Below are 41,079 nucleotides of genomic sequence, written 5' to 3'. Positions count from 1 at the left end.
AAACTATATAAAGTAATTTTTTTTTCATGGCATAACATTTCCTTCTTTACAAGTTCTGCCGGTTACAGAAATAATAGTATGTTCATCGGTTATTACAATTTTTTTTGAGAATGCGATGTATTGTCCTATCTTCCGCGTATTGTGCCCGCCTCTATCGTATTGACGCCGAGCCGTTCAATCGTTCGGACGCAGGTAAAATTGACCGAGTATCTGTTTCGAATGCAGGATATTGATAAATGCGAGCGGGTCGGCTTCTTTTACCTTCCGCGCAACTTTTTGCACTTCATCCGCAGCGACGACCGAATACACCAAATCGCGTTCCGCTCCCTGATAGCAGCCCTTGCCTTTAAAGACCGTCGCATCGTGATTCGTTATTTCGTGAATCGTCTTGTATACGTCGGCGGGACGGTTCGTAATGACAAAGAGCGTCGTCTTTTGATAACGCTTGTATATGGAATTGAGCAGCTGGGTCGCGGAAAATTGGAAAAAGATCGAATAGAGTGCGCGCTCCCAACCGAAAATCGTTCCGGCGATCAAAAGGATCGCAGTGTTAAAGACGAGCATATAGTTCCACGCATCCCTGCCGTATTTTTCGGAAATGAAAATCGCGATGATTTCGGTACCGCCGCCCGACGCACCTGCACGAAGACACAGGTATCCGCAAAACGCAGCAATGATACCGCCGAAAACGGCTGACAGCAGCACGTCGTCGATGATCGCAAAATCGGGAAAGAGGTCGACGAGTACGGAAGAGGTGACAACCATGAGACAGGTGTACAGCGTAAAACGCCTGCCGATGTATTTAAAACCGATGACGATAGGGATGACGTTCATGACAAGCATGACGGGACTGTACGGAAGCTCAAACGAAAAATACGTCCGTGCGACGTGCTGAATGAGCAGCGTCAATCCGGTAAAACCGCCGGGGAAGAGATCGCCCGCACGGATAAAGGTTTTCATATTCAACGCCGAGATAACGGCCGCAATGAGAATGAGCGCTATTCGCCGAAGACTCGCACCGACGCCGCCGACGCGTTCTTTAACAATTTTTTGTACCGCCTGTCGCATAGGCGCAAGCATATACTATTTTCGCATTCGTGGCAAACGGCATCGCCGAACCGCACGGGACGACCGTAGACAAATCGTATAAAAAGCTCTAGGATAATGAAGACCCTTGATTCCATCCGACAACATCGAACAGCGATTATTAAGAGTATCCTAAAAATTTATTCGTGGCGTAAGAAATTTTACAAGGAGGACTTTAATATGACCGGCCGAAAAAGCGATGATACGCTGCCTGCGAAAACGACGAAAAGAAGAGGCTTGGTATTCAAAACCTCATGCATCGTATCCGTTATTTTTATCGTATCGATAACATTGCTGAGTACGATCATCTTTAAACAATTTTCATCCATCATTCTGACCAATACGAAAAACAGTTTGCGGAACAGGGTCGAACGGGAATCGATGGTCATCTATGAAAAGATATTTTCAAAAGTGGAAAGCATTGCAACCAATTATGCATTACTGATCAATACTTTCGGTTTTGCCGATCTCAAAAGACTTGAAGATATAAGCGGTGCGATGATCGCCGCCGACGATACGATCGTCGGCGGCGGTTTTTGGCTTGAACCGTATACGATACCGGGTCAAAAATTATACGGTCCATATTGGTTCCGCGATAATGACAAAATACAGATGACGTGGGAATATAATACCGACGCGAATAATTACACGCAGTTCAATTGGTATACGCACGACGGCCTTGCGGAAAACAAAAAAGTCGTGTGGAGCGCGCTCTATCACGATGCGGTAACCGGCGTTCCGATGATAACCGCGACGTCGGTGCTGTCGGCGGGAAAGAAAAAACAGGGCGTCGTAACGATCGATTTGGGGCTTGCGCCGTTGATCGATTATTTTTCCACCGTACGTTTTCAAAATATCCGCGAGTATGTTTTATCGCTCGTTGACGGCTCCGGCAGGTGCTTAAACAGTAACGACAAAGAATCGATCGGAAAACAAATACTCGGCAACGCGGAAATGAACGGACAAACCGTTATCGAAAATAAAGGCAATATTATCTTCGTCGCCCCGATCGCCGAAACGGGTGTCTTCATGTATCTCGAAGTAAAAAAGCGCGTTATATTCGAATCCTTTTATACATTATTAATCGTAAATATTGCAATCGCGCTGTTTTTTATCGCCGTTTTAATAATTACGGTGATAACGTTTATGAAATCGACTTTAATAAAACCGATCCATAAAACGGTGCAGGCACTTAAAAGCATTTCGGAAGGAAAACTGAATACGCGCTTACCCGTAAAAGGCAACGACGAACTGACCGATCTGTCGAAATACTTTAACTACGCGATGGAAAACGTCGGAACTTCGATCAAAGCGGTCGATTCGAACACCGGCATAATGGAAGAAATCGGCGCTGAACTCGTAAGCAATATGACCGAAACCGCAAGCTCGATAAAGCAGATCAGCGGAAACATCAACGATGTCAAAATGAAAGCGACGGTACAAGCGGCAAGCGTAACGGAAACGGCCGTAACGGTTGAGAGAATCATCAACGCGATTCAGGAACTCAACACGAGCATCGAAACGCAGGCGGCGAGCGTTTCCGTTTCATCGACCGCTATCGAGCAGATGGTCGCGAACATTGCGGCGATCACGCAGACGCTCGAAAAGACGGACGACACCATAAAAATGCTTGCGTCCGCTACGGAAGACGGCAAAGGGACGATAACGGATTCGAACAGTATCACGCAAAAAATCATCGAAGCGTCCGGCGGTTTATTGGAAGCGAGCACGGTCATTCAAAACATAGCGCGGCAGACGAACTTACTCGCAATGAACGCGGCGATCGAAGCGGCGCATGCAGGCGAAACGGGAAAGGGGTTTGCGGTCGTTGCGGATGAAATCAGAAAGCTTGCGGAAGACTCGGCGGCACAGGGCAAAAACATAACGGTGACTTTAAAGATGCTGTCGTCCGAAATCGATACGCTCGCAGCCGCCGCAAAAACGGTAGAAGAAAAATTTACGGTGATCTTCGATCTGTCGGAACAGGTCAAAATCATGAGCGATGAATTGATAAAAGCGATGCAGGAACAGGAATACGGCAGCAAAGAAGTGCTGACCGCGATTAAAAACATCAATACGGTGACGGCGCAAGTGAGCAGCAATTCCGCGGAAATGCTGAAAGGCAGCGAAAACGTTGCCGAAGAAATGAAACGGCTCGACGATTTAACCGGTATCATCACCGACAGCATGGATGAAATGGCGCTCGGCGCAAATCAAATAAATGACGCCGTTCAAGACGTAAGCAAAATAACGCAAAAAAACAAACACAGCATCGAAATACTGACGGACGAAGTGCGGAAGTTTACGCTGTAGCGTTGACGGCACTCGCCGCCGATACTGTCCGCTGCCGTTATACACGGCGGATGGCACGGCTTTCGGCAACGCGCTTCGTCGGTATAGACAATGCCCTCAGTCGGTGCACGATAAAAAAGGGGCCGCCTCAAAAGTCGCTTAACTTTTTCGGCAGCCCTCATGCAAAAACAATTTTACGGCGTAGCGCTTATTTGTGGTTCGACGTGTAAATCGCGTTCCACCGTTCGAGCACCGCTTTTTTGTTCGCAATCAGCCAATCGATATCGCGGCTCACCCATTTCACGTCTTTGCTTGCGGGGAGATACTTCGACGTGTACGTCGCTTTCGTATTCGTCAAGCGCAGCGTCTGCAGCGCGTTGCCGAGTTCCGTTTCGCCTTCCGGGCTCATCAAAAATTCTATGAGCATTTTTGCGCCTTCGGGATTTTTGCAGCCTTTGATCATCGCGCAGCCGAACGCCGATGCGGACGTCCCTTCGGCCGGATACACCATTCTGATATTCGTTGCACCGGATTTCAGCAGCGTCGAAGCGCCGTCTTCATACGTCAATCCGACAACATATTCGCCCGTCTGTACGCTTTTGAAACACACGGAAGACGACGTCGAAACGACGAGACCGTTTTTAATAAGTTTTTCGATGTAATCCCATGCCTTCGGACTGTCGTTCCCGTACACGGACATGATATTGCATACATTGTTCCACGCGGCGGACGACGAGTTGGGATCCGAAAAAACGATTTTGCCTTTTAATTTCGGATCAAGCAAATCGGGATAACCTTTAATGTTCAAACCGAGCTGCTTTTCCAAATCGGTGTTGACGCAGAACACGACGGTCGAAAGGTGATCGAGATTGTAAAAACCGTTGTTCGATCGGTAGTCGGCCATGATCTCCGGTTCGTACTTCGTCAGAAACGGTTCGAATAGATCGGCATTGATTTTGCCGTCACTGTTCGAAAGACCGCCCCACATGACGTCGCCCTGCGGATTGTTTTTTTCCGCACGGATCCGCGCGGTCAATTCGCCGGCAGAACCGTTGACGACTTCGATCGTCATTCCCGGATTTTTCGCTTCGAATAATTTCGTTAAATTGCCGATATCGTTTTCGGTCATCGAAGAATACAAAACGATCCTGTTGTTCTTTTTGTCGGATTCTCCGAGAGAAAAAACAGGGAGACACAGACTCGCCAACAACGCGGCAAAAATTATCGATTTCGTTTTCATAAATACCTCCATATTTTGTAAATTTGAAAACTGATTTGAGAACCTCAAAAGTACAATGTTTTTTATACCTGTATATCTTCGGCACCGCTCACTTTCAAGTAGACGAGCAGCGATACGAACGTCAAAACCGTCAAGATGGACGAAAATGCACACGCCATCCCGTAATTTCCCATCGCGATGGAAACGTATGCGGACATCGTCAGCGTGATCGTACTGTTGTTGTACAGGATGATGGAACTCGACAGTTCCGTTACGAGCGAAACCCAGCTCAAAATCGCACCCGATAAAATACCGTTCGTCATCATCGGTACGGTGACGGCGCGGAAGGTTTTCAGCTTTGACGTGCCGAGACTGATGGACGCTTCTTCGATGCTCATCGGGATTTGAATAAGATTTGCCGTCGCCGAACGTATCGTATACGGCATACGTCGTATGACGAACGAAATGATCATGATGAGCATCGTCCCCGTCAGCGCCAGAGGTTTATTGCTGAACGCGATGACGAGCGCAATGCCGATAACCGAACCGGGGATGATATACGGGATCATCGAAATGGAATCGATCAAATTGTTCCAGAGATTGGAACGGCGCACGACGAGGTACGCGATAAAGATCGAAAGCAAAATAATGACGAGCAGCGCGAGGCCGCTGATGAGCAGAGAATTGGAAAACGAACGGAACAAGAGCCGTCTGGCCGCAGCACGGTAGCTGTCGAGCGAAAAGCCCGGTTTGAACACAGCCATATCGCATTTTTTAAACGACAGGTAGATGACATAGAGCTGCGGCAAAAACGAAAACGCGATGATGAGATAGCAATATGCGTTCATCAAAATACCGCCGACCAATCCGGGATTTTTCTTTTGTACGGGATGCAGCGCGTTGATCGAAAATTTGAATTTATTTGTGCCCCACTTCTGCAATGCAAACACGAGCGCCGTGATGACAATTGCGATGACGCTGATCGTCGCCGCAAAATGAAAATCGGTACCGTTTTCACCGAGGTATTGATTGTAGATCTCCACCGGGAACGTCCGGAATCCTTCGCCGAGCAAAAGCGGCGTTCCGAAATCCGCGAACGATCGCATAAACACGAGCAGCGATGCCGCGAGGATCGTCGGCATGCACAGCCGCAGGATGATTTTGAGCAGGCGGTTTACGCCGACACAGCCGAGGTTTGCGGACGCTTCGAGCAGACTGTTATCGATGTTTTTAAACGCGCCGTTCATATAGATGAATACGAGCGGAAACAGTTTAAGCGTTTCGACAAGGACGATGCCGCCCATACCGTAGATGCTGCCGAACATTTTTATGTGCAGCGTGTTTTCCAAAAAAACGGTGAGTACGCCCGACCTGCCGAGCAGCAGGATCCACGCGTACGCGCCGATAAAGGGCGCCGACATACAGCACAAAATACTCAAAATGAAAATCGTTTTCGCGCCTTTTAATACGTAAAACGAATAAAAGTACGAAAACGGAATACCGATGAGGAGTGAGCACAGCGTAATTAAAACGGCGAGCTCGAAACTGTTCAATATCGTACGGCTGTAGTACGGCTTCGAAAAGAACGTCGCAAAGTTCTGCAGCGTAAAGCGTCCGCTTTCGTCGAGCACCGCCAGCCTGAAGATCTTTATCATCGGATAGAGCAGCGTCAATATAAACGCCGCCATGATGACGAGAGACACAAATGTCCAAACATCGACTTTTCGTTTATTGTGCAGCATGTACGCTCTCCGTGTCCGCATTGTCGTCTTTTACGCCGGACAAAATATTGTGTTCTCCGTCGGCGGTAAAAATATTGATCTTATCGATATCGAGACCGAGCTTTATATCGCTGTCTTTTTTTAATAAATCGTCGAGCGCCGAAATTTGAATCGTTTCGATTTCCATGCCGTCGGGCAGCGTGATGACAAAGTGCGTGCTCAAACCGAGGAAAATGCAGTCGAAGATCTTTGCGGATATCCCGTCTTCGCCATGCTTCCGCATAAGGAATTCTTCCGGCCGTATGGAAACGACGACATCTTGATCGTGCTTATACCGATCCTGCACGTTTTTCACTTCGACTTCGTAATCGAATACCGACAAAAAGCACGATCCGCCGCGGACGGTGAGTTTACCGTTTATTAAATTGCTTCTGCCGATAAACGAAGCGACGAACATATTGACGGGGCGCTGATAGATCGCTTTCGGCGTTCCGATATGCTGGATAACGCCGCCGTTCAAAACGGCGATCCTGTCGGAAACCGCCATCGCTTCTTCCTGATCGTGCGTAACGTAGATCGTCGTAATGCCGATTTTTTTCTGCATTTCGCGGATAACCGAACGCATTTCAACGCGGAGCTTCGCGTCGAGATTGGAAAGCGGTTCGTCCATCAGCAAGACGCTCGGTTCTATGCAGAGTGCACGCGCGATCGCGACGCGCTGCTGCTGACCGCCGGAAAGCTGGCTCGGCATCCGTTCCGCGAACTGATCGATCTGCATCAATTTTAAAAATTTTTCCGCTTGGTTGTGTATTTCCGTCCTTGTCAATTTTTTATTTTGCAAACCGAATTCGACGTTTTTTCTGACCGTCAAATGCGGAAAGATCGCATAATTTTGGAACACCATACCGATATTCCGCTTCGACGGATCCAAATCGTTTATGCGCTTATCGTTAAAATAGAAATCGCCGCCTTCGATGGAATTAAAACCGGCGATCATGCGCAACAGCGTCGTTTTGCCGCAGCCCGACGGACCGAGCAACGTAAAAAATTCTCCTGCACGGACACCGACATTCAATTTGTCGATTATCGTTTTACCGTCAAAAATTTTTACCGCATCCTTAATGGTAATACTTACACTCATATAATAACTCCACTTATGGTATATCTTTTCATTATATTTCAAAAAAAGCGTTTGTCAATATAAAAAAATCAGTATATCGGGGACACGTGATATTTTTTTAAAATTATTAAACAAGCGCTTGAGCGGCGACGCGCCCTAAGCCGCGGTAAGGCGCAAAGTGCGGCATCGCACTACAGCGGACACAGTAAGGATCGACAAAAAATATTAAAAGTGCAACGGCACCTCTAAAATGCAACCGGTTTTTTTAGCGATGTCCTAAACGCCTCAAGCGAATTCCGCACCGCCGCGCATACCCTTGTCGGCAGAGTGCATATGTGTTTGACGAGTTTACAAAATCTCACGACCGTGCGCACGCGGTGTTCGATCAGCGGTTGACCGTAAAGGTATTTATTTCGTCGGAAAGCTTTTGAACGTTGTCGCGGTTCGCCGTCGTTGCGGAATCGACACTCTGCACGGAGTGGATGATCGACTGTGCCCCGCTCGACATTTCGCTCATTGCGCCGTTGATCTCTTCCGTCAAATTGGCAAGGGCGGTCATCTCCGCTGCGATCTGCTTGCCGCCGTTCGTCAACTCTGCAGAACCTTTTGCGACAAGCTCGATCGTCGATTTGATTTCGGTCATCGCTTCAAGCACTTGAGAGCTGCCGGCCGACTGTTCCTGCATCGCGGACATAACAGTGCGGTTCTGTTCCGTAACGTCGTCGGCAAGCGAAAAGATCGTATCGAATTGATTTTTTACCTGCGTCGTACCGTTCGACACTTGCTGAATCGATTCCTGCAGTTCCTGCAGCTGTTCGCTGATCGTTTTACCTTGTTCGTTCGACTGTTCGGCGAGCTTTCGGATTTCGTCCGAAACGACGGAAAAGCCTTTGCCCGCTTCCCCCGCATGTGCCGCTTCGATCGCGGCGTTCATCGCGAGCAGGTTCGTCTGATCGGCGATGCTCTGGATGATATTGCTCGCTTCAAGCAAACCTTCGGATCGCTCGAGGATATCGCGCGCACGATCGACCGCCTGCTCTATTGCAGCCCGCCCGTTATTCGATGCATCGCTGAGTTTTTGCGCGGCGGATCCGCTCGCTTTCAGCGTATTCGTCACCGATCGGATATTTGCAACCATCTCTTCGACCGCCGTCGAAGACGAATCGATGCTCACCTTTTCCCGGTCGATATTTTTGTCGAGATCGTTGATGTATTCGACCATACTTTTGACAGTCGCCTGCGCTTCTTCGACCCCCGCCGCCTGATTGACGATCCTGCTCTTGACCGATTCGATATTTGCGACGATCTGCATAATGCTCGAAGACGTTTCGCTCACGCCGTCGGCAAGATTTCCCGCCGAATCGGTGGAAACGGCGACCATGCTCATAATGGCGCGGAGCAGGCGACGCATGACGTTGTAAAATTGATTTAAGTCCGTCATAAGAGCACCGAAATCGTCACGGCTCGTTACGACAAGGCTCTTTTGCGTATAATCGTTTTTGGAAAGATACGCCGAAAATTTCGTCATCGCTACAATACGCTTTTGCATATTGCTTATAAAAAGATACGAATCGAAAATAGCGGCGACGCTTCCTATGATAAGCACGGGCAAAACGCGCGCCAAAAACAACGGAAGCGCGTCCATCGTTGCGTTCGCCGTACAAAACATCGGCGCGAGTACATAGCAGATAACACCCAAAAAACTGAAGCCGGTGATATTCGCATTTCTTATGAACACCGAAAGCGTTATATATTCGCTTTTCATCGGAAGATTGTGAATATGTTTTTCAAAATATTCAAGGAACGGAATATACGAAATCAGTGCAAACAGCCATGTACTGCCTCCGGCCGCCAACAGCAACACAAGCGGCTGATACTCGATAGTATGCAAACGACATGCTATAAGCATAAACGTAAACAAGGCAATACCGTTGATATTCGCGCCGATTATGGAGAGATTTTCAAAATGTTTTGCGCGCAGGTTGGTGATCTGCACCGACGTTTGCGAACCGTCGTATTTGCAAATGCTGTTTTCATAATACACATAGACACAGATCGGTAGAACGACATTGAAGACGACTAAGCCTATCAAACAGATCGGTGTAAAGAGTATGCGCAGAAAATCCATTATAGAAAACGCATGAATAAAAACGAGAAAGGGACCGAACGCAAGCGTCGGCAAAACATACGCCCCCATAAACAGCGCTCTCGTAGTAAACGGAAATTTCTCGATCAATTTGATGGAATTTGTGTCACTCATGCAAAACCTCTCAATCGTACAGCTTTATTTACAGCTCATTAATTTACCAATTATAATACATAATCGTATTATTTTCAATCTATAGTTTAACAATTCGGTTGCTTGCTGCACGGTCTGCCTTTTGCGAAATTATACGCCAAGCGCCAACCGTCGCCTTGCAAAATTGCGGTTGAAGGTTTATACTGATTTCATCGTGGCCTCGTTATATATCGTAGGAACACCGATCGGCAATCTCGGCGATATTACGTTCCGCGCACTCGAAACGTTCAAAGCGGCGGATGTCATCGCATGTGAAGATACGCGGCACACGCTTGAGCTGCTCACGCATTTCGGCATACGCAAGCCGCTCGTATCGTGCAGGGCGCAAAACGAAGAAAAGTCGGCCGAAAAAATCGTCGATCTGCTGAAAAGCGGCAAAAACGTCGCCTACGCGAGCGATGCGGGCACGCCCGGCATCAGCGATCCGGGCGCCCTTTTGGCGGGTATCGTGCGCGATGCAGGTTTTGCCGTCGTACCCGTTCCCGGCCCTTCGGCGCTCACCGCTCTCGTAAGCGTTGCGGGAGCGGGCGGAAAAACCCTCGTTTTCGAAGGGTTTTTGTCACCTTCTCCGGGAAAACGCCGCCGGCGCTTGAAAGAGCTCCTCTCTTCGGGGGATGCCGTTATTTTGTACGAATCGCCGTTCAGGCTCCTCAAGTTGCTCGGCGATTTAGCCGATATTGATAGTGAGCGCCGTATCGTGATCGGGCGGGAACTGACAAAACTGCACGAAGAAATCATCGATGGAACGGCGACAGAGCTGCGCGACGAGTTCGCGTCCCGAGAGTCGATAAAAGGCGAATGTGCGGTTTTCGTTTCGGGTGTAAAAAAAATTAAACTTTCTGATAAATCTGCCGATAATTAATCGGCAGAGGGGCAGGACGGAATGATGATAGACAAAATCGGGGGAGTAAATCCTCTTAACAATGTGCAGAACGCTCACCGGATAAACGAACAGGGAGCACCGAAGGTCGGCAACGATTCGATCAGCGTTTCCGAAGAAGCCAAGCGCATGGCCGCTTTGTATTATATGGACAAAGTTTCGGCCGAAACGTCGGATGTTCGCGCCGACCGCGTCGCTGCGGTAAAAGAAAAGATCAAAGATCCGTCTTATCTGAATAATGCCGTAATCGATTCCGCTGCGGATCGCATTATGACGAGCTTCGGACTCTGATCATCCGACGCGCATTGCGATAAAATAATGATCGATGTAAAAAAGGCGGAAATATCGTTCCGTCTTTTTTTGTTTGTACCGGCCGCTCTCACGGAGCGTGCGGTCATATACGTGTGCGTTCTCGCGCGCAGCTGAAAACTTTTCGGAATTTATTATTTTCCGCAAAAGTTTTTACGGGAGTATTATGGCTGATTTTATTTTCCGTATTTCACCGAATATCGTATTGGGGCCGTATACGCTGAGCCGTATAGGACAGTTTGTGCGCGAATACGGTTCGCGTTTTCTCATCGTCATGGATCCGATATTAAAAGAAGTGAACCTCGCGGATAAACTGCTCGAACCGCTTTCCGAACGCAAAATCGATTACTTCGTTTTCAACGAATTCGGCGAAAATGCGGACACGAAGACGATCGAACGCATACTCGCTCTCGCACGCGACGGACACATTCACGGCGTCATCGCCACAGGCGGTTCTAAAGTGCTCAATGCCGGCTGCGCGATCGCTTCGCTCTACAACGAAAACCACGACCTCTACGATTATGTCGACGGTGCCGTGCCGACGACGGGCGCGCTGCCCCTCGTGTGTGTGCCGACGACGATCCGGGAACCCTTTATCTACGCATCCGTCACTCCGATCGTCGATTCGCGTTCACGTCAAATAAAACTGCTCAAAACGCAGAACGGGTTGTGCAAGCTTGCGGTCATCGATCCGAATTTAACGCTGACGCTTACCGACAATCAAAATACGGCGATGGCGCTTGAAACGCTGTGCCTCGCCCTCGAAGCCTACCTTTCACAAAAAGCGACGTTTTTCAGCGATATGCTCGTCGAAAAATCGGTCGAACTCATGGGCTACGCGATGGGCGGTTCGCCGACGCTCGAAATCACGACGCCGGAAGAAATACTAAAATCTCAGGCGGGCTGCATGGCGTCTCTCGCCGCCGCTTCAAGCGCACCGGGTCTCGGCACGCTCCTTTCCCTGTGCATCAATTCCCGTTTTACCGTTTCGCGTTCGCTCATCGCATCGATTTTGCTTCCGAGCATCATCGAGGACGCCGGCAAATTCAAAATAGAGCGCGTCGAAAAGCTCGCGCACATTTCCCGCATCGTTCCTTCCGACGTGCACGGAGAAGAAGCGGCCGTCCGTTTTGCAGAGTACATCCGCGAACTGCTCGCCAAAGCGAATCTTCCGTCGCGCCTGAAAGAATTGTCCATTTCGATCGAACAGCTTGCGCTCGCCGCCGAAGACGCGGGTCAGCTTGAATTCGTAAACACGCTGCCGCGCAGCATGACATCGGACGATTTGTTCGACTTCATCAAACTCGCGTACTGAACTGCAACGCATTCGCAGCATCGCTATGATCGAGCCGGGAAAACTGTTTCAGCTTGAAGGCGGACAGCGTAGGCGGAAGCTCGCGCTTACGTTCGGAGCACTCGAACGCGACATCGCAGGTATCGCGGAAAAAGGTTCGTCCTACGATTTTCCGTCCATGACAAGAGCGGCATACACGAAGCGCCTTGCGGAAATCGTGCTGCACGATCCCGCCCTCCCCTCTCCTGCGGCGGCGGAACTCCGCTCTCTCATCGATGCCGAACCCTTCGACGAGAGGCGCGTATGCAACTGCGCGCGCAATCATCTCCTTGCAATCATCGGAACTTTTCCTGCCGAATGGGATTTAGTCATAGCACCGCACGCTTCCCCCTTCGATAAAAACGGCACCGTAAGGCGGCGCGATTTTTACCCCGGTATGTGCGTGTATGCGGAAGACATACGCTCGCCCTTCAATCTCGGATCGATTTTCAGAAGCGCGGAAGCTTTCGGTGTCGATAAAGTATACCTGTCGCCGTTTTGCGCCGATCCCCGTCAAACGCGAGCGCTGCGAAGCGGCATGGGCTGCATCGAAACGCTCGGATGGGAACGAAGATCGCTCGACGACTTGCCGCACAGACTGCCGATCTTCGCCCTCGAAACGGGCGGTACGCCGATTTCCGAATTCGTTTTTCCGAAACGCGGCATCTGCCTCATCGGCTCGGAAGAACTCGGCCTCAGCCCCCAAGCGCTCGATCGCGCCGAATACGGGCGCGTATCGATCCCGATGAAAGGACTCAAAGCGTCGCTCAACGTCGGCGTCGCCTTCGGCGTCCTCCTCGCCTCATGGACGCAATCCGTCAAAAAAGGCTGAACGGACGGAGCATCGCCGTAAACACAGCGCTATCAGTCGATATTTTCGAAACCCGACTTTCGATCTATTAATTAATTTGTCCGGTCGCGCTTAAATGCGATGTACAGTCTGTCGGCGATGGATTTCAGCTGCGCTTCCGACGTGATTTTGAAAAGCGAGAGCACTGCGGGATCCATTTGATAAAAATCGATATCGCCTTTTTGATAGTGCACGGTCGCATCCGCAAGGTATACGAGAGACACGAGCTTTCTGATATTCTCAGGCGCTTCTTCCGGTTCGTGGTGATAGCGGATGACGTTTGAAACCGTTTCAGGAAAATTCCATTTTTCCGCAACGCGCGCGCCGATCTCGCCGTGGTTCACACCCGATATCAATTTTTCGAAGGTTTCTTTTGCAATACCTTTGTTGCTGCAGACCGTCATAACGCGCTCGAGCAAATCGGGATGCGCCGTTTCAAAGATGATCTTTCCCATATCGTGGAGAAGTCCGCAGATATACGCGTCGTCGATGACGGCACGCTCGTTCGCACAAAAATTGCGCGCCATATTGTACGAATAGAATGCGACTTGGTATGCGTGCGCCCACAACTCTTTTTTGCTGCCCGGAACCCTTTCAAACGTTTTAATTGAGCCGATACTGTACAAAAGGTTTCTGATACCGCGTATGCCGACGAGCTTTACCGCGTCCGCGATATTCGAACATGGATTTGCAAGAGCGAAAGCTGCAGAGTTGACGAGCTTTAATAATTCTCCCGTAAGCGTCGCATCGTTGCTTATCTGCATCGCTATGTCCGACATCTTCGAGTCGGGATCGTTTAAAAGCCTGTTGAGCCGCACGATATTGTCGGGGAACTGCGGCAAATCGTTGATCGTTTTAATAAATTCCAGCGCGACGATCGACAATTCCTTTTTCGTCTTTTCGCTCACCGGTAATATGATGCGCGTGATCGTTTCGCCGTTTTCCGAAACCGTTTGAAAATTCTCTTCCGTCAAACCGATCTTTTCGAGCATCAAAATCATGATGATGAGCCCGAGTCCCGCACCTTCGGAGTCGTCGAGTATCTGTGAAAGCGCTTCTTCCATAGACGTGTACTGCTGAGCGCGCGCGAGCTTATCGTGGATGCGTTTGTATTCGAAAACGGTGAGCGGACAATTGTTGTGTACTTCGATTTTGATTTTATTCGCACGGGCTTGCAGAAAAAGCTTTACATAAAGGCGTGCTTCTTTTTGCAGCTGCAGATAATGATCGATATTGCCGAGCGTGTCCGCCTTGAACGTCGCCATACCGGCTTTATAATCGCCCGCATCCATGATATTGAGCTTTTTTTCCGCGAAATACACGCGTTTTGTGTTCGCCTTTTTCGCATTCGTCATAAGCTCGCTCAGGCAATAACTCAAATACTGAATCATCTGCTGCTGATCCAACTCGGTCAAAAATGCACTGAGTATATCGCCCATATAGGTTTCCATCTCGCGCGGCAGCGTGTATGTCGTAATGGAAAGCGGTATACCCGAATGTATCGCCATCTTGATTTTTTCAAGATCGACTGCCATTTTTTGTAATGCCATGATATCTCCGAATTACCGACAGAAAATCGGTTTAAAATGAATTAATAAATTATAGCACATATTTTAAAAAAGTAAAATACATACGCGCATACATTTATGGACAAACGCACGGAAAACACTATCCCCTAAAAAGGAAGGAGTAACGCAAAAATCGCCTCCACAGCGACAGCCCCGCCGTACATTGCGTTTCCGCGGCTGCAATCCGTGCGCTCAAAGGGTTAGGAAATGCTTTTCAAAAATCCGACTGTACCCGGTAAGAATCGGCGATACGGTCGAAATACGATCTGCCCGCAGCGTACGCGCTTTCGAACACGCTGAGCGTAAAAAACGCGTACGAACCGTCATTTCTCTTTGTCAATTTCCTGACGATTCGCGTCGCCCGCTTTTTTTCGGCATCGTAAAAGACCGCGCCGAGCGCATAAGTTCCCGCAGCGCCCTTCACCGAAGCGCGTCTCCAATCGGCATAAGACGTACCGTTTCCTTCGAGGAGGCGCCGGATCATGAGAGCTTCCGCACGATGCGAAGTTTCCGCGGGCTTCGGAAGAGAGGCCATGGAAATGACCGCATCGTTTCCGAGCATCCACATATTGTCCATCTTTTGCACCCAGTCTTCGTCGGCGTCAAGTTTTTGCCCGTCAAACGAAAGCGTCATTTTTTTTGCCGCGGTTTTTTTTCGCTGTGTGCGCTTTTTTTTGTCCGCGTAGGATCCGGGAAAACCCGTAAAATTCGAAAAGGCTCCGTCGCTCGAAGACGCAAGCTTTCCGACGCTTACGACGTCGAAGAGCATCGACATATCGCTTCCCTTTGCGATGCGCGCGACGTTGAAAAGCGGAATGAGGTAATCGTATTCGACGACGACTTTGCCGCCGAACTGCATGATGTCGTCGGGCACGATCCGCTCGTTTTCACGGACAATGTTGCCGGCTTTGATACGGTGCGCATTCAGCGTGTACATCATGTCTTCAAGATAATTGACGATTTCTCCGTCGCGCGGAGAGCCGGATGCAATCTGCTTTTCACCGGTGATTTCCATATGATCGGATGCGGGATCGATCGTTACAAAAATCGTTACGGAAAGCGGCGCGTCTTTATCCGTTTTCGGCGCGTAATATCTGGCGGCATAGGTCGCTTCATCGTAGCACAGAAAGCCGACGTAAGACTTCCGCGTAAAGGTCTTATCTTCGTAATACACGTATTCGCCCGATGCATCTTCGACGTACGGCGTAAATCCCGGAAGCGCACTCGCCGCCCTCATGCACAAAAAAAACGCCGCACAAGCGATCGCCTTATAATAATTATTGATTTTTTTTATCGGTTGCATAACGGTCACCCCTCCCTTTTGCGCACCGCGAATTTGCATCGCGTTTAAGCATTGAGAGCCGCGAGCGCATCGCGCACTATCTTTTCCGCATGCTTTGCCGCGTCGGTTGCGGGCACGAGGGATGCTTCGCTTGCGGAGCGTTCTTTTATCTCCACGTTCGGAAGATTTTTTTCGCCGACGACGATGCGCACCGGAATACCGATCAAATCCATATCGGCGAATTTGACGCCCGGCCGCTCGCTTCTGTCGTCGAGCAGCACTTCGATACCCGCCTTCGTAAGCGCATCGTAAATGTCGTCGGACACTTCTTTCATGCGGCCTTCGTATTTTATCGGCACGATCGCGACCTGGTAAGGCGTGGTACTCATCGTCCAAATGATGCCCTTGTCGTCGTGATGCTCTTCGATGATCGACGCGAGCGTGCGGTCGACACCGATGCCGTAGCAGCCCATGAGCGGTATGCAGGATTTGCCGTTTACGTCGAGATACGAAACGTTCATCGACTTCGTGTATTTTGTACCGAGTTTGAAGATGTGGCCGAGCTCGTTGCCTTTTTTCGTATAGAGCGCTTTGCCGCAGACGACACACGCATCGCCTTCTTTTACGGTGCGCACGTCGGCCGTCATAAAAGGCGTAAAGTCGCGCAGCGGTTCGACGTGCATATTGTCGACGTCTTTTTCGCCGCCGCCGGTCACCGTATCGTGGACGCGTACGTCGTACGAGCCGTCGTCCTTTTTTACCATAACGCTTTCGTCCGCAACGAGCGGCACTTTCGTCAATCCGACAGGCCCGACAAATCCGTGCGGCGCACCCGAATACTTTATGACGTCTTCTTCCTCTGCAAGTTCTGCGCCGCTCGCTTTGAGAGAAGCTGCGAGTTTCGTTTCGTTCACATCGAGGTCGCCGCGGATGGCAACAGCAAAAAAACTTTCCGGATAATATTCGTTTCCGCCCTCATCCTTTTCACGCTTGAATGCGGCGCCTCCGGGCGCATCCGTCAAATCGAGGGAGGAATTATACGTCTTGTAGATGAGCACTTTGATAAATTGCGAAGAGCTCATTTTAAAGAACGCTTCCATTTTGGCAATGGTTTCGACGCCGGGGCACGGAACTTTTTCGATCGGTTTGTCGGTCGCAACCTGCACCTTGCATGCAGCGTCGAGGGCGACATCGGCTTTGCACGAAGCTTTTTCGACATTTGCCGCATAGCCGCACGAAGGACAGAGTACAAGCGTATTGTCGCCGACGGAGCTTTCGACCATGAATTCTTCCGATCCGTCTCCGCCCATGGCACCCGTATCGGCTCTTACGGGAATCACGTTGATGCCCATGCGTTTGAAAATGCGGCGGTATGCGCGCGAACACTTTTCGTAGCTTTCATCGAGGGAGCGTTCGTCCGTATCATACGAATACGCATCCATCATGATAAATTCGCGGCCCCGCATAACGCCGTAGCGCGGTCTGATTTCGTCGCGGTATTTCGTATTGATTTGATAGATAAAGATAGGCAGCTGTTTGTAAGAGGTAAGACCGTCGCGGACAAGAGCCGTAAACGCTTCTTCCGCAGTAGGACTGACGATCATATCCTGTCCTCCTCTCGTTTTGGCGCGCAGCATTTCCGGCCCCATCGTCTGCCAGCGCCCGCTTTCTTTCCACAAATCGCCCGGCTGAATGACCGTCGGTTTTATTTCAAGCATACCGGCGGCATCGAGCTCTTCGCGGATGATCGCTTCCGCTTTTCGCAGCGCGCGCAAACCGAGGGGCATATACGCGTACAATCCGTTCGCCAATTTTCTGATAAGACCCGCGCGCATCATAAGCTTGTGGCTTTCGATGACGGCATCCGAAGGAGAATCGCGCAGCGTCGAAATAATCGTTTGAGAAGCTTTCATAGCGTTCTATTGTAACGTAAAGGGTGATGCGATTGCAAGCAAAACACAAGCAAAAACGCAAGCTCTTGTAAAAGGCAATGTCTACAGCCGTGAAAACGCGATCGTCCCGAAAATCCGATCGCCGTCGCGCGACTGCTATTTTCCCGTCATTACAAAAACGCCCTTCCATTCCTTGCTCGGCGGCGATAACCGATAGCGGGCAATCCTTTTCAAAAACACTTTTGACGGCGCATCGTTGTATTTTTCCGCGTTTTCGGAAAAGTATTTTTCTGCAGAATCCCATTCCATTTTTCGGTAATACGACAAACCGGTTTCAAATTTCCGTTTTAAATCAAGAATTTTATCGGTCACAGCTTCTTTCGCCTGCAGCACTTCATAGATACGCACGGGTTTTGTTTTTCCTTTTACCGTTATGTAGTCGAGTTCGCGGCACACGAAATCTTTTCCGAGCTTTTCATACACCGCCCTTGAAATAATCGATTTCGAGCCGTATTCCTTGTTCGCGCTTTCAAGGCGCGCCGCAAGGTTTACGGTATCGCCGATCGACGTAAAATCTTTGCGCGTTTCCGAACCGACGGAACCGAATACGACGGAACCCGAATTGATCCCGATACCGACGGCGATAGCATCCGCCCCCTTTTCGAGCGCGAGCTGTTTTTCGCGGTACATCGCTTTGCGAATTTCCATTGCGGCTTTGCACGCGTTGATTTCCTTTTTCGCTCCGGAAAAAAACGCCATTATTTCATCGCCGACATATTTATCGACATCGCCTCCGTTATCGAAAATAATTTTCGTTTCGATATCGAGGTAATGATTTAAAAGCCGTATGACTTCTTTCGGCTGTACCTTTTCACAAAGGCTCGTAAAGCCGCGGATATCCGTAAACAAAAAACACAACTCGCGCGTCGTGCTCAAACGGCCGGTACTTTTTTCCGCGTTCTGCACCGTGTGAAACGACACATAGGGAAGCATACCGCGCACAAGCGATACGATATTGTTTATTTCGACGGAGAGATTTTTTATCTCGTCGTTCGTATGGACGGTTTCTTCAAAAATCAATTTACCCGATTCGATCTTTGCATTTCCGGCAAGCATATCGCTGAGACTGTTCGCCGTTCGTCTGATATTGCCGCAAAGGAAGAGAACGGGATTTACTATAAAGTCAGCGAGGAACAGCGTGATGATTATAGAAGCATAGAAAAAAATCACCGAGATCGAAAGGATAAAAACTTTTGCCTGAAAATACGGTCGGTTTAAAATTTCTTTCAAATACGTAACGACCGAAAATCCCACGAGCTTTTGGCCGTCTTTTCTCGAAAATGTTACGGGATATACATAGATGCACGTGTCTTTTCCCTCTTTGTAAATGGGCTTGCTTCTCGTGTTTATGTCTTGGAAGTGGACTATGTACTGAATGGCTTCCGACGGTAAGATCCTTTTTTCTTCCTGAGGGATTTTATGGATCTCCCCTGCAGCCGTCGTATACGAAAAAACGTCGAATTCCGGCAACTCGGTAGCATAATCGATCGCTTCGAGAAAAACATTCGATTTTGCGCTCGTCGTAATGATATCCGCTCTTTGACAGGGAAAAGGCGAAGACGCATTGGTTTTGTTGATGCCTTCGAGAAAAGCGCTTATCTTCGTATGGAGTCCGTCGGAAAAATCGTAAATCGCGGCAACCTGCTCCGCAAGATTTTTACCCGTATTGTCGGCGGTCTGCGAAACAAGCGCTTTATAATTTTTCAAATCGGTGTAGATAAACGTCGAAAGAATGATAAGGATCGTCAAAAGAATAACGACGGTTATCTTGATTTTTATGTGCGTTTTGATTTTAACAGTCCGCACGCTATGTACCCATTCGCTCAAAGCGGTTCTTACGGCGGTAAAATTTTCATCTGCATCGGCTTCGGTCTTTTTCCGTTTTTTCAATTTTTCCGCCGCCTTTTTCCGAATGACGGCTTCTTTTTTTTCTTCTTCTTTTAATAATTTTTTATATTCGACATAAGATTCGTTTTGCGCTTTTATGGAAACGATCCCGACGGCGATGAGGCACGCATGGAAGATCAAAGCCGAAAAAAACGCCGCATACGCGAGGGGACTCAGCGAAGAAAACCAGCGGGCGGTATTCGCAAATAAAATGATTCCGCAAACGGACGCCGCCAAGTAAAACGTCAGCGAAACAAGCAAACACAGATATATGATGAGCTCGGTTATTTCTTTTCGGAAAAATGACAGCGCGATGACTATAAACGTTATCGGCAAAAGAAAAAACGAAAGGCAGCAAATATAAAAAAAATTAAAACCTTTCGTTACCGCACCCGAAAACAATACGGTAAACGGAAACAGCAGGCGGGAAGTTTGTTCGGGATCGAACAAATCCATGCCGGTCATACTGAAAGGGAACAGCATAAGTTCGAGCAACACGACGAGGTACAATGCCCTCAACGTTACGGGAGAAGCTGCAATTTTTCTCCCGTTCATTTTGATTTTTTCAAATACGTTTTTCATGGCAGTTATATGTGATTACATAGTATAAAATACGCAACTGTTTTGCAACATATCGACACGGCATCTCTGCCGTACATTGCATGAAGCGGGGTCCACCGCGCAGCAATCGCGTGAGCTTTTTTGTCGAATTCCCGCATCACTGTGTGCATATCGTCCGTAAAAGAGGGCACGGCACGAAAGAGCGGAAAATCCTTTGTCTTCGGATTCCCGCCGGATTCATACGGCTCTCCGATTATATCCCCTAAAATCGCCCCGTACATAGACCGTATCCCTTAATAATTATTAATACTTTTTTTATAGAACAATGTACAGCGCACCGAAATCGGAGGCGGCGGTTTGCCGTCGTACCGTGCACTTACAGGACTTCGGTCACGGAATTGATGATGCGGAGCACTTGCGAAAAACCCGTCGCGTCGACGGCTTCGCGGCTTTCTGCCGAAGGCGACAGCAGATACAGCGCATGCCCCTTGGCTTCTCCGTCGTTGAACGCGGCCATGATCGTCCCCATACCGGAATAATCGATTTCGGAGACTTTCGATAAATCGAGTACGACGTTATCGCGTGCGATCGCGTCGTACAGCTTTTGCTCGAGTTCTCCAAGCGTATACGCGTTGATCGCGCCCGAGAGTTCATACAATACGTAATTCGCGCCGCTTTTTTCAGTAATCGTCAATTGAGCCATAAGTATCTCCGAACACTATGCGTATTTTATAACGAGGGCGCTTACGTCCGCCTCGATTTCTTTCGACATAAATTTAACAAGATTGTCATAGACGAACTGCGCTATGCGCGAAGCGGGAAAGGTCAAGTTCGAAAGCATAACCTGCTGTACACGCTCTTTGCCGAAAACATCTCCGCGCAGCGAGCGCGACGTAAGGACACCGTTCGTACACGAAAGCACGATATCGCCTTTGGTAAGTTTTATCTGCCGTACCGAAATATAGGGTGCAATATCGCGTACAAAGCCGAGCACATGACCGCGTCCCTGGATTTCGATGATATTATTGTACGACTGCGTATACACGAAAATCGCGGGGATGCCGCAGTTGATGTAATACATCACGTCGACGGAAAAATCGACGAGCGCAAAGGCGCCGTTGAAAATGCTGCCCTTCGGAAGGTTTTCGCGTATAAATACATTGACCCGCTGCACAAGCATTTTAAAGTCGTGTGTTTCGTCAAGAAAGGTTCTGATGACCGATTTTAAAATGACCATGTTCATACTCGCGGCAATCCCCTGTCCGCTCAAACTTCCGATAACGAACAGATGCGTATGATCGTTGATCCTGATCAAATCGATAAATTCGCCGCCGATATTGTGCGCCGATTTCATGATATAGCCGACATCGGCTTTTGTATTCGTGACGGCATCGACGTCTTCCTGAATGGACGCAATGATTTGAGAAGACATGCGGATCTCACGGTTGACCGTACCGATGATCTCTCTGTTTGAAATATTGCGCATGTAGTAGCCGAATACGAAAAAGTACGAATACAAGCGCGTAAGGATGGAAATATCGTAGACCGTATAATGTTCGCCGCTCGTCTTTAAGCCGAGCGTGATGCAGCCGAGCAGATTGCGTCCTTCGCTCAACAGAATGAGCGCGTCCGAATGCGTATCGGTAAAGAGCGTTTCAAGTGATTCCCTCGCCTCCGCAATATCGCTGCGCGCATCGATTTCCGAAAATGCGATGACGTTCCGACCTGCGTTCAACAGCGCATCAAAGGCGGGGTTGTCGGCGCGAACGGGAGTATCACGGATGACGGATGAAAACGCGTTTTCAAGGTACTCATTCCCGTTATTGACGAATACGGACATGGACGAACACTGCACGTTTCTCGTAAACATATTGTATACGCTCATGATGATTTCATCCATTTCGCCGCTGTAGTCGATCGACGCGAGGTCGGTTTCCAAAGCGGTTTCATAGTCGGTCGGACGAAGGCGGCGCGTCGTCGTAAGGTATTTGGACATACCCCAGATAAACAAAAGCGACAGCGCAGTACCGACAACCAAAATCGTATAAAACTGCAAAGAGCGGCCGCCGACGATCGGAAACAACAACGTGAAAACGGCAACGAGAAAAACGCTCGGAATAATATATGCGAACAAAAGCCGAAGAATATACACAAGCGCATCGCTTGCCGACGGCATCGCGCGAACCGATTCCGAACGCAGCAGCATCAGCAAAAGGAATTCGTATGCGAGCGGATAGAACAGATAAAAACCGGCTATGTCCCGCGACAAAAATCTGATGAACAGGAGCATGCCCCACATAAAGAGTACGGAAAACAATTCAAGGTAACCGAGATACCTTTCGAGCCGCGTAGAACTGTATTCGTTGAGCAGCAGCATGATAAGAACGCAAGTACCCGGCAGCACAAAGCGATATAAAACAACGAAAACGGTGAGCCATGTCCACGTAAAAATATTGCCCATATCGCCGCTAAAAATATATTGCGAGACGATTTTTATGCCGCCGTCGGGAGAAATCACGATCAGCTGAAATTTCATAAATACGATATAAAGGGCAAACACAAATAAAAATACCATCATGGCTATGATGAGCGGAATACCTCGTTTTGCCCTTCGTAAAATAAAGTAAAATGAAATATTCGTTAAAAAAACGGCTTCGATAAAAAAAAGCAGCTTGGCGACCAGCAGGAAGACGCCTTCACCGAACGGCAAATTGATTGCGGCGGTAAGCAATACGGAAAGAACGGTCGCTAAAATAATATCGGCGACAATTCGGTCGCTGTACATACCTTTCGTACGATGTACATAGCTTATGTAAAATGACAACCAGATAAAAAAAACGGAAAGCGCAAAATTGAGTATTACAAACGCCATATCAGCCCACCTTTGCAACCATCATCGTGATATCGTCATGAAGCCGCGCGCCGCCGTTATATTCGGGGATCAGGCGTACGATATCGTCGATACATTCCTGCGGCGTTTTGTCGGCGCTTGAACACAGCGTTTCTTTGAAAACGTCACTGTTGCCGAGTTGGATGCCGTCGCTGTTCATGATCTCCGACAAACCGTCGGACGCGATGAGGATAGTGTCTCCTCGGTAGAGCTTTCGTTCTTCGACCGTGATGTCCCCCAAATCGATGATGCCGACAAGACTCGCATTCGATGCGAGAGGCTTTATCTTATAACCGCTCGGCACGCGCGAGAGAACGAGGGGATCGGACATGGACGCGTTCACATAGCGCAGCGTCATCGCATCGGTATCGACGAGACCGAGAAATAAGACCGTATATTTATCCTGCAGTTTCATATTTTTTATGGCACGGTCGATTTCACGGATAATATTTTCGATGTTCTCTTTATCGTCGATGATCTTCAAGGTGTTTACGACCAGACCCATGATGAGCGCCGCCGCAAGTCCCTTTCCTGAAACGTCGCCGAGCAGGAGCAGCGTTTTATTTTTATCGATTTGCAAAACGGAATAATAGTCTCCCGAAACGTTGATGAGCGGTTTATAATACGCGGCGAGCTGGAGCTTCGGAATGACGGGCATCTGCTGAGGAAGAAAGGAGCGCTGCGTGTCCGCAAGCAGCTGCCATTCTTTCGTAAGATCGGAAATTTCGGTAAGGTTTGAAATCGTACGGGAACGCGATTGAAAACGCGCAAACTCTTCATAGAGCTGCCGGTACGCATCGGCATCAAACAGTTTCGTATAGCGGCAAAAGATAAAAAGCTGCTGTGTACCGCACACGAAGAAAAATCCGCGCGCTTCTTTTACCGATGAAACGATACCGAGTGAATCGTCGAGCAGATAGATTCCTTCCGGCCATGAAAGCGGAAAGTTTCGCTCAAGCACATCGCGCACCTCAGACGAAGATGCAAAGCGGTCCGGACTGTTGTACAAAACGTAATTTTTTTCCCGATCGATAAAGAGAACCGAACAACCGGCTTCGTTTTCGAGGATGTCCGCAAATACTTTATACAAGTCGTCAAACGAATAACAAAAACGCAGGCGGTTGGTGAATCGCGTCAAATAGCGCGTTTCGCTTTTTTCGAAAATTCGCTGATGTATTCGACTGCCGATCATATCGCGCACGGCATCGCCCCCGAGCAGCAAGAGAACGAAAACGGTCGCAGGGATCGATATGAGCAGGGCAAACGAATGACCGGCGATATCTTCCGGCATGAGCATCGATGACACAACGATAAACAGAATTAAGATTGCAGCGTTGAGGGTAAAAAAAACGATTCGCTTCCGCGTTTTATACATAGATACCTCGACAACATTATGAAATATACGTAATTCGAATTGTAACAGTATAGCATATTGTTGAGGGTTTCGCATAGATACGCGCGGCTATGCAAAACACGCGACATACGTTTATACTGACGGATAGTTGCACTGCCCGTCGCAATTTCGGAGGATTTCATGGCTAAGGTAATCACGTTCGGAGAAATCATGCTGCGTCTCGCGCCGGAAGGCTATAAGCGTTTCGTACAGGCGGATAAATTCGATGTCGTATACGGGGGCGCGGAATCGAACGTCGCCGTTTCTTTGGCAAATTTCGATGTGCCCGTTTCGTTCGTCACAAAGCTTCCCGCGCACGAAATGGGGGACGCGGCGCTGAACGAACTGCGCAAATTCGGTGTCGATACGAAACTGATCGCCCGCGGCGGAGAGCGGCTCGGCATTTATTACGCGGAAAAGGGCGCAAGCCAGCGCGGCTCCCTCGTCATCTACGACAGGGCGGGTTCTTCCTTTCAAACGGCATCTCCGACGGACTTCGATTGGGAGGCGATATTCGACGATGTGTCATGGTTTCACTTTACGGGCATAACGCCCGCGCTCGGAGACAATGTCGCGGCAATCTGTCTCGAAGCGTGTAAAAAAGCGAAAGCGAAAAATATCACGGTAAGCTGCGATTTGAATTTCCGCAAAAAATTGTGGACTTCGGAAAAAGCGGGCAAAGTCATGGCGGAACTCATGGAATACATCGACGTGTGCATTGCAAACGAAGAAGACGCGGAAAAAGTTTTCGGCATCTCGGCAAAAAACACGGACGTAACCGGCGGCAAGCTCGATAAAAAAGGCTATGAAGATGTCGCAAAACAGTTGGCAGACCGCTTTCACTTGCGGCAGGTTGCGATCACGCTCCGCACGTCGCTCGGCGCATCGGACAACAAATGGGCAGCCCTCCTCTATGACGGCAAAAATTATTATTACAGCAAAGAATATCTCATCCGCATCGTAGACCGCGTCGGAGGCGGCGACAGTTTCGGTGCAGGACTCATCTACGGAAACGTAAAAGGTTTCGATCCGCAAAAGACGGTCGATTTCGCCGTCGCCGCGAGCTGCTTAAAACAGACGATCGAAGGCGACTTCAATCACATTTCGGTAGAAGAAGCGGAAAAGCTTATGGGCGGAGATGCATCGGGGAGGATGAGCCGCTGACGGTGAACAAAAGGCACTTCACCTGTCCGTTCCTTAAAATTGCACAGCGAGTAAATCTTCAGATTTAGGAGCTGGGCAATTCGTGCGCACAAGCGCACAGTTAATAAGCGATGTTTCGGCTTCGTCCGAAACTCGAAGTTAAATTGAACGGCGCTATCTCAGACGTTCAATTTAAACCTTCGGCACAAAGCGACACTTCTTCCGACAGCTCGAAAGCCCCGAACTCATCTCCCAATAAAATTAATAATTATTGATTTTATATTGAAAAACATCGATACGGAACGCAATGCCGCTTTTTCAAAGCAGTCGATCCGCGCCTCACGTCTTTTCTTTGAGGCTTTCTTCGAATGCCTTTCTGTCAAACGGCGCGTAAATCGGATCTTTCGGCACATAGTCGGTATCGTCCCACAGCGAACTCGTGATCATCAAATCGGCGCTGTAGCGGTTGCACGCGATCGGTATATTGTGGATCCTGCACTGGCGTAAAAGCATTTGAATGTCGGCTTCGTGCGGCTGCGGATTCAAATCGTCTATAAAAAAGACTGCAAAATCGATTTCCTTTCGGACGACGAGCGCCGCGATTTCCGCATCCCCTCCCATCGGCCCCGAATGCATGCACGTGATGTCGCTCGAAATGCCGTGCCCCATAAAGGATTCCCGCACGAGCGTGCCCGTCGTTCCCGTACAAAAAAGCCTGTGCTGTGAAAGCATTTCGGCATTGTACAGCGCCCAGTCGACGATGTCGGCTTTGCGGTTATCGTGCGCTACAAGAGCGATCCGTAATTTCCGTTTCATAGGATGTTCCTCCGAATTTAACCCCTTCGAATCGACGTATCGCAACCGAAACCCGCTCTGAAGGGGAGACATCTATACTGATTATAAGGTAGGGAGTTGTAAAAGCTTGCGTTACTATTTGAGTCGGCGCGGGGGCGGTTATTAAAAATACCGTTTCCAAACCGTCTTTCGTGTATACCGCGGAATGCAGTCGTATGCCGTAGCCGCCGGTATTAAAACGGCCTGCGCATACGGCGATTACCTTTTTTCGTTTAAAATCGATTTTGGGCGCCGGCCTATCCGATCGCCCGTGCAAAAGTGCATACAGCCTGTCCAAGTCTTTTTGGTTTTCGATTACCGCAGTGACGAATTCCGCACCGTAGCTTCCTTCTGCAAGGATTTCGTACGAAGTTTCCACACGCCCTTCCCTCTCGGTCAAAACGATTTCAGGACAGGGATCGGAGTCTTTACCGCTTTGTGCAGATGCACGCCGCACAGGTCTGAGCGATACGGACGGTTCGAGTGCGGTATGCTCGGATTTTGACGAAACCGATCTACACGAGCACAGAGAAAAAGCGGATAAAACGATCAAAAGGATATATCTGCGCATCTCTTTGAAAAGTAGCATACACCGGCCTTTTAATCAATATTCGTACCGGCCTACAAAGCGCAATCGGCACGATGTCGATCCGCGTCATGCGGCGGCACGCACGGAAAGATGCCGTCCTCGCACACGATATGCGAAACTCCCGCGTCGCGGACGCCGGAGGGGACATCGTTTATGATCTGGCACGAAAAACAGAGACCTGTCAAAATCGGAAGCGCATAGGAAATCCGCGCGATATATCGATCGTAAAAGCCCTTTCCCTTTCCGAGCCGACGGCCGTCGCGAGAAAAAGCGAGAGCGGGTACGAGAAAAAGTGCGCTGTGCGGAAAGCTCTTCGTATCGACTTTTTCGAGATCGGTTTTCGGCTCCGTAAGACCGTAGGCGCCGATTTCCGTCTGCACTTCGAACGGAAGAGCCGCATCGAGATAATAAAATTCCATCGTACCGTAAGCATCGATGCAGCGCGGGAGCGCAACTCGCTTTTTGTTTTTCAAAGCGGATGCGATGATACCCCGCGTTTCAACTTCGCTCGAATCGGATACGAATATAAAAACGGCATCTGAGACCGCATAGAGTTCGGAACCGAGCAGGAGGCGCTCGATCTTTTTCGACGCCGCATCCGCGCGATTTTTTTCCGCAGTAAATTCAAAAATCGCCTTCCGCATCGCCTTCCGCACGATGCGTTTTTTTTCCATAAGTTCCGTTTCGTCAGAAAATCTCATAGCTCGCCGCAAGTCTTCGTTACCGATCATTCGGAAACGCGAATTGTTTTTACTCCGTTTTCTTCAACAACATATAATGCCATAGATTTAAAAAAATCGATCGCGGCGATTTCTTTCACGTCTTTGCAACCTTTTTCATAGACGCCGTAATTTTCTTTTATTTGATTGTAGATACGCAATCTTTCTTTTCGCAGCGCAACGGAAACCCGGTCGTATTGTCTATTTGTTTGTATATATCCGAATACGCACCCCGCAAAAAACGATACCGTTACTGCGATTATAAAAAATATAGTGTACTTTTTCATTTTCCTTCCCTGTTGACGATGCGGACACAAAATAAGTATATTATAAATATATAAAGATTGTAAGGCTTTATATACTGCTTACACAAACGAAAGCCGTCTAAAAAGCGGAAGCTTTTTATCGACTGCGGTTTTTGCGTTGCGGAAACCGCGGTTTGCGCTTTTCGGCGCGCAGCTGACGGCAGCTTTTATCATAGGAGCATAGCATGAAAATCAAACCTTTAGCGGACAGGGTTCTCGTCAAAAACGAAAAAGCGGAATCGAAAACGGCATCGGGCATCATCATACCCGAAGCGGCGCAGGAAAAAACGCAGACGGCAAAAGTCGTCGCAGTCGGACCGGGTACCGAAGAAGACAAAATCACCGTCAAAGTCGGCGAACGCATCATGTACGACAAATATGCCGGCACGCAGATAAAGATCAACAACGAAGACCACCTCATCCTCAAAATGAGCGATATCATCGCGGTCATCGAAGACAAATAAATTACAAAGCACGTTCATCGTAAAGCCGGCGAAAGCCGGTTTTTTTATTTTCGGCATTCATTGATGCGTGAAACGATTGGAAAATTTCGAGTTCCGGCAAAGTCGAAATTCGGGCAATTTAAATTTGACAAGTGTAAAGACGACAATTGTCCGGCCGTTATTAAATCGATAAAATGATAAGCGCTGATGCCCGAACGGGCACGATTCGGAACTTCGGAGAAAAGCGATGAATAGATTTTCAAAAATGACGGCCGCTATTGCCCTTTGGAGCCGTCTTGCTTTAGCGGCAGCTGTTTTATGTATCGGAGCCTTCGCCGCGGCGCAGACAAACGCGGCATCGCCCGCCTTTAAAGTCGAAGAACGAAACTTTCAAAGAAACGGCATGAAAATATCCGGAGAGCTTTTTATACCCGACCGAGCATCTCCCGTGCCCCTGGTCATCCTTTCGCACGGATTCGGCGGAAACCGCGGAGGCGTTAAAGGCTATGTCGAATCTTTTGCGGAGCATGGCATCGCCGCATACATTTTCGAGTTTATCGGCGGCGGCGAGCATATCAAAAGCGACGGAAAAATGACGGAAATGTCGGTGCTTACCGAAGCCGAAGATTTGATTGTCATTCTCGACAACTTAAAAGCCGACGCGCGTTTTAAGGCGGAGCAAATTTTTTTATTCGGAGAAAGCCAAGGCGGATTCGTGTCAACCTATGTCGCAGCAAAACGCCCCGCCGACGTCGCGGGTTTGATTTTATTATACCCCGCTTTTGTGTTGCATGATTACGTTCGGCGGCGCACACCCGATCCGGAACGGATTCCCGACACAATGAGGCTCCTCGGAAAAACCGTCGGGCGGATTTATAATAAGGATGTTCTGTCCTTTGATATTTATACGTTGATGCCGCAGTATTCCGGCAAAACGCTCATCATTCACGGAAGCGACGATCCGCTTGTACCGCTGTCGTATTCGGAACGGGCGGTCAAAACCTTTCCCGATGCGAAGCTCATAAAGCTCGACGGGGAAAAGCACGTCTTTTACGGAAACGCGATGCGGAAAGCCGCGGACGATGCGGTACAATTTGTACAAAGCATAATCGGCGAAAAAAGACATCAGGCTCGGTAAAAAAGCAGCGGCCGGCTATATTAAGTTTTCATTTATCAATAAATTTCCCCTGCCAACAATTTTTCCCTTGACTTAAACCGAGCCTTAACTTGTATACTATTTTATGGAGGTGTGATAAAAACCTATGAACGAATTTAACGGCACAGCCGATGCCATGCTTATTCCGATGGCGGCGCGGAATATGTACTGGTCTTTACCGTATAAATGTGATAATACATATCCATGCGCTGTATAAAAAAAACTGCCGTCATTATCGCGTTCCTTGTATATTCGACGGGCTTTCTTTATGCGCAGGAGTCCGAATGCGATCTTGAAAATGAAAGCAGATACCAAATAACAACCGAATTACGGCAAACCTCCGGAGAGTTGCATCTCCGGATTAATGAAACGGATGCCGCCCTGTATTTAGACGGTGTCAAACAGGGAAATCTTTTCGTCTGTTTTTCCTTGGGAACAGCGGCTAAAAAAAACTACGACGGTTCATACACGTACTTTGAACAAAACGGCATACGCGGCTGCGAATGGATACTGAAGGTTCCCGAAGGGGAACACATAATCGAAGTAAAAAAATTCGGTAAAAAGACGGCCGTAACAAAGGTATACGTATTCGGAAAAACACAGGTTGAACTTGATGTAAGCTTACAAGACGCGGATTTTGAATTGATTTCTTTTTCCGCCGAAAAAAAGCGTTTTAATCCGTATAATCCGGGTACATTGGGAATGTGCCGTTTCAATTTTTCCGTTACCGCTCCCGGAGAGGGTATGCTGGAAATATACGGCGCGGACTCCCGGCTTGTATATCGGAGAGGTTTAAAACCGTTCGCCGCCGAAAACGCACACAGCACGTGGGACGGTCGAGACGAGAACGGAGCAATCGTTAAAAAAGGTATCTATACGGCTTATCTTCAAGTACGGGGAGCAGCCAGTACCGAGTTTATACAATCCGAACCGCTTTCCGTCGCAGTAGATACGGCTCCATCCGTTCCTCTCAGCCTCTTTTCGACAAGCGGATTGTCGGCAGGTCTTGTTCCTGCAGCGCACCTTATGCCCAAAGGAAGCCTGTACGGCGCAAGTACGTGCGGCACCGATTTTTCCCTGAGCAAAGGTTTTAAAACCGCTCCGCTCTTCTTAGGCTTTGCCTACGCACCCTTGGAATTTTTGGAACTTTCATGTACGACGGGAACCGAAATAAAACTCTCACGAGCAAATCCCCTTATCATACAAGGCTGTTTAAAAGCCGTCTGCAAAAGCGGTATGTTCCGATACGGGGCACTTTTAGGAGGCGCATATTCGTCCGGCAAAGCCGCAAGCGTTTTTAATGAAGGAATTTTACATACGGGAAGCCTTTTTGCGATCGATCACGGTCCGCTGTGCATCGGAGTGTCGGAACAGGTATTTTTCGGTATCGCAGGAGGAGAGCTGTATCCGCTTAACGGAAATTTAAAAACGGGAGTATCGGGCAGTTTTCAAAAAGGATTTTATGCGGTACATCTGTCTGCGGTTTTATATTCGCCTTTTTCATCAAGCGGCATGCAGGGTTTCGGCCGTATACAGGCAGGAAGCGATGTGTGTGTATTGATACCCAAAACCCTGTGTATGCCCGGCGCGGGAATATATTATACGCGGGATAAAAACGGTGAAAACGGCTTTACCTTCCGCATCGGAGCTGCCATATATCATTAAATCGTGCGTTTATAAAACTTAATCAACAACCCCGACGCAGAGTACAGGAATATTACCCCCCCGACGAATAAAAAACCTATAAACGAATTTAACGGCACAGCCGATACCATGCTTAGTTCGATGGCGGCGCGGATTTATGTGAGCGAACGCTTCCCCGAATATTTTTATAAAGTGTGCGACGACGGCGGAAGAACGATCATCCGGCGACTTCGGAGATTATCGCGCGCAATTCCGCTTCAGACGAAATCGCCGCCCTCGCAATGCGGGAAATTTTCAGCACCGATGCGATGCGCTCGGGCATCTTAGGCGCTTCGCCGGTCGTTTGGCGGATATAATCCGCTGACAGACACGGATGATCGCGTGCGACGATGACGACGGCTCCCCCGTCTTCCGCCGATATATCCGCTTTGAGTTTTGCCGCAGCGTAGGCGCGCCCCGTGTGGCGGTCGGCAAGTATGCCGTATTTTACAAAAAGCTCTTTTACCGCATCGTCGGTCACGGCATCGGTAAGCTTTACCGGATACACGAAATTGCGCATCATCAGTTTATTTGCGGAAAACACTTCTTCGAGCCGCTCGATGTTCGACGGATCGGTCGGATCGGCAGGTCTTCGGTCGGCGTACGGAACGACCGAATCGAGGACGATGCAGTCGCCTGCCGCATCGACGGTGAGCGCATCGGCTGCGGGAATAAAAAACCCGTTCAAAGGCAGCGCAAAACGCCAGCTGTACAAACCCGCGACGATATTGCTGTAGTTGCCCGGTGCGAGCGCGTAGTACATATCGCCGGGCACTTCGTCTTTCAAACGGGAAAACGCGAACGGGTAAAAAAACGCCTGAGGCAAAAGCCGCCCGATATTTGCGGTATTTGCGACGGTCAGCCGCTTGGCTTCGGAAAAATCCCTGTCCGCGAAGATCGCGCGCACGAGGTTTCGACAGTCGTCTTCCGTTCCTTCGATCTCTACGGGATAGATATTGCCTCCGTTCCAACAATAATCGCTTTCCTGCATACCGTATACGCTCCCTTTCGGACAGACGACGACGGCTTTTATGCGTTTTTTCCCGCGCAGCTCGTGTGCGAGGACGGCACCGGTTTCACGCCGCGTCACCGCCAAAATCGTCGCGCTGCTGTCCCTCATCTGCAAAATCGTTTCGAGACAGGCCGTAAGGTATGCGATACCGAAATCGCGGTGACAGCCGGAAGGCCCGTGAAAGAGTTCGAGCATAAAAAGCGCATCGTCGAGGCGACGAACGGCAGGTTCGAACGGAAACGCTTTTGTCGCGATCGTTTCGCAGATGATCGGGCTGAATTCATCTTTGATAAAAGCGGACGTGAGCGCTCCGGCAACCGACGCGAACGACGTCGCTTTATCGGTATAGAGGATCCAGCGGCGCAAGTCTTCCGTGTCCGAAGGCACATAGAGTCCGCCGTCTTTCGGCATACAGTGCAGGACGGCTTCCGCAAAGCCGACCGACAGGGCTTTGTTTCGTGTACTCGTAAATCGCATAGTATTATTATAGCTTGAACGGCGAGTTTTGTCATTGCACATTTACAACGTATGTGCAATACGATCCGTACAAAAATGTGTCAGTCGGCGGAGCAATCCGAAACGTCCCGCCTATATCTCTTCATACAAATAAAAATTAATAATTTTTTGTTTTATACTTTTTCGGACGGCACGTATCGGAAGAACCCGCCCTCCGTAACTCCGCTTTCGCTCCGGCCGCGCCGCTCGCGCGTCCGCTTCGCGTTACTCCGGTCGGGCGTAGGCGCTTTTTCCAATTGATAATGGGTAATGGATAATGTGTAATGTGTATATGGATAATTACCGACTACACATTATCAATTATCAATTATCAATTAAATTTCTTGCGCATTCGAGACTGCGGCGACCGGTCATGTGTACGTTCATTGACGGCGGATAATCGGCTCGGTATAATTTTCGCCGATACGTGCTTGCGTGAAAAGGTGCAGTCGGGCATTGCCTAAAACGGCGCCGTGTTTACTCGCATCGCAGTGTACGGGCGAAAACGAATTATCTTTACGGAGGAAAATATGGACGCATCATCGATACTGACGACATTGCTGGGCTCATCGAGCGTTTCGAATATCGGCAAAGCGTGCGATACCGACACCGGTACGGTACGCGCGGTTCTCGCCGAAGCCGTTCCCGCACTCTTAAAAGGAGCCGGTAAACAGGCTGCCGACAAGGAATCGGCGAAAGGCTTTGCATCCGCGCTTGCCGACCACGCGGGCGTGAGTACGGCGAACCTCGGCACCTTTATGAAAAACGTCGATTTGGACGACGGCGCAAAGATCATCAAGCACTTGCTCGGATCCGGCGCAACTTCCACGACGAAGTCGATCGCAAAGACGGCGGGCACCGATGCTTCTACCGTATCGAGCATTCTTGCGGCGGCAGCTCCTCTTTTGATGAGCCTGCTCGGAAAAACTGCCGGAACCGATACGTCGAGCGCCGCACTTTCGGCGCTGATCGGCGGTGTTATGAAAAACGTAAACGTCGGCGACGTACTCGGAAGTCTTTTGGGCGCATCGGGTGCGAAAACGCAAGGAACGGCAAAAAAATCCGGAGCGTCCGATACTGCGAAGCTCGCAGGCGATCTGCTCAAGGGATTATTAAAATAAATAATTTACGGGAGTGTGTATGGCGATAAAACATAGGATCGTTTCGGCATCGACCGGAAAAACGGTGAGAACGGCGCCGAATGCAGGCGGACAATCGGGAAGCGCGTTGCCGCTTCGCCTCGCCGCAGTCGTACTGTGGGTTTTTGCGATCGCATTTGAAGTGCTTGCGTTGTGTGTGATGACGGAAAAGATCGCGATCCCGCTTTTCACAAAGCTTTCTCCGCTTGTTGCGGGAATCGTTTTGCTCGTCATCGATTTTATTTTCGTCGTCGCGGGCGCGCAGCTTTGGAAAAAGGCGAATCGAATCGCACCTGCGTCGGAAGCGAATGCGCTGAAGTTTTGGCTGTGGAACAATATGGGCGTCATCGCGTGTGCGGCGGCTTTCGTTCCGTTTATCGTCCTTTTGCTTTTGAATAAAGATACCGACAAGCGCACGAAAGCGGTCGGCGTTGCAGCGGCGGCGATCCTGCTCATCATCGGAGGACTTGCAAGCTACGACTTCGATCCGGTGTCGGCGGAATCCTACGCGCAGGCGGCGGGCACTCAGCAAGTGTATTGGACGGCGCACGGCAAGCGCTTTCATACGCACGAAGACTGTTCGGCGTTGAGCAGAACGGAAGAGCTTACCGCGGGGAGCGTACAGGAAGCGATCGATGCGGGACGGGAGACGATGTGTAAAATCTGCGAAAAGCGCGACGCCGCCCTGATCGAAAAAATAAAGCAGACGCCGAAAGAAAAAGACGCGGCATAACGATGAGACTGCCCGAACACTTCGGTTTCGGGCAGTTTTTTTTTACCCGTCAATAGTTTTTTATCTTTACGCACACCGCCTATTCGTCTATACTGTATCCGTTTGAGCGGGCGGCAAAGGCACTCCTCGGACAATTGATTTTAATAACGATGTATCGCAGAGGTGATTGTATGGGTGAACGAAAAAATTATTTTAATTCGATTCCGTGGCGTGAAGCGCGCTTGCAGCTCGGTCACTGCCGCTCCATGGCGAAAGACGAATTCGATGACGGAGTAAAAGCGCTCAAAGGCAAAAAGATCGTCATCGTCGGCTGCGGCGCACAGGGCTTAAATCAAGGTTTATGCCTGCGAGCGAGCGGTCTCGATGTCGCGTATGCGCTCCGTGAAAGCGCCGTGTCCGGAAAACGGCAGAGCTGGAAAAATGCGACCGAAAACGGATTCAAAGTCGGAACCTATGCCGAGATGATTCCATCCGCCGACGTGATCGGAAACCTGACTCCCGACAAACAGCACACGCCGGTTATCACCGAAGTTTTAAAGTATGCACGTAAAGGCGTTACGATTTGGTATTCGCACGGATTCAATATCGTCGAAGAGGGTATGCAGATCCCGAAAGAAGATACCGTTATCATGTGCGCGCCGAAGGGGCCGGGCACGGAAGTGTGGCACGAATTCCAGCGCGGTTTCGGCGTGCCCGATCTTATCGCCGTTCACCCCGAAAACGATCCAGACGGACGCGGTTGGGCGGAAGCGAAAGCGCTCGCCGTCGCTATGGGCGGAAGTAAAGCCGGCGTTCTCGAATCGTCTTTTGTCGCCGAAGTGAAATCCGATTTGATGGGCGAACAGACGATTTTGTGCGGCATGCTGCAAGCGGGCACGATCGTGTGTTACAATAAGATGACGGCGAACGGCATCGCGCCCGGCTATGCGGTGAAATTTCTGCAGCACGGATGGAATTATATTTCGGAAGCGCTCAAGTGGGGCGGCATCACGAATATGATGGATCGCCTGTCGAACCCTGCAAAGATCAAAGCGAACGAACTTTCGAAGCGGCTGAAAAAATTGCTGACGCCGCTTTACCGCAAACACATGGACGATATCATAAGCGGCGCATACAGCTCGACGATGATGAAAGATTGGGACAACGGCGACCGCGATCTGCTTGCATGGAGAGAGGCGACAGGGCGCCTGCCGTTTGAAACGACCGAAGAATCGGGCGACGCGATTTCCGAACAGGAGTATTTCGATAAGGGCGTTTTGCTCGTCGCTATGGTAAAGTGCGGCTGCGAACTCGCATTCGAAACGATGGTCGAAGCGGGGATCATGCCGGAAAGCGCATATTACGAATCGCTGCACGAAGTGCCGCTCATCGCAAACCTCATCGACCGCAAAAAGCTCTACGAAATGAACCGCGTCATCTCCGACACCGCAGAATACGGCTGCGCGCTCTTTGCAAACGCCGCCGTTCCCTTCCTCGAAAAGGAATTCATGCCTTCCGTCGGCATCGACGTGATCGGCAAGGGGATGAATGCCGCCGACAATTCTGTAAGCAATACGGAACTCGTCGCCGTCAACGCGGAGATCCGAAATCACCCGATCGAAAAAGTCGGAAGCCGCCTCCGCGCTTACATGACGTCCATGAAACCGCTCGCCGAATAATGACTGCGCCGCGCGGTCTATGCGCCGCGCGTACCGCGATATTGCTCTGGCTTTTTTCTCGTTTTATGCTATAATAATTATTATGATACGTTCGGATTTGATAAAATCGATCAGCGCGGCTGTCGAACTCGATAAGAGAACATGCGGTGACGTCGTTTCGGCGATGCTCGAAGAGATATACACAGTTTTGGAAAACGGCGGCAAGTATACACAGCCGGGATTCGGCGTTTTCGACACTCACGTCAATAAAGGGAAAATCGCGCGTAACCCGTTTACAAAACAAAAGATGCGCTATCCTGAAAAGCGTACCGTACGTTTTAAGCCTGCAAAGATTTTAAAGGATACGCTCAATGCCGAATAAAAATACGCCTCGCGGAAAAACGACGAAAACGAACGCAGCGGAATCGGTAACGCTTTCCGTGCTTGCCGAACGTGTCAGTCGGCGGCTTGCGGATAAATCGCTCGACGACAATAAAATCAAGCAAGTGATAAACTCCTTTTTCGATACGGTGCGACGCGATATCCTCGACAACGGCTCGTTTAAGCTGCTCGGCTTCGGTACTTTCGATCGGATGCTCGTCGACGAAAAGGAGCGCACGGATAGGGTTACCGGCGAAACGATTTTTACACCCGGGTACTATAAAATCAAATTCGTTCCGGTGTCGGCACTTGCCAAGCGTGTCAATAAGCCGTACGAACACTTGCAGCCCGAAGTGATCGAAGAAGCGCCCCTCGAAGAGGCGAAGCCTCTGCCGGATGAAACGCCGATCGATCCCGCGGCCGAAGCACTGCGCGATGCATTTGACGAAATCGACGATTTCGATATCGATCAGGGTCAGACGGATGAGCCCCGTTTCGATTTTTCATCCGAAGCGCCGCCTTCCGCGCCGCAGCAAGAATTCCGAAAAGACAGACCTCATACAGCCGTATCGCAGGAATCGTTTCGGAGCGGAGCGGCCGCGCTGCCGCATTCCGCCGCTTCGGGAAGCACCTGCTATGCGCCGCAGTTTACGCATCACGCGGCACCCGACCCCTATGCGCAAACGGCGGATATGTCGTACTGTTCCGTTTCGCCTGTTTACGATGCGGAAACGCAGCGGAAGCGGAGCGGGGAAATCGACGGCAAAGCGGCGGTCGAAAATCAGACGGTGCGCCATGCGGTCATACAGCAGCAAATTATCGAACAGCAGATCGTCCAACAACACGTGATTCAAAATCGGCATGCCGACGAATTGCCGGAAACCGAAGATGATATACACGATCCCGATTACGACGGCGACGATTACTCAGAGGGTCAGCGCTATATCAGCCGATGCTGGTTTTTTGCCGGCGTTGCGGTAGTTCTTACCGCTTTGATGATCGGTGCACTCGCATACGTGCTTACGCACCGTACTCCGAAAGCGTCGGGAAAGTCCGTGCGTGAGATGCCGAAAACCGTCGTCGCCGAACCGAAAACCGTTGTCACGGAAGCCGCGCCGGAAATACGGACAGTATCGTTGCGGATTGCGGCCGACGATAATCTCTACGCCGCCCTTGCGCAGGCGGAGTACGGCGAGCGAAACCTGTGGCCGTATATTTTCAGTGCGAATATGCTGCGTTATCCCGATCCCGACAATCCGGGGGCGGCGCGCGAACTGGTCGTGCCGTCGAAGCCTGACAGAGCGATCGATCGGCGCGACATAGAGCTTTCCGTGATCGACGTATACGATTCGTATCGCTCGCTCATCGCTGCGAATCCGCGCGGCAGAGCGGCCGCCATACGCAAAGAGCACGCGGTCATTTCGCTCATCTGCGGCGAGTCTCTGTACGGCGGCTTTATCGACAAGTATGCGATCCGCCTCGACGCCGAAGACGTGAGCGCGGCTCGGGAACAAATTAAAAACGCCGCTCGGTAGCATTCGATTTTTTTGTCGATGTGCCGAACGGTGAAACGGTGACGCCGACAAATATCGGCATCTCTTTTAAGGTGAAAATATAATCCGATGAAAGAAATAACGTTTAAAACACGTGGAATATGCGCCCGCACGATACGCTTTACAAAAGGCGATGACGGACGCATTACTGATATCGTATTTACCGGCGGTTGTAACGGCAATTTGAAAGCCGTTGCAAAACTCTGCGACGGCATGACCGCCGAAGAGATCGCGGCAAAGCTTGCAGGCAACACGTGCGGATTTAAAAAGACGAGCTGTGCCGATCAGCTCGCAAAAGCGGTGTTGAGCGAATAGTGCAAAATCGATTTGCGTGAACGAACGGTAAAATCCCCGTTACGCGACGCGGACAGACTCGGATCGTGCATCGGCACGAAGCGCAGACAGGCATTGAATTTTTTAAAGCACTGAATCACGGTGCATTGTCAAAAACCGGCAAATGCGCTATATTGTTTACAAAACCGCTATGGAATCACCGCAACCGTAATGCAAGGAGTTCTTTATGGAAATAAAAGATTTGAAAAACGCTAAAATCAAAGCGTGGGTTGAAGAATGGGTCAAATGGTGCGAACCGGACAGCGTCTATATCTGCGACGGTTCGAAAGAAGAGTACGACAGGCTTATGAAAGAGCTCGTCGAAGCGGGGCTTGCGACAGAACTCAAAAAAAAGCCGCACAGTTATCTTTTTCGCTCGCTCCCGTCCGACGTTGCGCGCGTCGAAGCGCGTACCTTTATCGCATCGAAAAAAGAAGAAGATGCAGGCCCGACGAATCACTGGATAGATCCCGAAGAACTCAAAAAGACGATGAAAGCGCTGTACAAGGGCTGTATGCACGGCCGCACGATGTACGTCATTCCGTTCAGCATGGGACCGGTCGGTTCGGCAATCGGCAAAAACGGCATCGAAATCACCGACAGCGCATACGTCGTGTGCAATATGGACATTATGACGAGAGTCGGAACGAAAGTGCTCGACAATATCGGTACGGATGGCGCATGGATCCCGTGTATGCATTCGGTCGGAAAACCGCTCAACAACGGCGAAAAGGACAACGGCATTTGGCCCTGCGCCGACATGGAGCACAAATACATTTCGCAGTTCCCCGAAGAACGCACGATTTGGTCTTACGGTTCGGGTTACGGCGGAAACGCTTTGCTCGGCAAAAAATGTTTTGCGCTCCGCATCGCGACGGTGCTTGCGCGCGATGAAGGCTGGCTTGCAGAGCACATGCTCATCTTGAAATTGACGAACCCGAAGGGCGAAGTAAAATACATAACCGGCGCGTTCCCGTCCGCTTGCGGCAAAACGAATCTCGCGATGCTGCGCCCGACGCTGCCCGGCTGGAAAGTCGAAACGGTCGGAGACGATATCGCGTGGATGAAATTCGGCAAAGACGGCCGCTTGTACGCGATCAACCCCGAAAACGGATTCTTCGGCGTTGCGCCGGGAACGTCGGACGAATCGAACTACAATGCGATGCGCGCGGCGGAAAAGAATACGATCTTTACGAACTGCGGTTTGACCGAAGACGGAGACGTTTGGTGGGAAGGTATCGGCTACAAACCGGAAGGCAAAGAAATCGTCGACTGGCACGGCAACAAACGCCCCTGCCCGGAAAACGACAAAACGCCGAAAGACAAAGAACAGTGCGTCGCGCACCCGAACGCGCGCTTTACCGCGCCCGCACACCAGTGCCCGTGTATCGCGTCGAATTGGGAAGATCCGAACGGCGTGCCCATCAGTGCATTCCTGTTCGGCGGACGCAGACCTTCAACGATCCCTCTCGTACACCAGGCGAGAAACTGGAACCACGGCGTTTTCCTCGGTTCGATCGTCGGTTCGGAAGTGACGGCCGCCGTTATCTCCGATCAGGTCGGACAAGTGCGCCGCGACCCCTTTGCGATGCTTCCGTTCTGCGGATATAATATGGGCGATTATTTCGGACATTGGATCGACATCGGTCACAAATCGACCGAAGATAAACTGCCGAAGATTTTCTACGTAAACTGGTTCCGCAAAGACGGCGACGGCAACTTTATGTGGCCGGGCTACGGTGAAAACAGCCGCGTCCTCGCATGGGTATTCGATCGCTGCGACGGCAAAGACAACTACATCGACACCGCGATCGGCTACATGCCGAAAGAAGGCGCGATCGATACGACGGGATTGAGCGACGAGTACAAGAAAAACATGTCCGCGCTTACGTCGGTCGATGTTGACGGCTGGAAAAAAGAAATCAAAGACATCCGCGAAAACCACTATCCCAAGTTCGGAAAGCATTTGCCGAAAGAACTCAGCGAGTGTCTCGACGATTTGGAAAAACGGCTGAATAAATAATACGGTTGAATGCAAAAATGGAACGGGGCTGTCTAAAACGCGATCGTTTTTCGACAGCCCCGTTTTCGTATATCGACGGTCGCGTCGGAAGACTCATTCGCTTACCGCGGTGTGCGGTTATCCTGCGCTCCCCGTATTTCCTCACGTAAAAATCTAACCGAAACGGTTTCGGTTACTCAAGTAAAAATCTAACCGTAGCTATGACCGTTGTACTGCCATAGCGATAAGCTTTCGCTGCAACAGCTGCGTCTTGTCAAGC

At 49.9% G+C, this 41,079-nt stretch carries 33 protein-coding genes; 16 read left to right on the top strand and 17 right to left on the bottom strand.

The genetic code is table 11. From position 1 onward, the window contains the following. Positions 1 to 174: 174 nt before the first annotated feature. Positions 175 to 1,068, bottom strand: coding sequence for a YitT family protein (locus JSQ97_RS09140; RefSeq protein ID WP_239447066.1), 894 nt, complete (start codon positions 1,066 to 1,068; stop codon positions 175 to 177). 198 nt (positions 1,069 to 1,266) lie between these two features. Here JSQ97_RS09140 and JSQ97_RS09135 point away from each other — a divergent pair, with 198 nt between their 5' ends. Continuing rightward, complete coding sequence (locus tag JSQ97_RS09135) at positions 1,267 to 3,399, top strand: methyl-accepting chemotaxis protein (protein ID WP_239447065.1); 2,133 nt, start codon at positions 1,267 to 1,269, stop codon at positions 3,397 to 3,399. A 187-nt stretch (positions 3,400 to 3,586) separates the two neighbouring features. Here JSQ97_RS09135 and JSQ97_RS09130 read toward each other — a convergent pair whose 3' ends face one another. The 4 genes from JSQ97_RS09130 to JSQ97_RS09115 all read right to left on the bottom strand — a co-directional run bounded on the left by JSQ97_RS09130 (position 3,587) and on the right by JSQ97_RS09115 (position 9,698). Continuing rightward, positions 3,587 to 4,618, bottom strand: coding sequence for an extracellular solute-binding protein (locus JSQ97_RS09130; protein WP_021330816.1), 1,032 nt, complete (start codon positions 4,616 to 4,618; stop codon positions 3,587 to 3,589). A gap of 62 nt (positions 4,619 to 4,680) precedes the next feature. Continuing rightward, the gene (locus tag JSQ97_RS09125; RefSeq protein WP_205075771.1) at positions 4,681 to 6,339 is read right to left on the bottom strand and encodes an ABC transporter permease; all 1,659 of its coding nucleotides are present in this window, start codon (positions 6,337 to 6,339) and stop codon (positions 4,681 to 4,683) included. Beyond that, the gene (locus JSQ97_RS09120; protein WP_205075770.1) at positions 6,326 to 7,459 is read right to left on the bottom strand and encodes an ABC transporter ATP-binding protein; all 1,134 of its coding nucleotides are present in this window, start codon (positions 7,457 to 7,459) and stop codon (positions 6,326 to 6,328) included. Before JSQ97_RS09120 ends, JSQ97_RS09125 begins: the two co-directional genes overlap by 14 nt. Before the next feature lie 364 nt (positions 7,460 to 7,823). Then, a complete protein-coding gene (locus tag JSQ97_RS09115; protein WP_205075769.1) occupies positions 7,824 to 9,698 on the bottom strand; it encodes a methyl-accepting chemotaxis protein in 1,875 nt (624 codons plus the stop codon). Positions 9,699 to 9,891: 193 nt separating this feature from the next. Here JSQ97_RS09115 and rsmI point away from each other — a divergent pair, with 193 nt between their 5' ends. The 4 genes from rsmI (at position 9,892) to JSQ97_RS09095 (ending at position 13,091) form a co-directional block, all read left to right on the top strand. After that, a complete protein-coding gene (gene rsmI / locus JSQ97_RS09110; protein WP_205075768.1) occupies positions 9,892 to 10,599 on the top strand; it encodes a 16S rRNA (cytidine(1402)-2'-O)-methyltransferase in 708 nt (235 codons plus the stop codon). A 21-nt stretch (positions 10,600 to 10,620) separates the two neighbouring features. After that, the gene (locus tag JSQ97_RS09105; protein ID WP_205075767.1) at positions 10,621 to 10,908 is read left to right on the top strand and encodes a flagellar biosynthesis anti-sigma factor FlgM; all 288 of its coding nucleotides are present in this window, start codon (positions 10,621 to 10,623) and stop codon (positions 10,906 to 10,908) included. Positions 10,909 to 11,092: 184 nt separating this feature from the next. Continuing rightward, on the top strand, positions 11,093 to 12,241 hold the full coding sequence (locus tag JSQ97_RS09100) for an iron-containing alcohol dehydrogenase (protein ID WP_205075766.1): 1,149 nt from the start codon (positions 11,093 to 11,095) through the stop codon (positions 12,239 to 12,241). A 25-nt stretch (positions 12,242 to 12,266) separates the two neighbouring features. Beyond that, positions 12,267 to 13,091 (top strand): TrmH family RNA methyltransferase, encoded by an 825-nt coding sequence (locus JSQ97_RS09095; RefSeq protein ID WP_205075765.1) that lies wholly within the window; start codon positions 12,267 to 12,269, stop codon positions 13,089 to 13,091. Between the two features lie 71 nt (positions 13,092 to 13,162). On the opposite strand, the gene JSQ97_RS09090 is transcribed toward JSQ97_RS09095, so the two are convergent. The 7 genes from JSQ97_RS09090 to JSQ97_RS09060 form a co-directional block, all read right to left on the bottom strand. Continuing rightward, positions 13,163 to 14,659: an HDOD domain-containing protein gene (locus JSQ97_RS09090; RefSeq protein WP_205075764.1), complete on the bottom strand. Its 1,497-nt coding sequence runs from the start codon at positions 14,657 to 14,659 to the stop codon at positions 13,163 to 13,165. A gap of 232 nt (positions 14,660 to 14,891) precedes the next feature. Further along, on the bottom strand, positions 14,892 to 15,980 hold the full coding sequence (locus JSQ97_RS09085; RefSeq protein ID WP_205075763.1) for a DUF7954 domain-containing protein: 1,089 nt from the start codon (positions 15,978 to 15,980) through the stop codon (positions 14,892 to 14,894). 44 nt (positions 15,981 to 16,024) lie between these two features. After that, on the bottom strand, positions 16,025 to 17,872 hold the full coding sequence (locus tag JSQ97_RS09080; protein WP_205075762.1) for a proline--tRNA ligase: 1,848 nt from the start codon (positions 17,870 to 17,872) through the stop codon (positions 16,025 to 16,027). A gap of 135 nt (positions 17,873 to 18,007) precedes the next feature. Next, the gene (locus JSQ97_RS09075) at positions 18,008 to 20,380 is read right to left on the bottom strand and encodes an adenylate/guanylate cyclase domain-containing protein (protein ID WP_205075761.1); all 2,373 of its coding nucleotides are present in this window, start codon (positions 20,378 to 20,380) and stop codon (positions 18,008 to 18,010) included. Between the two features lie 355 nt (positions 20,381 to 20,735). Next, positions 20,736 to 21,062 carry an STAS domain-containing protein gene (locus JSQ97_RS09070; RefSeq protein ID WP_205075760.1) on the bottom strand — a complete coding sequence of 109 codons (327 nt, stop codon included), beginning with the start codon at positions 21,060 to 21,062 and terminating at the stop codon, positions 20,736 to 20,738. A gap of 15 nt (positions 21,063 to 21,077) precedes the next feature. Continuing rightward, complete coding sequence (locus JSQ97_RS09065; RefSeq protein WP_205075759.1) at positions 21,078 to 23,231, bottom strand: PP2C family protein-serine/threonine phosphatase; 2,154 nt, start codon at positions 23,229 to 23,231, stop codon at positions 21,078 to 21,080. Position 23,232: 1 nt separating this feature from the next. After that, entirely contained in the window at positions 23,233 to 24,624 is a 1,392-nt protein-coding gene (locus JSQ97_RS09060; protein WP_205075758.1) for a PP2C family protein-serine/threonine phosphatase, read from the bottom strand. Positions 24,625 to 24,783: 159 nt separating this feature from the next. Here JSQ97_RS09060 and JSQ97_RS09055 point away from each other — a divergent pair, with 159 nt between their 5' ends. Beyond that, positions 24,784 to 25,806, top strand: coding sequence for a sugar kinase (locus tag JSQ97_RS09055; RefSeq protein ID WP_205075757.1), 1,023 nt, complete (start codon positions 24,784 to 24,786; stop codon positions 25,804 to 25,806). Between the two features lie 318 nt (positions 25,807 to 26,124). Here JSQ97_RS09055 and JSQ97_RS09050 read toward each other — a convergent pair whose 3' ends face one another. Genes JSQ97_RS09050 through JSQ97_RS09035 form a run of 4 tightly spaced genes read right to left on the bottom strand, consistent with a single transcriptional unit; the run spans position 26,125 to position 28,214 of the window. Continuing rightward, positions 26,125 to 26,601: a methylglyoxal synthase gene (locus JSQ97_RS09050; RefSeq protein WP_205075756.1), complete on the bottom strand. Its 477-nt coding sequence runs from the start codon at positions 26,599 to 26,601 to the stop codon at positions 26,125 to 26,127. Then, positions 26,561 to 27,190 (bottom strand): dentilisin complex subunit PrcB, encoded by a 630-nt coding sequence (gene prcB / locus JSQ97_RS09045; RefSeq protein WP_205075755.1) that lies wholly within the window; start codon positions 27,188 to 27,190, stop codon positions 26,561 to 26,563. Before prcB ends, JSQ97_RS09050 begins: the two co-directional genes overlap by 41 nt. A 50-nt stretch (positions 27,191 to 27,240) precedes the next feature. Further along, the gene (locus tag JSQ97_RS09040) at positions 27,241 to 27,909 is read right to left on the bottom strand and encodes a 5-formyltetrahydrofolate cyclo-ligase (RefSeq protein WP_205075754.1); all 669 of its coding nucleotides are present in this window, start codon (positions 27,907 to 27,909) and stop codon (positions 27,241 to 27,243) included. A 26-nt stretch (positions 27,910 to 27,935) separates the two neighbouring features. Beyond that, positions 27,936 to 28,214 carry a hypothetical protein gene (locus tag JSQ97_RS09035; protein ID WP_205075753.1) on the bottom strand — a complete coding sequence of 93 codons (279 nt, stop codon included), beginning with the start codon at positions 28,212 to 28,214 and terminating at the stop codon, positions 27,936 to 27,938. A 203-nt stretch (positions 28,215 to 28,417) separates the two neighbouring features. Between JSQ97_RS09035 and JSQ97_RS09030 the strand changes: the two genes are divergently transcribed. The 3 genes from JSQ97_RS09030 (at position 28,418) to JSQ97_RS09020 (ending at position 31,496) form a co-directional block, all read left to right on the top strand. Beyond that, positions 28,418 to 28,696: a co-chaperone GroES gene (locus tag JSQ97_RS09030; RefSeq protein ID WP_021329442.1), complete on the top strand. Its 279-nt coding sequence runs from the start codon at positions 28,418 to 28,420 to the stop codon at positions 28,694 to 28,696. A 226-nt stretch (positions 28,697 to 28,922) separates the two neighbouring features. Next, entirely contained in the window at positions 28,923 to 29,813 is an 891-nt protein-coding gene (locus JSQ97_RS09025; protein ID WP_205075752.1) for an alpha/beta hydrolase, read from the top strand. A 366-nt stretch (positions 29,814 to 30,179) separates the two neighbouring features. Further along, positions 30,180 to 31,496 carry a flagellar hook assembly protein FlgD gene (locus JSQ97_RS09020; RefSeq protein WP_205075751.1) on the top strand — a complete coding sequence of 439 codons (1,317 nt, stop codon included), beginning with the start codon at positions 30,180 to 30,182 and terminating at the stop codon, positions 31,494 to 31,496. 196 nt (positions 31,497 to 31,692) lie between these two features. On the opposite strand, the gene JSQ97_RS09015 is transcribed toward JSQ97_RS09020, so the two are convergent. Next, on the bottom strand, positions 31,693 to 33,003 hold the full coding sequence (locus JSQ97_RS09015) for a PALP domain-containing protein (RefSeq protein ID WP_205075750.1): 1,311 nt from the start codon (positions 33,001 to 33,003) through the stop codon (positions 31,693 to 31,695). 548 nt (positions 33,004 to 33,551) lie between these two features. Here JSQ97_RS09015 and JSQ97_RS09010 point away from each other — a divergent pair. From JSQ97_RS09010 to JSQ97_RS08980, 7 genes are all read left to right on the top strand, one after another. Then, positions 33,552 to 34,142: a DUF937 domain-containing protein gene (locus tag JSQ97_RS09010; RefSeq protein ID WP_205075749.1), complete on the top strand. Its 591-nt coding sequence runs from the start codon at positions 33,552 to 33,554 to the stop codon at positions 34,140 to 34,142. A gap of 19 nt (positions 34,143 to 34,161) precedes the next feature. Next, positions 34,162 to 34,893 carry a hypothetical protein gene (locus JSQ97_RS09005; protein ID WP_205075748.1) on the top strand — a complete coding sequence of 244 codons (732 nt, stop codon included), beginning with the start codon at positions 34,162 to 34,164 and terminating at the stop codon, positions 34,891 to 34,893. Between the two features lie 170 nt (positions 34,894 to 35,063). Continuing rightward, complete coding sequence (ilvC, locus tag JSQ97_RS09000; protein ID WP_205075747.1) at positions 35,064 to 36,551, top strand: ketol-acid reductoisomerase; 1,488 nt, start codon at positions 35,064 to 35,066, stop codon at positions 36,549 to 36,551. Between the two features lie 82 nt (positions 36,552 to 36,633). Next, positions 36,634 to 36,912: an HU family DNA-binding protein gene (locus JSQ97_RS08995; protein WP_205075746.1), complete on the top strand. Its 279-nt coding sequence runs from the start codon at positions 36,634 to 36,636 to the stop codon at positions 36,910 to 36,912. Beyond that, positions 36,902 to 38,446 (top strand): HU family DNA-binding protein, encoded by a 1,545-nt coding sequence (locus tag JSQ97_RS08990; protein ID WP_205075745.1) that lies wholly within the window; start codon positions 36,902 to 36,904, stop codon positions 38,444 to 38,446. Before JSQ97_RS08995 ends, JSQ97_RS08990 begins: the two co-directional genes overlap by 11 nt. A gap of 87 nt (positions 38,447 to 38,533) precedes the next feature. Continuing rightward, complete coding sequence (locus JSQ97_RS08985; protein WP_205075744.1) at positions 38,534 to 38,779, top strand: TIGR03905 family TSCPD domain-containing protein; 246 nt, start codon at positions 38,534 to 38,536, stop codon at positions 38,777 to 38,779. A gap of 205 nt (positions 38,780 to 38,984) precedes the next feature. Beyond that, a complete protein-coding gene (locus JSQ97_RS08980) occupies positions 38,985 to 40,820 on the top strand; it encodes a phosphoenolpyruvate carboxykinase (GTP) (RefSeq protein WP_205075743.1) in 1,836 nt (611 codons plus the stop codon). Positions 40,821 to 41,079 lie beyond the last annotated feature (259 nt).

It is taken from the genome of Treponema sp. Marseille-Q4523 (assembly GCF_016901105.1).
Classification (GTDB): Bacteria; Spirochaetota; Spirochaetia; order Treponematales; family Treponemataceae; genus Treponema_D.
The sequence above is the reverse complement of the archived record's forward strand: the minus strand, read 5'-3'. Positions and strand labels throughout refer to the sequence as shown.

Coding starts and splice junctions, on each gene's coding strand:
- JSQ97_RS09140 (WP_239447066.1), bottom strand. CDS start 1,068: ATGCGACAGGCGGTACAAAAAATTGTTAAAGAACGCGTCGGCGGCGTC.
- JSQ97_RS09135 (WP_239447065.1), top strand. CDS start 1,267: ATGACCGGCCGAAAAAGCGATGATACGCTGCCTGCGAAAACGACGAAA.
- JSQ97_RS09130 (WP_021330816.1), bottom strand. CDS start 4,618: ATGAAAACGAAATCGATAATTTTTGCCGCGTTGTTGGCGAGTCTGTGT.
- JSQ97_RS09125 (WP_205075771.1), bottom strand. CDS start 6,339: ATGCTGCACAATAAACGAAAAGTCGATGTTTGGACATTTGTGTCTCTC.
- JSQ97_RS09120 (WP_205075770.1), bottom strand. CDS start 7,459: ATGAGTGTAAGTATTACCATTAAGGATGCGGTAAAAATTTTTGACGGT.
- JSQ97_RS09115 (WP_205075769.1), bottom strand. CDS start 9,698: ATGAGTGACACAAATTCCATCAAATTGATCGAGAAATTTCCGTTTACT.
- JSQ97_RS09105 (WP_205075767.1), top strand. CDS start 10,621: ATGATGATAGACAAAATCGGGGGAGTAAATCCTCTTAACAATGTGCAG.
- JSQ97_RS09100 (WP_205075766.1), top strand. CDS start 11,093: ATGGCTGATTTTATTTTCCGTATTTCACCGAATATCGTATTGGGGCCG.
- JSQ97_RS09095 (WP_205075765.1), top strand. CDS start 12,267: ATGATCGAGCCGGGAAAACTGTTTCAGCTTGAAGGCGGACAGCGTAGG.
- JSQ97_RS09090 (WP_205075764.1), bottom strand. CDS start 14,659: ATGGCATTACAAAAAATGGCAGTCGATCTTGAAAAAATCAAGATGGCG.
- JSQ97_RS09085 (WP_205075763.1), bottom strand. CDS start 15,980: ATGCAACCGATAAAAAAAATCAATAATTATTATAAGGCGATCGCTTGT.
- JSQ97_RS09080 (WP_205075762.1), bottom strand. CDS start 17,872: ATGAAAGCTTCTCAAACGATTATTTCGACGCTGCGCGATTCTCCTTCG.
- JSQ97_RS09075 (WP_205075761.1), bottom strand. CDS start 20,380: ATGAAAAACGTATTTGAAAAAATCAAAATGAACGGGAGAAAAATTGCA.
- JSQ97_RS09070 (WP_205075760.1), bottom strand. CDS start 21,062: ATGGCTCAATTGACGATTACTGAAAAAAGCGGCGCGAATTACGTATTG.
- JSQ97_RS09065 (WP_205075759.1), bottom strand. CDS start 23,231: ATGGCGTTTGTAATACTCAATTTTGCGCTTTCCGTTTTTTTTATCTGG.
- JSQ97_RS09060 (WP_205075758.1), bottom strand. CDS start 24,624: ATGTATAAAACGCGGAAGCGAATCGTTTTTTTTACCCTCAACGCTGCA.
- JSQ97_RS09055 (WP_205075757.1), top strand. CDS start 24,784: ATGGCTAAGGTAATCACGTTCGGAGAAATCATGCTGCGTCTCGCGCCG.
- JSQ97_RS09050 (WP_205075756.1), bottom strand. CDS start 26,601: ATGAAACGGAAATTACGGATCGCTCTTGTAGCGCACGATAACCGCAAA.
- prcB (WP_205075755.1), bottom strand. CDS start 27,190: ATGCGCAGATATATCCTTTTGATCGTTTTATCCGCTTTTTCTCTGTGC.
- JSQ97_RS09040 (WP_205075754.1), bottom strand. CDS start 27,909: ATGAGATTTTCTGACGAAACGGAACTTATGGAAAAAAAACGCATCGTG.
- JSQ97_RS09035 (WP_205075753.1), bottom strand. CDS start 28,214: ATGAAAAAGTACACTATATTTTTTATAATCGCAGTAACGGTATCGTTT.
- JSQ97_RS09030 (WP_021329442.1), top strand. CDS start 28,418: ATGAAAATCAAACCTTTAGCGGACAGGGTTCTCGTCAAAAACGAAAAA.
- JSQ97_RS09025 (WP_205075752.1), top strand. CDS start 28,923: ATGAATAGATTTTCAAAAATGACGGCCGCTATTGCCCTTTGGAGCCGT.
- JSQ97_RS09015 (WP_205075750.1), bottom strand. CDS start 33,003: ATGCGATTTACGAGTACACGAAACAAAGCCCTGTCGGTCGGCTTTGCG.
- JSQ97_RS09010 (WP_205075749.1), top strand. CDS start 33,552: ATGGACGCATCATCGATACTGACGACATTGCTGGGCTCATCGAGCGTT.
- JSQ97_RS09005 (WP_205075748.1), top strand. CDS start 34,162: ATGGCGATAAAACATAGGATCGTTTCGGCATCGACCGGAAAAACGGTG.
- ilvC (WP_205075747.1), top strand. CDS start 35,064: ATGGGTGAACGAAAAAATTATTTTAATTCGATTCCGTGGCGTGAAGCG.
- JSQ97_RS08995 (WP_205075746.1), top strand. CDS start 36,634: ATGATACGTTCGGATTTGATAAAATCGATCAGCGCGGCTGTCGAACTC.
- JSQ97_RS08990 (WP_205075745.1), top strand. CDS start 36,902: ATGCCGAATAAAAATACGCCTCGCGGAAAAACGACGAAAACGAACGCA.
- JSQ97_RS08985 (WP_205075744.1), top strand. CDS start 38,534: ATGAAAGAAATAACGTTTAAAACACGTGGAATATGCGCCCGCACGATA.
- JSQ97_RS08980 (WP_205075743.1), top strand. CDS start 38,985: ATGGAAATAAAAGATTTGAAAAACGCTAAAATCAAAGCGTGGGTTGAA.